Here is a 56,588-nt window from a genome sequence, read left to right as displayed (position 1 = left end):
CCTACCGGCTCGTACAGCCCGGGCTGCTCGGGTATGTGCGCGGGCTCGTCGGGGACGACGCCGAGGACGTGATGTCGGACGCCTGGTTGGAGATAGCCCGCGACCTGGGCAGGTTCAAGGGCGACGGGGCCGGGTTCCGGGGCTGGACGGCGACCATCGCCCGGCACCGGGCACTGGACCACCTGCGCCGGCAGCGGGTGCGGCCCCGCGCCTCGACGATCGAGCAGGACGTACTGGACCTGCCCGGGGCGCAGAGCACCTACGAGCAGGCCATGGAGGCCCTGTCCACCGAGTACGCCCTCGAGCTGGTCGGCGGGCTGCCGCGGGACCAGGCCGAGGCCGTGCTGCTGCGCGTGGTGGTCGGCCTCGACGGCCCCGCCGCCGCCCGCGTCCTGGGCAAGCGTCCGGGGGCGGTACGGACGGCCGCGTACCGGGGTCTGAAGCGGCTCGCCAGGCAGCTCGGTGCCGAAAGTGTGACGGATGAGGCGCCGCGGACGCTGGGTGAGTCGACATGAACATGGGCCGGGACGGCGGGCGGCGCAGCGGTGCCCGCCCCGGACCGTCCGGCCCCGGCGGCCCGCGACGGCCCCCGCGGGCCGGGCGCTGAACAGGCCGGACACGCGGAACGTATCCGTCGGTCCGGGCATGGCCCGCCCGCACGGGCGGACCGCGAGGGCGCGCGCCGGGCCCCACGGGGCCACGCGGGCCGGGTGAACCGAGTGGATCGAGCAGGACCGAGCAGGGACGGGAACGGACATGGGTGAACGGCAGAGCGACGGCGGGCAGGCCGGCCGTCGGCGTGTGCACCCTGAGGGCACGGTGCCCGCGCAGGACCGTCCGGATCCCGTCCCCGGTGGCCGCCCCGCCGTCGGCACGGCCGGCGTGGAGACACTGCTCGCCGCCGCGCTGATCCGCGACGGCGTGGACGCCGGGGCCGAGCAGCGGGCCGTCGCCGCGTTCGTCGCCGCTCGGGAGTCGGGGGCGCATGGCGCGCGCACCCGGCGCCGGGACGACTGGCGGGCCCGTCGGCGGCGGCTCGGCGGCCGCTCGCTGAAGGCCACGCTCTCCGCACTGGTCGCCGGCCTCACCCTGAGCGGGGTCGCGGTCGCAGGGATCGGCGTGGCGGGCTCCTCGACGGACGGACCGGTGGAGGACCCCAAGGGCACCCACGTGCCGTCCGGCACCACCCCTCCGGCCACCCCGAAGTCCGCCGCACCGGGCGACGGCTCCGGCGGCCGGGGCGCGGACCGTCCCGGCACCGCGGGGGACACCGAGGCCCACTGCCGCGCCTACGAGAAGGTCGAGGGGCGGGGCCAGGCGCTGGACGCGACGGCCTGGAAGCGGCTCACGGAGGCGGCCGGCGGCGCGTCGCACGTCGACGCCTACTGTGCGGGCCTGGCGGAACAGGACGGGGCGCGGCCCGGGAGCACCGGGGTGCCGGGGAGGAGCACGGCCGTGCCGGACAGGTCCGGGAACGGCTCCTCGGGCAACGCGGGCGACGCCGCCTCGCGCAACGCCGGCGACGCCCCGGACAGCGGCACGGGCGGTGATCCGGCCGGCGGCACGGGCAACGCGGACGGCGCGGGCAACGCGGGCAATCCGGCCGACGGTGCCGGCAGCGGCAACGGTGCGGGCGGAAGCGCGGGACAGCCCGCCGAACCCGGCGGCAGGAACCCGTGACGCACGCCCGTTGACGCCCGTTACCGGGGAGGACGGAGAAATGCGCGCTCGCTGCGCCGACGCCGAGGCAACGGCCGAGGCCGCCACCCCCCACAGGAGAGGCCCCGGCCGTCGCGCGGCACGGGCCGCGCGGCGACCCGTACCCTCTACAGCGTCGAGGGTGCGTTTTCTGTCACACCATCCTGGGTCACGGGTTAGTTGCATCTTGTACGGACATGGACGGGGAGAGGATTCAGGCCGTAACGTGCCTTTCGCGCCAGGCCGCGGCGCGGATACGTGACCACGCCCGCTGCGACCAGAGACCGCAACCATCAATTGACTGACCACGACGGCGAGATCCCGGTCCGCGAGAGCGGCGCCGGTTTAGGCGCAAAGAGGGTGCGCGTGTGCTGGGGGACGACGCGGAGCTGACCGCCGCGGTGCGTGCGGCACAGGACGGGGACGAGACCGCGTTCCGCACTGTGTACCGCGCCGTGCACCCGCGGCTGCTGGGATACGTCAGGACACTGGTCGGCGAGCCCGACGCCGAGGACGTGACGTCGGAGGCGTGGCTGCAGATAGCGCGCGACCTGGCGCGGTTCACCGGTGACGCGGACCGGTTCCGCGGCTGGGCCGCCCGTATCGCCCGCAACCGCGCGCTGGACCACATACGCATGCGCGGGCGCCGTCCCGCGATCGGCGGCGACGAGACCGAGCTCACCGGGCGGGCCGCCGAGTCCGACACCGCCGGCGAGGCGATGGAGGCGCTGGCCACCGACGGCGCGTTCTCGCTGATCTCCCGGCTGCCTCAGGACCAGGCCGAGGCCGTCGTCCTGCGCGTGGTGGTGGGCCTCGACGCCAAGTCCGCCGCCGAGACGCTGGGCAAGCGCCCCGGCGCCGTACGGACCGCCGCCCACCGGGGCCTGAAACGGCTGGCCGAACTGCTCGGTGACGATCCGGAATGCCATCCGGAATCCGCCGGGGTACTCGACGCCCTTCCGCCCCAGAGAGAACCACGCCGTCGTACGGTGACGTCCGCGAGTGTGACGCAGATGCGAGCGCGGACGCAGAAGGACATGTGATGGCCGACGAGCAGTACAGGTGGCTGGACCGCGGGACCGCGGAGCGATTCCTGAACGGAGAGCCACCCGCAGCTGCCGATCCCACCACCCGTGACCAGGCCGAACGGCTCGCCGGAACACTCCGCTCGCTCTCCGCCCCGCCACCGTCGCCCGACGAGGAACTACCCGGGGAGGCGGCCGCGTTGGCCGCCTTCCGCAAGGTGCGGGAGGAACGCGAGGGCGAACCCGCCGTGGACGCGGGCGCCGTTCACCGCGCCGGGGCGAAACCCGCCGACCTCGGTCCGGTCCGTATCGGCACTACGCGCGAAGATCGTTCCGGAACCGGGGACGGACCCGGCCGGCCGAGGTTTCTGCGGCTCGGACTGGCCGCCGCGCTGGTCGCCGGCATGGTCGGCGGCGCCGCGGTCCTGGCCGGTGCCGGAGTCCTGCCGACGCCCTCCGACGCCCCCCGGTCCGACCCCGCGGCCTCCGTCACCGCCACCGCCTCGCATCCCGAACGCCCCCTGGTGTCGCCGCCGCCCGGCGGCGGAGCCACGCCCGGGGAGGCGCACTCCAGCGACGCCGCGGACAAGGGCGAGGAGGGGGCGGGTGCCCAGGGCGACGGCGACGCCGGTGACCCGGCGGCCGGTTCCGGACGCGGCTGGAAGCAGCTCGCCTCGGCCTGCCGTGCCTGGCGCGACGGCAAACAGCTGAACGGCGATCGCCGGCGCCTCCTCGAGAACGAGGCGGGAGGCCCCTCCCATGTCCGTGGATACTGCGAGGACGCGCTGTCCATGAACGAGGCGGACAAGGCGGACGACGCGGACACCACCGGTTCCGAGGCCGACGCCGACACCGGCAAGAGCAACGGCAACGGCAAGAGCAGCGGCAATGGCAGCGGCAAGAGCAACGGCAACGGCAACGGCAACGGAAAGACGAACGGCAACGGCAACGGCGGGAGCAACGGCAACGGCAAGGGGCGCGGCGGGGGCAAGAAGAACGGCCATGATCCCGACACGGGCGACGATGGCGGCCAGAGCCAGGGCCAGGGCCAGAGCCACGGACGCGCAAACCGCCCCTGACCTGCTGTTTTATTGATCGCTGAAATTTCTTCGCCGCCGGGTGTGACACTTCCGGACCCCGCAACGCAGTACTGAGTGAGCCGACTGGTCATCGGCCGTCGCACGGAGCCGGGGTTCCCCCCGTACCCGCGGCTCGTGCACCCGGCGCGGGTGGGACACGTTCCCCCGGTCCCGCCCGCGCCCCATCTCACCGGTGCACGATCACCTTGTCGCCGTTGCGCACCTGCCCGTAGAGCCGGGCGATCGCCGCCTCGTCCCGGACGTTGACGCAGCCGTGCGAGGCGCCGGCGTAGCCCCGCGCGGCGAAGTCGGCCGAAAAGTGCACGGCCTGGCCGCCGCTGAAGAACATCGCGTACGGCATGGGGGAGTCGTAGAGCGTGGACACATGGTGCCGGGACTTCCAGTAGACCTGGAAGACACCCTCCCGGGTCGGTGTGTACGCGGAGCCGAAGCGGACCGGCATGGTCGACACCGTCCGGCCGTCGATCATCCAGCGCAGGGTGCGGCTCGACTTGCTGATGCACAGCACCCGGCCCGACCTGCAGCGCGGGTCGGGAGCGTCGGCCGGCTGTCCCCCCATCAGGTACAGCTCCCACGTGCCCGGCTCGCGCGTCATGGCGAGCAGCCGCTGCCAGGTGACGCTGTCGGTCACCCCGGTCCTCGGCAGTCCGCGCTTGCCCTGGAAGCCCCGGACCGCCTTCACCGTCAGGTCGTCGTAGGTCCCCGTGGGCCCGTGGAAGATCCACGCGACCTGCCGCAGCCGGGCCTGCAGTTCGCGGATGTCCCGCCCGGAGTCGCCGGGGGACCACAGCACGCGCGGCGCCCGCCGCGTCGACGGGGAGCCCGAAGGGGACGCGGGCCGGTCGTCGTCCGGCGTCCGTGACGCCGACGGGGACGGCGTCCGGCTCGGCATCTCTATCCGCACCGGCGACCGGCCCTCCCCGTCCGCGCCGGCGGGCCGCACGGTGCAGCCGGCCGCGCCGGCCGCCAGCGCTAGCGCCGCCAGGCATGCCACCCCTGTCCTCCCCATGCCCGTACTACGCACCCCGGCCCCCCGTCGTCTCACCGTCGTTCCCGGATCTCACTAGAGATTTACCCCGGAGATGACCGCCGCCGAACAAAGGGGCATGGTGGTGGGTGACCGGCAGGACAACCGCCGAGGTGGGTGCTGTGAGCGGGGTCCCATCCCGGCTGTGAGGAAGGTCCCAGCGTGTGCCCCTGCACCGGGCCGCACGCGCACCGCTACAGTCCGTGCAGGTCGGCCTGTACGGGCGAACGGACAACTGACGGGTATGTGGGCGAGCAACGCCGCTCAGCGGGAGGCATCACACCATGGCGCGCGAGTCGGGCAGTGCCCGATCCACTGAGAGTGGACTGCCCATCGAACCGGTCTACGGGCCGGACGCTCTCGAGGGCTGGGACCCGGCCGGGAAGCTGGGCGAGCCGGGGACGTACCCCTTCACGCGGGGCGTGTACCCGACGATGTACACGGGCCGGCCCTGGACGATGCGCCAGTACGCCGGGTTCGGCACCGCCACCGAGTCCAACGCCCGCTACAAGCAGCTGATCGCCAACGGCACGATGGGCCTGTCGGTCGCCTTCGACCTGCCGACCCAGATGGGCCACGACTCCGACGCCCCGATCGCCTCAGGCGAGGTCGGCAAGGTGGGTGTCGCCATCGACTCGATCGACGACATGCGGGTGCTGTTCGGCGGCATCCCGCTGGACAAGGTCTCCACGTCGATGACGATCAACGCGCCCGCCGCCCTCCTGCTGCTCCTCTACCAACTGGTCGCCGAGGAGCAGGGCGTGAGCGCCGACAAGCTCACGGGCACGATCCAGAACGACGTGCTGAAGGAGTACATCGCGCGGGGCACGTACATCTTCCCGCCGAAGCCCTCCCTCCGGCTGATCGCCGACATCTTCAAGTACTGCAAGGCCGAGATCCCGAAGTGGAACACGATCTCGATCTCCGGCTACCACATGGCCGAGGCGGGCGCCTCTCCCGCGCAGGAGATCGCGTTCACCCTGGCCGACGGCATCGAATACGTCCGTACCGCGGTCGCGGCGGGCATGGACGTCGACGACTTCGCCCCGCGCCTGTCCTTCTTCTTCGTGGCCCGCACGACCATCCTGGAGGAGGTCGCCAAGTTCCGCGCGGCCCGCAGGATCTGGGCGCGGGTGATGAAGGAGGAGTTCGGCGCGAAGAACCCCAAGTCGCTGATGCTGCGCTTCCACACGCAGACGGCCGGGGTGCAGCTGACGGCCCAGCAGCCCGAGGTGAACCTGGTCCGCGTCGCCGTCCAGGGCCTGGCGGCGGTGCTCGGCGGCACGCAGTCGCTGCACACCAACTCCTTCGACGAGGCGATCGCGCTCCCGACCGACAAGTCCGCCCGCCTCGCCCTGCGCACCCAGCAGGTCCTCGCCTACGAGACCGACGTGACGGCGACCGTCGACCCGTTCGCGGGCTCCTACGTCATCGAGAAGATGACCGACGACGTCGAGGCGGCGACGCTCGAGCTGATGCGGAAGGTCGAGGACCTCGGTGGCGCGGTCAACGCCATCGAGCACGGCTTCCAGAAGAACGAGATCGAGCGCAGCGCCTACCGCATCGCCCAGGAGACCGACTCCGGCGAGCGGGTCGTCGTCGGCGTCAACCGCTTCCAGCTCGACGAGGAGGAGCCCTACGAGCCCCTGCGCGTCGACCCCGCCATCGAGGCCCAGCAGGCCGAGCGGCTGGCGAGGCTCCGCGCGGAACGCGACCAGCAGGCGGTCGACTCCGCCCTGGCCGCGCTGCGGAAGGCGGCCGAGGGGGAGGACAACGTCCTGTACCCGATGAAGGAGGCGCTGAAGGCCCGGGCGACGGTGGGCGAGGTGTGCAACGCCCTGCGTGAGGTGTGGGGCACCTACGTGCCGAGCGACGCGTTCTGAGCCGCCTTCTCGCCGGCTGAGACACCCTGGCGGGAGTGTCGCACCCGCGTGCGACACTCCCTCCATGTTCGGCGTCAACGACCTTCCCACCTACTTGGCGGGCCTCGTCCTCATCATCCTGCTGCCCGGGCCCAACTCGCTGTACGTCCTCTCCGTGGCCGCCCGCAAGGGCGTCCGCACCGGATATGTGGCGGCGGCCGGTGTCTTCACCGGGGACGCCGTTCTGATGACGCTGGCGGCGCTGGGCGCTGCCTCGGTGCTGACCACCACCCCGCTGCTGTTCCTGGTGGTGAAGTACGCGGGTGCCGCCTATCTGGCGTGGATGGCGTACGGCATGCTGCGCTCGGCGTGGCAGATGTGGAAGACGCCGGGCGGGCCGGCACCGGCGCAGGTGCCCGCGGTCGCGCCCGCCGAGGAGCGCCCCTACCGCCGCGCGCTGGTGGTGTCGCTGCTCAACCCGAAGGCGATCCTCTTCCTGATCTCCTTCTTCGTGCAGTTCGTCGACCCCGGTTACGCCTATCCCGCCCTGTCCTTCATCGTCCTCGGGGGCCTGCTCCAGGCGGCCAGCTTCCTGTACCTGTCGCTGCTGATCTTCGGCGGCACCCGCCTGGCCGAGGCGTTCCGCCGCAGGCGGCGGCTGGCGGCCGGTGCCACCTCGGCGGCGGGCGCGCTGTTCCTGGGCTTCGCGGCGAAGCTCTCGCTGGCGAGCGCGTAGGGCAGACCCTGGGGCTCAGCGCCCGGTGAACCGGGCCAGGTACTCCGGGAGTCCGGCCGGCGTGTCTCCCGCCCAGCCCACATAGCCGTCCGGCCGGACCAGGAACAGCCCCGTGCCGTAGGCACGGTGGGCCGGTCCGTGCACCACGCGTACGGCTGCGGTCGGTCCGGGGACGTCGTCCGTGCCCAGGGCAAGCAGGGTCCAGTGCGGTCCCCGGAACGCGTCGAAGAGGCGCACGTCGCCCACCGTGCCGTCCGGGGCCCGGTCGCCCGCGCGCACCGGGCCGGGCTCCGCGCGGGTCTCCGCGGTGAGCGAGGACCCGGGATAGCCGAGATCCAGTTGCCGGGTGGCCCCGCCCCGTCGGGTCTCGCCCCGGTGCACGCTGGTGGACAGGTCCAGCATCTGTGCGGCGATCGGCCGCCGTTCCTCCTCGTAGGTGTCCAGCAGCCCCGCCCCCGCACCGTCGCCGAGTACCGCGCCCAGCTTCCAGCCCAGGTTGTAGGCGTCCTGGACGCTGGTGTTGAGCCCCTGACCGCCGGCCGGGGAGTGCACGTGCGCCGCGTCACCGGCGAGGAGGACACGGCCCGCGCGGAACCGGTCGGCGAGCGCGGCCCTCGGGCGGAAGTCCGAGGCCCACCGCACCTCCTTGACGTCCTCGGCGGCGAGGTGGGAGCGGGCGGCGACCACCTTCCGTACGCCGTCGAGCGAGAGGTCCACCTCCGCCCCCTCCGCGAACCGGGCCACCAGCTGGAAGTCCTCCGTCCCGGCCAGCGGGCAGATCGCGAGGAACTCCCGGGTCCCCTCCGGCGGGAAGATGTGCCAGTTGTCCCGGTCCAGTCCGGTGATCCGGACGTCCGCCACCAGCGTGGGGAGCGGATCCACCTCCTCCCCGGTCATGCCGATGCCCAGGCTGCGGCGCACCGCGGACCGGCCCCCGTCCGCCGCGACGAGATACCGGGCGCGCACCGGCTCGCCGGAGGCGAAGTGCGCGGTCACCCCCTCCGCGTCCTGGGTCACGCCGGTGACCTCCCGGCCGAAGGCGACCTTGCCGCCGAGCTCCTCCAGCCGCTCCAGGAGGATCCGCTGCGTGCGCCACTGCGGGACCATCCACGGCGCGTTGTACGGCGCGTCCTCGGTGGGCTCGGCCGGGTCGAACATGTGGTGCTCGCCCCTGCGCTCGCCGTTCTGCCAGACCATGCCGACCGGGTAGCCGCCGCCGGCCGCGTGGATCGCGTCCAGCACGCCCAGGTCGTCGAAGACCTCCATGGTGCGCGGCTGCATCCCCTTGCCGCGCGAACCGGGGAACAGGTCGTCCGCCCGCTCCACCACCAGCGCGGCGATTCCGCGCCGGGCCAGGTCGATGCCGAGGGTGAGGCCGGTCGGCCCGGCGCCCGCGATCAGCACATCGGGGTCGTTCATGATCCACACTCCTTAACGTCGTTAAGTGCCCAGAGCGTGTCCCTAACGGTGTTAAATTGTCAAGCGTGAGTACGGAACGACGCGCCCCGCTCGACCGCCGCCGGGTCGCCGACACGGCGCTGGAGCTGCTGAACGAGGTGGGCCTGAACGGCCTGACCCTGCGCCTCATCGCCAAGGAGCTGGACGTCAAGGCGCCCGCCCTGTACTGGCACTTCAAGGACAAACAGGCACTGCTCGACGAGATGGCGACGGAGATCTACCGCCGTATGGCCGCCCAGGGCTCGCTCAGTCCGGACGACACCTGGCAGGAGCGGCTGCTCAAGGCCAACCGGGGCCTGCGCACCGCGCTGCTCGCCTACCGCGACGGCGCGAAGGTCTTCAGCGGTTCACGCTTCACCGGGATCGAGCACGCCGAGCAGATGGAGGACAACCTGCGTCTGCTGACGTCCGCCGGTTTCACCCTCGTGCAGGCCGTCCGCGCGCTCACCACCAGCTACCTCTACACGCTTGGGTTCGTCACCGAGGAACAGGGCGTCGTGCCCCTGCCCGGGGAGCGCCGCGAGGGCTTCGACGTGGGCGACCGTGCCCGCATGCTGGCCGACCACCCCCTGGCGGCCCGGGCCGGCACGGAACTCTTCGACAACTACGACGCACACTTCGAGGAGGGCCTCGCCCTGATCGTCGCCGGCATCGAGGCCCGCCGTGGGGCGCGCTGAGTCCGCCCGCGGACCGGGTCATCAGCCGAGCAGGCGCCGCAGGTTCAGACTCCCCCACAGAAGGCTGGCGGCGAACGACAAGGCCATCACCGCGGCCAGCAGGGCGGTCAGGAGCAGCCCTGCCGCCGGTCCGCCCAGACCCGTCGACACCAGAGGGGTGACGATCTCCTCGACGAACAGCACATGCACCATGTACGCGCCGAGTGCGGCCCCGGCGAGCCTCCTCAGCAGCGGCCGGTACCTTTCCGGCACCCGGATCCTGCTGATCAGCAGCAGTACGCAGATGCTCATGGCGGCGACGAACACATGCGCGTTGGGCATCACGTAATGGATCTGCGTGTTGTACCAGAGCGCCCCGGCCATGGTGAGCGGCAGCACCACCAGCAGCGGCCACCGCCATCGCCGCACGGCTCCGGCCGGCAGGGCGAACAGCAGCGCGCCGCCCACCGCGTACACCAGTGAGTAGGTGCTGAACCCCCAGGCCGAGGCGGGCATGTCGCGCCCCGTCACTTCGGTGACCGTGGTCAGCACACTCGGCGCGACCGCGATGCCCAGCAGCGCCGCGCCCAGGCCCCACGGCCGCCGGCCGGCCCTGACCAGCATCGCGAACGCGAGCAGCGCGATGACCGGGATGTAGGTGTACATGAACCACAGGTGGTAGGCGGGCTGTACGGAGCCGAAGAGGGAGTCCGTCGCCAGTTCCGTCATGGGACGCTCGTTGCGGTCGCGCAGCCAGGCCCAGAGCAGGTAGACCGCCGTCCACACGAAGAGCGGGACGATGTTGCGGACGATCCGCTGCCACATGCGTGCGCTGTCGCGCGGGGGTGCGCCGACGAGTACGGCCCAGCCCGCGATGGCGAAGTACAGGGGGACCGCGAAGGGGTTGATCGCCTCGGCGACGTGCCCTGCCCAGTAGGTGCCGGAACCGTTCGCCGGGTCGTTGCCGGTGGCGTGGATGAACTGGGCGCCGACGTGGCCCAGCATGATGGTCGCGGAGCAGAGCAGGCGGATCAGGTCGATGTCGTAGCGGTGTTCCCGTGGGGCGGGCTGTGCTGCGGGGGATCTGGTGCCGGCCTTTTGCTGCGGCAGGCGTACGGCGGTGTCGTTGGGCACCGCGCAACTCTGGAGCCGTGTGGTGTACGGGGGTTGACGGGTGGGTGGCGCGGCTGTGACCGGTGCGTCTCGGTTGGCGATCCAGCTGCGGGCCGTCGTGCCCGACGGCCCGCAGCAGCGTTACCTTCTGCGGCGTACCGCTCTGCCCACCACGCGCTTTGCCCGGCCGGCCTGGACCTTCGCACGGGTGCGGGGCGTGCTGCCCGGCAAGGACAGTTCGGCCAGGCGCAGTTCCGGGAAGTAGTGGCCGGGCGTGCCGGCCAGATGCGCACGGAGCCAGTCCGCCGTCGGCTCCCGCAGGTTCGCGTACGTCTTCGGCTGCATGCAGAAGCCGACCGCCCGGACCAGCGGGGACAGCGTGTCCGGCGCCGGGCCGACGACGGCCGGGGTCTCGTCCCGCTCGAGGTCCGGCACCAGATGGTCGATCACCGCCAGCGGCACCCGGTTGCTGTTCGGGTACGGCTCGAGGCGGCCCATGACCAGCGCCGTCCCCACCCGGGCCACGGGCACGTCGTAGTAGGCGGACGCGGTCACCATGGCCGTCGAGAAGCAGCCCACGACGAGTGCGGGCCGGCCGTGGTGGTACAGCGTCTCGGCCAGCAGCGGAGCGTCCAGCACGGTCAGCCGTACGCCGGCGTCCGCCGCCGCCTTGCCCAGGGCCGCCGAGTAGCCGGCCGGGGCCGTGGGATGGGGCTTGAAGACGACGGACCGGTGCCCGGCGCGCACGGCACCGGTCAGCATGCGCACGTGGAGGTCCTCCTCCTCCTGCGCGCTGAGGATGTTGAGCGCCGCCAGGTACTGGCCGAGGAGCACGGCCGTCGGCGCCTCGTCGAGCACGGGCGCGAGCCGCGGGTCGTCCGCCGCGTCCCGGGAGATCTCGTCCAGCACACCCCGGAACGACTCGTCCGGCACGATCACCGGATCGACTCCGTACTCGGACAGCAGCAGCGGCCGCAGACCCGGGATCAGATCCAGATGGAGCAGCCGCCGGACGCGGCGCGCGAGGGTCAGCGGCAGCTTCTCCCGCGTCGGGCCGTAACTCATCAGTCCGTCGGCGTACACGTCGACGGCGGCCTCGGAGAAGATGGCCGCCAGCGCGCGGGCGGGGTTGACCTGGATCGACTCGACGGCGAGCTCGACCCCGTCCTGTTCGTCGATGTCCCACAGGAGCCGGAAGGCCCGCTGCCACAGCACCGTGTCGTTGCCGCGCGGGCCCCAGGTGCTCGGATGGTAGGGGCTGATCGCCTCGTTCCAGCTCACCACCGAGTCGAAGCGGCCGGCCAGCGGGCCGTAGCCGTGCATCTCGTCCAGGCGCAGGGCCGTCTCCGGGACGGCGGCGTTGTGGGAGACCAGCAGGATGCGGCGGGCCTTGTCGCGCGGCCCGAACAGGCCCGCGTCCAGCGCCGCGGCCAGGGTGGCCGCGCCGTAGAGCGTCGAGACCTGGAAGATCTGGGTGGTGTGCGGCATGGATCAGGCAGCCTTCCGCCCGTCACGCAGGCGGCCGAGCAGCCTGCTCCGGGTGCTGTCGATGGTGGCGAGGGTCTCCTCCAGCGCCTGCTGCGGCATGCGGTGCAGCGCGTCCCGTGCCTCGCGCCGCAGCCGCTGCGCCGCCGAGGGCTCGTACGCGTCCGCCTTGCCGATGTGGAAGGCGATCATGGCGCAGTAGGTGCGTACGGCCTTGAGGAGGAAGCGGTCGGTCTCCGGGTCGTTCTGCACGTCCCGCAGCAGCAGGTCGTACGCCGGGATGAAATCCAGCTGGCGGGAGTCCTTGATCTGGGTGAGGGAGGTGGCCACACCGCGCCGGTAGAACACCCCGTGCAGTCCCAGGGACGCGTACGTCCGGGCCGTCAGGTGCAGGCGCCAGATCCACAACCGGTCCTCGGCCGTGCGCAGTTCGGTGACGAAACGCATGGCGCCGTCGGCGAACAGGTGACGGCGGTAGATGCCCGCCCAGACGAAGGGGTAGTCGACCATCGTCTCGGTGTCGACGGGCGTGATCCCGTCGCGGGGATCCATCACCGCGTTGCGCGCCGGGGCCGGTGGCCGCCTGATCACCCGCTCGGTGCCGGTGGCCTGCACATGGTCGGTGCGGGCGAAGTCGCAGCCCAACTCCTCCATCGCCCGCACCATCCCGGCGAGGTGGCGCGGCCCGTACCAGTCGTCGCCGTCGAGGAACGTGAGGAACTCGCCCTCCGCCGCGTCGATTCCGGTGTTGCGCGCCTGGGCGATGCCCTGGTTCGTCCCGTGCCGGATCACCCGCGCGCCCGGCAGCTTCTCCGCCCAGCGGTCGATCACCCAGGGCGTGGCGTCCGTGGAGCAGTCGTCGACGAGCAGGAACTCGAAGTCCGGGTGCGCGTTGGCGGCGAGACTGCGCAGGGTGCTCTCCGCGAACGCCTCCACATTGTGCATCGGGACGACGACGGACAGTTTCGGCACGTGGTTCTCTCTTTCGGGGCTCGAAGCGGCGGTGATGCGAGGCTCAGGCCCGGCGTTCGTCGTGCCCTGCCACCGTCCTTTCGACCGGAGGCCCGAATGTGCCCGAGCACGGCGGTCCGCCGGTGGCCTTCGCATGGACAACGGGTGAACAGTCGGGTGTCATCGTTGGCCTCTCACGGTTCTCTTCAGTGCTCGGGCGCGGCGTACCACCCGGCGTGCCGTGCTGTTGCGGGGGAGGAACGCCAGTTGCTTCGGGATGCCTCCCGGGAGCCCGAGCGAGGTGAGCCGCTTGCGTGCGAACCAGCGCCGGATGTGCGGCCGGCCGGCGTGGCGGGCGAGGAACCGTTCCGCGACCGGGCGCAGGTGCGGGTGGACCTCCGGCCGCATGGTGAAGCCGAGCGCGGTGACGAGGTCGGTCAGCTCGCCGACCGGGAGAGCGTCCTCCGTCGCCTCCGCCTCCGCGCCCGGCAGCAGCGCGTCGGCCAGGACGACCGGGACCCTGCTGCCGTTCCGGTACGGCGTCAGCCGCTCCAGGAGCCACCCGGTGCCGACGCGGACGACCGGCAGGCCGTAGAGAGCGGACGCCGTGAACAGGGCCGTGGACGAGCAGCCGACGACCAGCGCCGGCCGGGACTTCTCGTACAGCACCTCGGCGAGCACGGGCTCGTCCAGGACCGTGAGGTCCACCCCGAGCCGTTCCGCCTCGTCCCGCAGCGCGCGGCCGTGCCGGGCCGGGGCGGCGGGATGCGGGGTGAACACGACCGCGCGGTGGCCGCGTCCGGCAGCCGCGAGCAGCATCCGCACGTGCAGGTCGTCCTCCTCGCCGGGCGCGTGGATGCCGAGCGCGGACAGACACTGGCCCACCAGCAGCGCCGCACCCTCCGGTATCGGAGGCAGGTCGTCCGTCGCCGCCGCCATCTCGCCGGTCACCTTCAGGAAGGCGTCCGTCGGCACCACCCGCGCCGGCACGTCGAACTCGCTCAGCAGCATCGGCGTCGGACCCGGCACCAGGTCGGGATGCAGCACCTGCCGCACCCGGGTGCCGATCAGCGGATCGAGCTTGCCGCGCGTGGGGCCGTAGCCCGTCAGTCCGCCGGCACAGACGTGCACCGGGGCCCCGGTGAACACCTGGGCCACGGCCAGGGCCGGGGGGACGTCCGGGCGCCCCAGCACCAGCTCCACGCGGTCGTCGCCCAGCCCCCACAGCCGCCGCAGATGCCGCTCCAGCAGCGGAACGTCCTCGGAGCGGGGCGTCCAGGCCGCCGGGTGGAAGGGCCGGATCGCCTCGTTCCAGGACAGCACCTCGTCGAAGCGGTCGCGCAGCACGGCGAACCCCGGCAGCCCGTCCGGCGCCGGTGCGGCCTCGGGGACCGCCGAGTCGTCGCAGAACAGCAGCACCCGCCGCGCCGCCCCCGCGAAGCAGCCGGACTCGATCGCGGCCACCTGCGTGGCGACGTCGTACAGCGACGAGGCGCAGAAGATCCGGGTGGTACGGGACATCAGGCGCCCTCCTTCCCCATGCCGGCCCGGCGCCGCAGCCGCCGCAACCGGACGGCACGGTGCACGTCCATGGTTTCCAGTACGGCGTCGAGCACGTCCTGCGGCATCCGCCGCAGCGCTGCCGCGCTCATCGCCCGCAGCCGCCGGGCCACGGCGGGCTCGAACTTGTCCTGCTCGGACAGGTGGTGGGCGATGATCGCGCAGTACGTCCGCACCGCCTTCGGCAGCAGCCGGCCGGCGTCCCGGTCCGCCGCCGTCTCCTCGACGATCTGGTCGAAGGCGCGGATGAAGTCGAGTTGGCGGGCGTCGCCGATCCGGCTGAGGGAGGAGTCGACCCCGCGCCGGTAGAACACGCCCAGCAGGTCGACCACGGCGAACGACTCCGCCTCGCGGTGCAGCTTCCACGTCCACGGCCGGTCCTCGGCGGTGTGCAGCCCCTCGGTGAAGTGCAGCAGCCCTCGCTCGAGCAGTCGCCGGTGGTAGACGCCGGCCCAGACGTACACATAGTCCACCGAGGTCGTCCGGTCCGCGGGCAGGATCGACTCCCTGGGGTCCAGCACCTCGCCCCGCAGACCGACCGGCACCCGCCGCACCGACCGGGCGCGGCCGGTGACCTGCACCTGGTCGGTACGGACGAAGTCGCAGCCCAGCCCTTCGGCGGCGGCCACCAGACGCGGCAGATGGCCCGGCGCCAGCCAGTCGCCGGCGTCCAGGAAGGCCAGGTACTCACCGCCCGCCGCGTCGAGCCCGGTGTTGCGCGCGGTGGCGACCCCGCCATTGCCGTCACGGCGGAGGAGACGCACTCGGGCGACGTCCGAGAGTTCCTCGGCGGCACGCTCGAGAATCGCCCGGGTTCCGTCCTGGGAATGGTCGTCGACCAGAATGAACTCGAAGTCCGGGCGGGCGTTCGCGCGCAGACTTCTGAGCGTGTCCGGGGCGTATTGCCGCACATTGTGGAACGGGACGATCAGCGAAAGCTTCGGCACGCGCAAAACATTAGGATCCCCGCCCGGATCGGCGACTTTCCGATGGCCGTACAAGGGGTGAACTCCGTGTGTCGGTACGGTGTATCGCGCCTACGCAGCGCGTTTCCACAGGCCGGTTCGGCTTGCGGTGGGCTGTTGTTAACTTCTCGTTGATTCACGGTTGGGCCGTACCTAGAATTCGCTTCCTAGCGTCTTCGGCGTGCCAGCAAGTGCAACGAAGCCCCTCAGGGTGGCGGTCCTCGCGGATTCCGACACCCGCTGGAAATGGGGCGCGCTCACCGCGAACCGCATCACGCCGCGGGATTTCCGCCTCGACGGATATCTCCTCCGGGGCCGCGCCACGCCCACCGCCCGCCAGCTCGGCGAGGTCGGCGTCCGCGCGGACTCCCTCGAAGAGGTCACCGCGGTCGAGTTCCTGCGCGCGATGCGCGAGGAGACGTACGACGTCCTCGTGCTCGCCCTGGTCGGCGGCGGGGTGCAGGCGATGCTCCACGGGCTGAAGCGGGCCTGGGAGGACCGGCCCGGCCGGCCCGTCGTCGTCACCGGATACGTCGGTGTCGTCTACGAGAAGCTCACCGACGGCCTGCTGCTGCGCCACGGCGCCGACCTGGTGCTCGCCAACTCCCGGCAGGACGCCGACCGTTTCCGTGCCGTGTACGAGGGTGTGGGCGCCGACGCCGGCTCGGTGACCGAGGTGGCCCTGCCGTTCCTCGGCGGGGAGGCCCACACCGGCCGGCACGACCGGTACACGGTCGTCTTCGCCGCCCAGCCCTCCGTCCCGGACAGCCGCCAGGACCGCGCGTACCTGCTGGACCGGCTGGTGCGGCACGCCCGTCGGCACCCCGAGCGCGACGTGCTGCTGAAGCTGCGCTCCAAGCCCGGCGAACACACCACGCACATCGAGGAACTGCCCTACCAGAAGCTGTCCCAGCGGCTCGACCTCCCCGCCAACTTCCGCCTGGTCTACGGACACATGGGCGAGGTCCTGGACCGGACCGACCTCCTTGTCACGGTCAGCTCCACGGCCGCCCTGGAGTCGCTGCACCGTCGCATCCCCACCGCGATCCTCACCGACCTCGGTATCCGGGAAGCGCTCGGCAACCACCACTTCGTCGGCTCCGGCTGCCTCGCCTCCTGGGACCAGCTCGACACGGGACACCGCCCGGAGCCGGACGAGGACTGGGTGGCCCGGCAGGGCGTCGCCACGGGAGGAGGCTACGAGACGGCCTTCGACACCGCCCGCGAACGCATCGCCGGGCTCCTCGGCCGCCCCGGCGGGCTTCCGCCGCTGACCCCGTACTACACACCCGTCACCGCGCCCGGCTATCTGCCCGGCATCCTCGCCCGCCACCACCTCGGCCCCGACGGTACGCCGCTGCCGGGCGCGCCCGCCGCCGGCAAGGAGCCCGGAGCGGTCCGGCAGATCGTGCGCCGGGCGGCGCGCGGCGCCTACCGGCACGGCGTGCAGCGGGTGGCCCCGGTGATCCGCCGGATGGGCGAGCTGTGACCGCCCGCGCCGCCGCCCCGAACCCCGCTCGAGGAGCTGATCCCATGTCCCATCCACCGACGGTGCGCCGGGTGCTCGCCGTGATTCCCGCGCGCGGCGGCTCCAAGGGCGTGCCCGCGAAGAACCTCGCCCCCGTCGGCGGCGTGCCCCTGGTGGTGCGTGCCGTGCGCGAGTGCCGGGCCGCGCGCCACGTGACGGACGTGGTCGTCTCCACCGACGACCAGGCCATCGCCGCGGCCGCGCGCCAGGCCGGCGCCGAGGTCGTCCTGCGGCCCGCCGCCATCGCCGGTGACACCGCGACCTCGGAGGCGGCCGTCCTGCACGCCATGGACGCCCACGAGGCCCTGCACGGCGCCCCGGTGGACGTCGTCCTGCTCGTGCAGTGCACCAGCCCCTTCCTGACCCGCGAGGACATCGACGGCGTGACCGCCGCGGTGGCCCAGGAGGCCGCCGACACGGCGGTGACCGTCGCCCCGTTCCACGGCTTCATCTGGCGCGACACGACGGACGATGCCGCCGGGGCGGGTGACAAGGGCCCGGCCCCGGTCCCGTCAGCCGCCGAGGCACCCGCCCCCGACCGCGACACGAGCGCCGACACCGCCACCGTCGGCCGGCCTGCTGTGCCGGGTGCCGACACCGCCCCCGGTGACCGGCCTGCTGTGCCGGGTACCGAAGCGGCCGGGGCGTCCGCCCTTGGCCGGGGCGCGGGTGCCGATGCGGCCTCGTCCGGCCTGGGGAGCGTGGGCGACACGAGCACCGACACTGCCACCGGTGGCCGGCCTGCTGTGCCGGGTTCCGAAGCGGCCGGGGCGTTCGCGCCTGTCCACGGCGTGCGTGCCGACGCCGCCTCCGTCGACGCCGCCTCCCGCGGGCGGGCCGTCGCGTCGGCTGCCGTGGGCGCCGTACCAGGGGCGGGCGCGGAACCGGCTGCCGCTGCCGCCGGGGGGCACGGGGTCAATCACGACAAGGCGTTCCGGCCCCGGCGGCAGGACCGTCCGCAGGACTTCCTGGAGACCGGTGCCGCCTACGCCATGGACGCCGCGGGCTTCCGTGAGCACCGGCACCGCTTCTTCGGGCGCACCGAGCTCGTCCGCACCGACCCGGCCCGCGTCCTGGAGATCGACGACCCGCACGACCTCGCCCGGGCCCGGGCCCTCGCGCCGCTCCTCGACGCCGGCCGGCCCGGCGCCCTCCCGACCGCCGACGACATCGACGCGGTCGTCCTCGACTTCGACGGCACCCAGACCGACGACCGGGTGCTGATCGACTCCGACGGACGGGAGTTCGTCTCCGTGCACCGCGGGGACGGGCTCGGCATCGCCGCCCTGCGCCGCAGTGGCCTGAAGCTGCTCATCCTGTCCACGGAACAGAACCCGGTCGTCGCCGCCCGCGCACGCAAGCTCCAGCTCCCCGTGCTGCACGGCATCGACCGCAAGGACCTCGCACTCAAGCAGTGGTGCGAGGAACAGGGCATCGCGCCCGAGCGCGTGCTCTACGCCGGCAACGACGTCAACGACCTCCCGTGCTTCGCCCTCGTCGGCTGGCCCGTGGCGGTCGCGAGCGCCCATGACGTCGTACGCGGCGCCGCCCGCGCCGTCACCACCCTGCCCGGAGGCGACGGCGCGATCCGGGAGATCGCCGGCTGGATCCTCGGCCCCTCCCTCGATTCCCTCCCCACGTAAGGAAACCCCCGTTCATGAGCACCAACTCCCGCATCCGCACCCTCGGCCCCCGTGAGGCCGGCCCCGGCCGTCCCGTGTACGTCACCGGCGAGATCGGCATCAACCACAACGGTGACATCGAGAACGCGTTCAAGCTGATCGACGCCGCCGCCGAGGCCGGCTGCGACGCCGTCAAGTTCCAGAAGCGCACGCCGGAGATCTGCACCCCGCGCGACCAGTGGGACATCGAGCGCGACACCCCCTGGGGGCGGATGACGTACATCGACTACCGCCACCGCGTGGAGTTCGGTGAGGAGGAGTACCGCCAGATCGACGCCTACTGCAAGAAGAAGGGCATCGCCTGGTTCGCGTCCCCGTGGGACACCGAAGCCGTCGCCTTCCTGGAGAAGTTCGACGTCCCCGCCCACAAGGTGGCCTCCGCCTCCCTCACCGACGACGAGCTGCTGCGCGCCCTGCGCGCCACCGGCCGCACGGTCATCCTCTCCACCGGCATGTCGACGCCGAAGCAGATCCGGCACGCCGTCGAGGTCCTGGGCAGCGACAACATCCTGCTCTGCCACGCCACCTCGACCTACCCGGCGAAGGCCGAGGAGCTCAACCTCCGCGTGATCAACACCCTCCAGCAGGAGTACCCGAACGTCCCGATCGGCTACTCGGGCCACGAGACCGGCCTGCAGACCACCCTCGCCGCCGTCGCCCTCGGCGCCGCCTTCGTCGAGCGCCACATCACCCTCGACCGCGCCATGTGGGGCTCCGACCAGGCCGCCTCCGTCGAGCCGCAGGGCCTGTCCCGCCTGGTCCGCGACATTCGCACCATCGAGGCGTCCCTCGGCGACGGAGTCAAGAAGGTCTACGAGTCCGAGCTGGGTCCGATGAAGAAGCTGCGCCGCGTCACCGGCGTGGTCGCCGAGGCGGAGATCGCCACGGCCGCGGGCGAACCCCTGACCGTCTGACCCGCCCCCGCCCCGCCCCCACCACCACGACGACGGGAACGGTCGTACGTCGATGAGCCCCCGCGCCGGCCGGTCCGGCCCCCACACTCTCGCCTTCGTCGAGAGCCCGGTACAACTGCTCAACGTGCTGGAGTGGGCGCACGCGCACGCCCCCGGCGTGGGACTCACCCTGGTGGTGCTGTCCCCGGTGGACCCGATGACCCGCGGCCAGCTGCGCCGTATGGCGGAGCTGGCCCGCGAGGAGGGCCACGAGGTCCGCTGGGAGGAGGCGCGCGGGGGAGCGGGCGCCCCGCTGCGGACGGTCGGCGGACTGACCGGACTGCTCCGCCGGGCCTCCCGCGTCGTCCTCGGCGACCCCTTCTCCCGCTACGTCCAGCTGCTGCTGACGATCACCCGGGCCCGGGACGTCGTCGTGGTCGACGACGGCACCGCGACCATGGAGTTCGTCGGCCAGCTGGCCCGGGGCGAGCGGCTGGTGCGCTGGCACCGCAAGGGCGGCCGTCCCGGCCCCCGCGACCTCCTGCTCGCGCCCGTGTCCGCCGCCGCCCGGCGCCGGCTCACCCCGGGCGGCAGAGGGACGGTGGAGGTGTTCACCTCCATGCCCATGGAGGACACCCCGCCCGGAGTCACCGTCCGCGCCCACACGTTCGCCTGGACCCGGGACCGCTTCGGCCCGCCCCGCATCACCCGGGGCGCCGACCTGGTGGGCACCTCGCTGGTGGAGACCGGCGTGGTGGACGGCGACGCCTACCTGGAGGCCGTGCGCTCCCTGGCGAGCGCCCACGGCGCCCGGCGTTACTTCGCACACCGCCGCGAGAGCACCGAGAAGCTCCACCGGCTGGCGGTGGAGACGGGCCTGGAGATCGTCCGCCCCGAACTCCCTCTGGAGCTGATCGCCCGCCGCGGCCCCATCGGCCGTACCGTGCTCAGCTTCCCGTCCACGGTCGTCCACACCCTCCCGCTCGCCCTGACCGGCACGGACGTCCGCGTGGCGGTCTGCGACATCGACCCCGCCTGGCTGACCACGACGGCCTCCCCGCGCGCGCAGGGCTTCCTGACCGGGGTGACGGACTCGGCGCGGGACATCCAGCGGCTGCCGGCACCGGACCCGCCCCCGCTGTCCGCCAGATGAACCGGTCCGCGTGGGCTGGGCCGAGCGTGGTATCCGTGAAGGAGGCGGATGGGTGCCGGAACCCGGGCATGGCGTGACGCATGTCACGATCCGGCAGGTCATGGGGCCTCCACCCCGCAAAAAGGCGGCGAGTTTACCCATCCGGATTGACAGCTATGCGTGGGGCAGCCGGATTTTCTTCGTCTGACGGGCTGATTTTTCTTGATCGAGGGTCGGTAGTCGGCTTCGGCGCCCTACTCTTCAAAGGGTGAAACCACTGATGTCACTGGAGTCCGAGGTCGACCTCCCCGGTGGAGCGGTGCTCCCCGGAGCGTTGCCGGAGGCCCTGCGTGCCGAGCTCGTCGCGTTCCGCCGCGACCTGCACATGCACCCGGAGCTCGGCAACCAGGAGTTCCGCACCACCGCCGCGATCAAGGAGCGTCTGGAGCGGGCCGGTCTGCGGCCCCGCGTACTCTCCAGCGGGACCGGTCTGATCTGTGACATCGGAACGGACGGCGAGGCGGGCACCGACTCCGCGATGCTGGCCATGCGCGCCGACATCGACGCCCTGCCCATCCCCGACATGAAGACCGAGTGCGCCTACCGGTCCACCGTGCCCGACCGCGCCCACGCCTGTGGCCACGACGTGCACACCACCGTGGTGCTGGGCACCGGCCTCGTCCTGGCCGAGCTGCACCGCCAGGGCCTGCTGCCCCGGCCCGTGCGGCTGATCTTCCAGCCCGCCGAGGAGGTGCTGCCCGGCGGCGCCGCCGACGCCATCGCGGACGGCGCGCTCGACGGCATCGGCCGGATCATCGCCGTGCACTGCGACCCCCGCGTCGACGCCGGGAGGATCGGGCTGCGCCAGGGCCCCATCACCTCCGCCTGCGACCGGCTGGAGATCACCCTCGACGGCCCCGGCGGGCACACCGCCCGCCCGCACCTGACCACGGACCTGGTCACCGCCGCCGCCCGCGTCGTCACCGACGTGCCCGCCCTGGTCGGCCGGCGGGTCGACAGCCGCAGCGGACTCGCCGTGACCTGGGGCAGGATCGAGTCGGGCCACGCGCCCAACGTCATCCCGCAGCACGCCGAACTGTCCGGAACCGTGCGCTGTCTGGACCTGGAGGCGTGGCGGCAGGCCCCCGACGTCGTGGTCGCGGCCATCGACGAGGTGGCCAACCTGCACCGCGCCAAGTCGGAGATCAACTACGTCCGCGGCGTCCCCCCGGTGGTCAACGAGGCCGGGGCCACGGAACTGCTGCGCGACGCGATGATCGCCCGGCGCGGGGTGGAGTCCGTCGAGGGCACCCAGCAGAGCCTCGGCGGCGAGGACTTCTCCTGGTACCTGGAGCGCGTCCCCGGCGCCATGGCCCGCCTCGGCGTCCGCACCCCCGGCGAGCGCACCGTGCGCGACCTGCACCAGGGCGACTTCGACGTGGACGAGCACGCGATCACCGTGGGCGTGGAACTCTTCACCGCGGCAGCCCTCCTGGACGCCCTGCGCTGACCGATCCAGCCCGCACAGAACAGCCCCTTTGGAGGAGCGGGGTCCGGGGTGGAGCCCCGGGGCCGGGACGGGAAGGGGCGGCGGGGGCGAAAACCCCCAGGCCCGGCCCAGCACCCCGGCGCACCCGCACACCCCACCACCCGCACACCGCACCCACCCCGGCCACCCCACCCGCCCCCCTCCGCTTGCGCGCCGCGCAGCGGAGGGGCAGCGTGAACCCCGTGCAGGCGCGCGCAACCTACCGATCGCCCGGTGCGGCCCCCTACGGCCCCGCGGTTCACAAGGACGTAACCGGCCATCGGCACGAATGGATAACGGCACCGCGGAACCCCGTTCCCAGGAGTGTCTACGCGCGTTAATGTGCGCCGAACCGAGCACCCGCTGCGGGGCTTTGGAGAATGGGGAGCTTCAGATGCGTCGGATATCCAAACTGACCCGCGTCGCGGTGGGGGTCGCCTCGCTCGCACTCGCCGCCACCGCCTGCGGCGGTACCAGCAGTGACAACAACGACAGCGGCGGCTCCAAGGAAGACCTCGGCCTCGCCATCGCCTACGACATCGGCGGCAAGGGCGACCAGTCCTTCAACGACGCCGCCTTCGCCGGTCTGACCAAGGCCAAGGACGAGTTCGGCTACAAGACCGCCGACGTCGAGCCCACCGAGGGCGAGACCGACGCGGACAAGGAGCAGCGGCTCGCCTCGCTGGCCCGCCAGGGCTACAACCCGGTCATCGGCGTCGGCTTCGCCTACGGCCCCGCGATGAAGGCCGTGGCCGCGAAGTACCCGAAGACGACCTTCGGCATCGTCGACTCCGTGGTCGAGGGCGAGAACGTCGCCTCCCTGGTCTTCGCCGAGGAGCAGGCCTCCTACCTCGCCGGTGTCGCCGCGGCCAAGGCCACCAAGACCAAGACCGTCGGCTTCGTCGGCGGCGTGGACATCCCGCTGATCCACAAGTTCCAGGCGGGCTACGAGCAGGGCGTCAAGGCGACCGACCCGGACGTCAAGGTGATTCCGCAGTACCTGACGCAGACCGCGGAGGAGGGCGGCTTCTCCAGCCCCGACAAGGGCAAGGCCGCCGCCGAGGGCCAGATCGAGAAGAACGCCGACGTCATCTACCAGGCGGCCGGTCTCTCCGGCCAGGGCGTCATCGAGGCCGCCGCGAAGGCGAAGGTCTGGGCGATCGGCGTCGACTCCGACCAGTACAAGCAGGAAGCCCTCGCCGCGTACAAGGACTTCATCCTCACCTCCGCCCTCAAGGACGTCGGCGGTGCGGTGTACGCCCTGGCCAAGTCGGTGGAGGACGGCGAGCCGCTGACCGGCACCCAGGTCTTCGACCTCAAGGTGAACGGCGTCGGCCTCTCGGAGAGCAACCCGAAGATGGCCGAGGTCCCGGGCCTCACGGACGCCGTGGCCGAGGCCAAGGAAGGCATCATCGACGGCTCCATCAAGGTCAAGACGGAGTAACGCTCCGAGCATCACGCATCGGTACGAAACGGGCGGGCGCCCTCCGGCGCCCGCCCGTTCGGCGTCTCCCGCCGGCTTCGCGGAAAGCCCCCGCCCGCTCACCCACCGCCACCCCTCGTTCGCGATCGGCAAGCCCGTGACCACGGCTCGGGACCGTGTTGGGCACGGCCGGATAACAAGGTGGACAGAAGGGGTTTTCAGGCAGGTCTACGCGCGTTAATCTGCGGCGAAGCCAGCGCCGTAGCTGAACCGTCCCGGCGCTTTGTACGACTAGGAGCACCACACATGCGCCGGATTTCCCGGATCACGGTCGCAGGCGCAGCGACCGCCTCCCTGGCCCTCGCCCTCTCCGCCTGCGGCGGCACCTCGACCTCGTCGGGCTCGTCGGACTCGAAGGAGGACAAGGGCCTCGCCATCGCGTACGACGTCGGCGGCAAGGGTGACCAGTCCTTCAACGACGCCGCGTACGCGGGCCTGGAGCAGGCGAAGAAGGAGTTCGGCTACAAGACCGCCGACGTCGAGCCCACCGACGGCGAGACGGACGCGGACAAGGAGCAGCGCCTCGTCTCGCTGGCGAAGCAGGGCTACAACCCGGTCATCGGTGTCGGCTACGCCTACGCCGCCGCCGTGAAGGGTGCCGCGGAGAAGTTCCCCGACACCACCTTCGGCATCGTCGACGACGCCACGGTCGAGGCCGACAACGTCGCCGACCTGGTCTTCTCCGAGGAGCAGGCCTCCTACCTGGCCGGCGTCGCCGCCGCCGAGAGCACGAAGACGAACGTCGTCGGCTTCGTGGGCGGTGTGAACATCCCGCTGATCCACAAGTTCCGTGCGGGCTTCGAGCAGGGTGTCAAGGACACAAACTCCAAGGTCAAGGTCATCTCGCAGTTCCTGACGCAGACCGCGGAGGAGGGCGGCTTCTCCAGCCCCGACAAGGGCAAGGCCGCCGCCGAGGGTCAGATCGAGAAGAAGGCCGACGTCGTCTACGCGGCCGCCGGCCTGTCCGGCCAGGGCGTCATCGAGGCCGCCGCCGCCAACGAGGTGTGGGCGATCGGTGTCGACTCCGACCAGTACCAGCAGGAAGCCCTCGCCAAGTACAAGGACTCGATTCTCACCTCGGCGATGAAGGACGTCGCCAAGGCGGTGTACAACCTGGCGAAGTCGGTCGAGGACGGCAAGCCCGCGACCGGTATCGTCAAGGGCGATCTGAAGACGGGTGAGGTGAGCCTGTCGAACTCCAACCCGAAGTTCGCGGACGACGCCGAGCTCCAGGAAGCCATCAAGACGGCCAAGGAGAAGATCATCAGCGGCGAGATCAAGGTCAAGTCGAGCTGAGTAACCCTCTGAACCACCGTGGGGTTGCGACCGCTGGACGGGGTACGGGGAGCCGGGCTCCCCGTACCCCGTCGGTCAGGGGCGCCACCCCTTTGTATGCCGTAGGGGCGCTACGCGCGTAGACGGCCCCCGTCCCCAGGAGAGTGCGTCATCAACGCGTCCAGCAGCCCTCCGGCCGGAGCGGCGGTCAACGATTCGGTGACCGCCGTGGAGCTCGCCGGGATCACCAAGCGCTTCCCCGGCGTCGTCGCCAACCACGACATCCATCTCACCGTCCGCAAGGGCACCGTCCATGCCCTCGTCGGTGAGAACGGCGCCGGCAAGTCGACCCTGATGAAGATCCTCTACGGCATGCAGAAGCCGGACGAGGGCACCATCACGATCCACGGCGAGAAGGTGAGCTTCTCGTCCCCCGCCGACGCCATCGCGCGCGGCATCGGCATGGTGCACCAGCACTTCATGCTCGCCGACAACCTCACCGTGCTCGAGAACGTCGTCCTCGGCAGCGAGAAGCTCCACGGCATCGGCGCCAAGGCCCGCCGCAAGATCAAGGAGCTCTCCGACCGCTACGGCCTCGGCGTCCGCCCCGACGTCCTGATGGAGGAGCTCGGCGTCGCCGCCCGTCAGCGCGTGGAGATCCTCAAGGTCCTCTACCGCGGCGCCACCACCCTGATCCTCGACGAGCCCACCGCCGTCCTGGTGCCGCAGGAGGTCGACGCCCTCTTCGACAACCTGCGCGAGCTCAAGGCCGAGGGCCTGTCGGTCATCTTCATCTCCCACAAGCTGGGCGAGGTCCTCTCCGTCGCCGACGAGATCACCGTCATCCGCCGCGGCACGACCGTCGGCACCGCCGTCCCCGCCGAGACGACGCCGCGTCAGCTCGCCGAGCTGATGGTGGGCAGCGAACTGCCCACGCCGGAGACGGCCGAATCCACCGTCACCGACCGCCCCGTCATCACCGTCGACAAGCTGCGCCTGACGGCCGACGGCGGCAAGGCGCTGCTCGACGACATCTCCTTCACCATCCACGAGGGCGAGGTCCTCGGCATCGCGGGCGTCGAGGGCAACGGCCAGACCGAACTGGTCGACGCCCTGATCGGCCTGCGGCACGCCGACTCCGGCGTCATCCGGCTGGCCGACGAGGAGATCACCGCCTGGCCCACCCGCAGGCGCCGCGAGCAGGGCATCGGCTACATCCCCGAGGACCGCCACCGCCACGGCCTGCTCCTGGAGGCCCCCCTCTGGGAGAACCGCATCCTCGGCCACGTCACCGAACGGCCCAACGCCAAGGGCATCTGGCTGGACCCGAAGTCCGCCCAGGAGGACACCCGCCGCATCGTCGAGACGTACGACGTCCGCACCCCCGGCATCGACGTCACCGCGGCCTCCCTCTCCGGCGGCAACCAGCAGAAGCTGATCGTCGGCCGCGAGATGAGCCACAAGCCGCGCTTCCTGATCGCCGCCCACCCCACCCGCGGTGTGGACGTCGGTGCGCAGGCCGCCATCTGGGACCACATCCGCGAGGCCCGCCGCGAGGGCCTGGCCGTGCTGTTGATCTCCGCCGACCTGGACGAGCTCATCGGCCTGTCCGACACCCTCCGCGTGATCTACGACGGCAAGCTGGTCGCGGATGCCGACCCGGCCACCATCACCCCGGAGGAACTCGGCACCGCCATGACCGGCGCCGCCGAGGGCCACCTCGAACACGACGAGACCCCCGAGACCCCGGGCACGACGTCCAAGTCCCCCGAGTCTCCGGAAGACGAGGCCCGCTGATGAAGAAGTTCGACAAGGAGCGCGTGCTCCTCGCCGTGGCCGGGCCGGTCATCGCGCTCGCCGTGGCCTTCGTGCTGAGCGCGATCGTGCTGGTCGCCTCCGGCAAGAACCCGGTCGAGCCGTTCGCCCTCATGTTCGAGCAGGCCGGCTTCTCGGACATCCAGGTCCTGATCATCAACCAGGCGTCGATGTACTACATCGCGGCCCTCGCGGTCGCCATCGGCTTCCGGATGAACCTGTTCAACATCGGCGTCGACGGCCAGTACCAGCTCGGCGCCATGATGGCCGCCATCGTCGGCGCCCACATGAACCTGCCGGCCGCCCTGCAGATCCCGCTGCTGCTCCTCACCGCCCTGTTCACCGGCGCCTTCTGGGCCGGCATCGCCGGCGTCCTCAAGGTCACCCGCGGCGTCAGCGAGGTCGTCGCGACGATCATGCTCAACGCCATCGCGACCTCCGTGATCGGCTACCTCTGGCTGCCCACCGTCTTCGGCGTCAAGGTCGGCAACAACAACACCACCGGCGAGATGTACGAGTCCGGCTGGATCCCCGGCATCGACATGGGCGCGGCCGGCGAGATCTACGGTCTGGTGGTCCTCGCCGTCCTGCTCGGCATCGGCTACTGGGTCGTCCTCAACCGCACCCGCTTCGGCTTCGACCTGCGCGCCTCCGGCGCCTCGGAGTCCGCCGCCTCCGCCAGCGGCGTCGACCCCAAGCGCATGGTCCTCACCGCCATGCTGCTCTCCGGCGCCATCGCCGGTCTCGCGGGTCTGCCGATCCTGCTCGGCGACTCCCACACCTACAACCTCAGCTTCCCGACCGGCATCGGCTTCCTCGGCATCGGCATCGCCCTGCTCGGCCGCAACAGCCCGGTGGGCATCGCCTTCGCCGCCCTGCTGTGGGCGTGGCTCGACAAGGCCTCGCCCGAGCTGGACTTCCACGGCTACGACAAGGAGATCGCGGTCATCATGCAGGGCCTGATCGTTCTCTCCGTCGTGGTCTCCTACGAGGCCGTCCGCGAGTGGGGCCTGCGCCGCCAGCAGCGCCGCGTCGGCGCGGAGCTCGCCGCGGGCCATGTCCTCGGCGCCAACAACACCACGAAGGAGGTGGCCGGCCGATGACCGCTCCGACCACAGCGACCGACGTCAACCAGCCGTCGCTGCAGCACGCACCGAAGGCCGGCCGCCGCCTGTCCTGGCCCGTACTGCTCCTGGTCATCGCCGGAGCCCTGGCACTGACCTCGATCGTCCGCCTGATCACCGGCGCGAACGGCATCACCAACGTCAGCCAGATGTCCACCGCCCTCCAGCTCGCCGTCCCGATCGGCCTCGCCGGTCTCGGCGGCCTGTGGGCCGAGCGCGCGGGCGTCATCAACATCGGCCTCGAAGGCATGATGATCCTGGGCACCTGGTTCGGCGCCTGGGCCGGATTCCAGTGGGGCCCGTGGACCGGCGTCCTGGTCGGCGTCATCGGCGGCTGTCTCGGCGGCCTGCTGCACGCGATCGTCACCGTCACCTTCAACGTCAACCACATCGTCTCCGGTGTGGCGATCAACATCCTCGCCCTGGGCGCCACCCGCTACCTCGCCCCGCTGGCCTTCGTCGGCCACCAGGGCGGCTCCGCCAAGCAGTCCCCGGCGGTCGACTCGCTCGGCCACTTCACCGTGCCGGGCCTGTCGGAGGGACTGAGCGACCTCAACGACAGGGGCTGGTTCTTCATCTCCGACATCGCGGGCCTGCTCGGCGGACTGGTCACCGACGTCTCCTGGCTGACCCTGATCGCCGTCGCGCTCGTCCCCGCCACCTGGTGGATCCTGTGGCGCACCCCGTTCGGTCTGCGGCTGCGCTCCTGCGGCGAGAACCCGGTGGCGGCCGAATCCCTCGGCGTCAACGTCTACAAGTACAAGTACCTCGCCGTGATCATCTCCGGCGGTCTGGCCGGCCTCGGCGGTGTCTTCCTGTCCATCGTGGCCAACCCCTTCTACCTGGAGGGCCAGGTCAGCGGACGCGGCTTCATCGGCCTCGCCGCCATGATCTTCGGCAACTGGATGCCGGGCGGCCTCGCCATCGGCGCCGGCCTCTTCGGCTACACCGACAGCCTCAACCTGCGCGGCGGCTCCGCCAACGTGCACGCCCTGCTGTTGCTCGGCGCGCTGCTGCTGCTCATCGGCGCGATCTGGCTGGTCATCCGCAAGAAGTACGTCAACGCCGCGATCACCCTGGTCATCGGCGCCCTCGTCTTCGCCTGGTACGCCGGCACCAACGAGGTCCCCAACCAGGTCGTCGCCGCCACGCCGTACGTCATCACCCTCGTCGTCCTCGCCCTCTCCGCACAGCGGCTGCGCATGCCGAAGGCCAACGGCATGCCGTACCGGAAGGGACAGGGCAAGTGACCGACGCCGACGTCGACTGGGAGGCGCTGCGCGCCGTCGCCCGCGAGGCCATGACCCACGCCTACGTCCCCTACTCGGGGTACCGGGTCGGTGTCGCGGCCCTCGTCGACGACGGGCGCACGGTGTCCGGCTGCAACGTCGAGAACGCCTCGTACGGTCTCGGCCTGTGCGCCGAGTGCGGCCTGGTCTCGGAGCTGCACCGCACCGGCGGCGGCCGGCTCACCCACTTCACCTGTGTGGACGGCAACGGCGAGATCCTCGTCCCGTGCGGCCGCTGCCGCCAGCTGCTGTACGAGTTCGGCGGCACCGGACTGCTGCTGGAGACCCCGGAGGGGATCCTGCCGCTGTCGGAGATGCTGCCCCAGGCCTTCGGCCCGCAGCACCTCACCAAGTAACTCCCGTGCGGCCCCTCCGCGCGACTGCCGACACCGTCGGTACCGTCGACCGGAGGGGCCGCGCCCTTCGCACCCCGGAAGGAACCCGAGCCATGGCCATGGACGCCATCTCCGTCATCCGCACCAAGCGGGACCGCGGCGAACTCAGCGACGAGCAGATCGACTGGGTGATCGACGCGTACACCCGCGGGGAGGTGGCCGACGAGCAGATGTCGGCCCTCGCCATGGCGATCCTGCTCAACGGCATGAACCGGAGCGAGATCGCCCGCTGGACGGCCGCGATGATCGCCTCCGGCGAGCGCATGGACTTCTCGTCCCTGTCCCGCCCCACCGCCGACAAGCACTCCACCGGCGGCGTCGGCGACAAGATCACCCTGCCGCTCGCGCCCCTCGTCGCGGCCTGCGGCGCGGCCGTCCCGCAGCTCTCCGGCCGCGGCCTCGGCCACACCGGCGGCACCCTCGACAAGCTGGAGTCCATCCCCGGCTGGCGCGCCCTGCTCTCCAACGAGGAGATGCTGTCCGTGCTGGACGGCACCGGCGCGGTGATCTGCGCGGCCGGCGACGGACTGGCCCCGGCGGACAAGAAGCTGTACGCCCTCCGGGACGTCACCGGCACGGTCGAGGCGATCCCGCTCATCGCCTCCTCCATCATGTCCAAGAAGATCGCGGAGGGCACCGGCTCCCTCGTCCTGGACGTGAAGGTCGGCACCGGCGCCTTCATGAAGACGATCGAGGACGCCCGCGAACTCGCCCGCACCATGGTCGGCCTGGGCACCGACTCCGGAGTGAAGACCGTCGCCCTCCTGACCGACATGTCCACCCCGCTCGGCCTGACCGCCGGCAACGCCCTCGAGGTCCGCGAGTCCGTCGAGGTCCTGGCGGGCGGCGGCCCGGCGGACGTCGTCGAGCTGACCCTGGCCCTCGCCCGCGAGATGCTCGACGCGGCCGGCCTGCGCGACGCCGACCCGGCGAAGGCCCTCGCCGACGGCTCCGCCATGGACGTCTGGCGCCGCATGATCGCGGCCCAGGGCGGCGACCCGGACGCCGAGCTGCCGGTGGCCCGCGAGCAGCACGTGGTGAAGGCCCCGTCCTCCGGCGTGCTGACCCGCCTCGACGCCTACGACATCGGCGTCGCCGCCTGGCGCCTCGGCGCGGGCCGCGCCCGCAAGGAGGACCCCGTGCAGGCGGGCGCGGGCGTCGAACTCCACGCCAGGCCCGGCGACCGGGTGACCGAGGGCCAGCCCCTCCTCACCCTCCACACGGACACCCCGGACCGCTTCGACTACGCGCTCCAGGCGGTCGAGGGCTCCTACGACATCGCGGCCCCCGGCACCGACTTCACGGCCACCCCCGTCGTGCTGGAACGTATCGCCTGACCAGCGGTTTCCCCGATCGGGTGAACGGGACCGGCGGACCCCCGCCGGTCCCGTTCGCCGTGCTGGGATCGGTGACGCACCGATAGGAGACCGCTGTGTCCGCACTCACCGTCAGTCAGGAGCCCGACCAGCACTGGGACGACCTCGTCCGGTTCTGGGATGGGATGGAACGGCCCGAGGGCAGCAAGGTGGAGATCATCGACGGGATCATCACCGTGTCACCCCCTCCCGCGTACCGCCACCACCTGATCACGGCAAGCATCCAGCGTCGCCTCTACTCCGTGGTCCCCAGGGACCGCGGAATCTTCCAGACGCTGGCCGTCGCCGTGCCCTCGCGTCTGGGCATGCTCATCCCCGATCTTGTCGTGGCCCCCGTGCGGGACCACACCGAATCGGACACCCACATCCCCGCCGCCCTCGCCGAGCTCGTCGTCGAGGTCACCTCGAAGTCCACCGCCCGCGACGACCGCGTGGGCAAGCTCGCCGCCTACGCCACCGCGGGCATCCCGCTGTATCTCCTGGTGGACCGCTGGGCCTCCGACGGGCCGACCGCGACCCTCCACGGTGCCCCCGAGGGAGCCGTCTACCGCCCGCTGAGTACCGCGAAGTTCGGCGAGCCGATCAAGCTCCCCGCCCCGTTCGACCTCGTCATCGACACCGGCGAGTTCCCCGACACCTGAATCACCCCAGCAGCGCCGCCACCACCACGAGAACCGGCACCGACAGCACCGTCGACACCAGGATCGCCTCCCGGGCCAGCTTCTCGCCCACGCCGTAGCTGCTCGCGTAGGTGAACAGGTTCTGCGCGGCCGGCAGGGCCGAGGTCACCACCACGTCGAGCAGATGCGCCCCGCGCAGACCGAAGACGCCCACCGCCAGGACCCAGGCGGCCAGCGGCTGGCCCACCGCCTTCAGCGCCACGGCGAGGAGAACGGCCCCCCGGTCACCGCCCCGCAGGGGCAGCGTGCTGCCGCGCAGCGAGATACCGAACGCGAGCAGCACGGCCGGAACCGCCATGTTGCCGATCAGGTTCACCGGGTCCCACACCGGCCCCGGTATCTCCACCCCGGCCGCCGACACCGCCACCCCCGCCAGCGACCCCACCGCGATCGGGTTCCGCAGCGGGGTGAGCAGCCGCCGCCACAGCGGCTCCTTCCCGCCCGCCGTCGACAGGTCCAGAATCGTCAGCGCGACCGGCGTGACCCCCACCAGCTGGAACAGCAGCACCGGCGCCACGAGCGAGGCATCGCCCAGCACGTACACGGCGATCGGGATGCCGAGGTTGCCGGAGTTGACATAGCTGGAGCACAGGGCGCCGATGGTGGTACGGGCCACGCCCCAGCGGCGTACCACACCCACCGCGACGAAGATGCCCGCCACCGCCGCCGTGCTCAGCGCGGTGACCAGCAGGCGGCCGGAGAAGACCACCGACAGATCGGCCCCGGCCAGGGTGGTGAACAGCAGGGCCGGCGACGCCACGTGGAAGGCCAGCTTCGTCAGGACATCGCCGCCCTGGGCCCCCAGATGCCCCCCGCGCCCGATGACATAGCCGACCCCGATGACGACGGCGATCACCAGAAACCCGCTCAGCACCCCCTGCACGGCGGCTCCTCGCGGGGGCGGAGGGCACCGGGCGGCACGGGCGGGAAGGATCTCTGGCACATGCGGCCAACCCTCCGGGGGAGGCCGCGACCAGGTCAATGTGATCCTCGCGGCGCTCCTCGCGATGAGTTACGCGCACCCGCGCGGTCTACCCGTCGTGGACGCCATGACACCGCCCGTACTCGTACTCAGCGGCCCTCTCACCCGGGACGAGGTGAACGGGCCGTGCGAGGCGCTGCGGACGCTCCTGGACAGCGGCGGAAGACGAGGGACGGGCGGAGTGGTCGTCTGCGATGTCGGCGGGCTCGGACCACCCGGTCTCGCCGCCGTGAACCTCCTCGCCCGGCTCCAGCTCACGGCCCGCCGGGCCGGAGGCCGGATACGGCTGCGCGACCCCTCCCCGGCGCTATGCGTCCTGCTCGACCTGGTCGGCCTCCGCTTCGAGATGGAGGGGCAGCCCGAACAGCGGGAACCACCGCTCGGTGTCCAGGAAGCAGTGGAACCCGGTGATCCGGCCGTCTGAGATCTCCAGCACCTGGACCGCCCACGGCGTGTAACCGCCGGCCTCCGGGTCGGGCTTGTACTGCGCGAACCCCGGCAGCCCGTTGACCTCCACCGGGACCAGCCGCGAGTTCGCGCAGGGGGCGCCCAGCGTCGTCATGAAGCCCGTGATGTCGTCGGCGCCGGTCAGCCACAGGTCGAACGGCGGCATCGTCATGATGGCGTCCTCGTGCAGCAGCGCGGTCAGCGCCGACATGTCGTACCCCTCGAACGCCGCCACATAGCGCTCGAGCAGCTTCTGCTGCTCCTCGTCCAGCGGGTCGGACACCGACGCCTCGGCGCCGGGCTGCTGCCGCTCGGCGAGCGTCGCCCGGGCCCGCTGCAGCGCGCTGTTGACCGACGCCACGGACGTGCCCAGCAGCTCGGCCACCTCGCTCGCCTTCCAGGCCAGCACCTCGCGCAGGATCAGCACCGCCCGCTGTTTGGCCGGCAGCTGCTGGAGCGCGGCCATGAAGGCCAGCCGCACCGACTCCTTGGCGACCGCCGCCTCCGCCGGGTCGGCGGGCGTGGGCAGCACCCGGGAGTCGGGCATCGGCTCCAGCCAGGTGTTGTCCGGGCGGGGCGAGAGGGCGGCCTGCGCCAGCGGCGTGGACTCCGTGAGGTCCATCGGGCGGGCCCGCTTGTTGCCGGCGGTCAGCATGTCCAGGCACACGTTCGTCGCGATGCGGTAGAGCCAGGAGCGGAGGCTGGAGCGGCCCTCGAACTTCTCGAAACTGCGCCAGGCGCGGATCATGGTGTCCTGCACCGCGTCCTCCGCCTCGAAGGACGAGCCGAGCATCCGGTAGCAGTACCCGGTCAGCTCGACCCGGTACTCCTCCAGCCTGGCGTCCACATCGGTCGTCGTCGCCGTGCCGTTCGTCATTCCACCCACCCCATGTGGCCTCTTCGTGGCGCACCATCGCACCCACCACTCCGGAAGCTACCGCAGCCCACTGACAACGGCCCGCCGAGCAGGCGAACCCACAGGTCAACGGCGGTGCCCCGCACGAGACGCTTTCTCGCCCGTCCGGCACAATCCAGCCCCTCCGGCGTTCGAGGAGCGGGGTCCGGGGCGGAGCCCCGGGTCGGGACGGGAAGGGGCGGCGGGGGCGAGAGACATCGTCAGGCCGGCCGCAGGGCCGCCCGTGCCGCCGCCCGCGTCCCGGCCAGGGTGATCGCCGCGACGCCCGCCACCGCCACCAGCCCGACCGCCACCGTGCCGCCCCAGCCCCCCGCGTGGAACGCCAGCGCCCCCACCGTGCTCCCCGCACTGGAGCCGACGTAGTAGGCGGACTGGTACAGCGCCGACGCCTGCGCACGCCCCACACGCGCGGTCTTCCCGACCGCCGACGACGCCACCGCGTGCCCCGCGAAGAACCCCGCGGTGATCAGCACCAGCCCCAGCAGCACCAGCGTCAGCGACCCGGCGAGCGACAGCAGCAGCCCCACCGCGGTCGTCCCCCCGCCCGCGTACAGCGCACCCCGCCGCCCCAGCCGGTCCACCAGCCGCCCCGCGGCCGAAGCCGAGACCGTGCCCACCAGATACACCAGGAACACCGACCCCACGACACCCTGCGGCAGCGAGAACGGCGCGTCGGTCAGCCGGTACCCGATGACCGTGTACACACCCCCGAAGACCGTCATGAACAGCGCGCCGATCGCGAACAGCCGCCGCAGCAGCGGGTCGGCCAGGTGCCCGCGGACGGTACCGACGAGCACACGCGGCCGCAGCGAGCCCGGACGGAAGTGCCTCGGCGCCGGCAGCAGCAGCCGGAAGGCCACCGCGCACGCCACCGCGAGCAGCCCGATCACCCCGACGGCGACCCGCCAGCCCCACTCCTGCGCCACCCAGCCGGTGATCACCCGGCCGCTCATCCCGCCGACACTGTTGCCGGCCACGAACAGCCCGATCGCCGTCACCAGTGCCTTGGGCGTGACCTCCTCCGCGAGATACGCCGTCGCCGACGCGGGCAGCCCGGCCAGCGCCGCGCCCTGCAGCGCCCGCAGGGCCACCAGCACGCCCAGCGACGGGGCGAAGGGCACCAGCAGTCCGACGGTCACCGCGACGGCGAGCGACCCCGTCATGACGGTGCGCCGTCCGAACCGCTCCGACAGCGCGCTCATCGGCAGCACGAACAGCGCCAGACCGCCGGTCGCCGCCGACACCGTCCAGCTCGCGTCGCCCGCGCTCACCGCGAAGTCGGCGGAGACCAGCGGCAGCAGGGCCTGGGTGGAGTACAGCAGCGCGAACGTCGCGACACCCGCGAGGAACAGGGCCAGACTCATCCGGCGGTAACCGGGCCTGCCCGGAGACATCCGGGACGCGGAGACGGGCGGCGGGGCCGAGGGAGAGGAGGGAGCGGAGGGAACGGAAGCGACGGCGCCCACGCTGGTGGACGCCCCGGTACTGGCGGGAGTCATGCCACGAAACTACGTACGCTCCCGCTCATCCGTCCAATGCATGGAATCGCCATAATCGTTCCCATGGAGCATCAGCAGAGGTCACGGAGACGGCTGTCACAGACCAGTGACACACGAGACACGGACGACATGGCGAGGCTGCTCGCGCCCCGACTCGCCCACTTCGCCGGCGTCGCCCGCACCGAGCACGTCACGCGCGCCGCCCAGGAGATGCAGGTACCGCAGTCCACGCTCTCCCGGGCCATGGCCCGCCTCGAACAGGACCTGGGTGTCCTGCTGTTCGCCCGCCACGGCCGCACGGTCTCCCTGACCCCGGCCGGCCGCACCTTCCTCACCTCCGTCGAACGCGCCCTCGCCGAGATCGGACGCGCCGCCGAGGAGGTCCGCGCCGACGCCGACCCCGCCACCGGCAAGGTCGCCTTCGGGTTCCTGCACACCATGGGCGCCGAGACCGTGCCCGGCCTGCTGCACGCCTTCCGCGCCGACCACCCGCGTATCCGCTTCAGCCTCGTCCAGAACTACGGCGAGGCCATGCTGGAAGGCCTCCGTGCGGGCGAACTCGACCTGTGTCTGACCTCCCCGGTGCCCGACGCCCCCGACCTCGTCGCGCGCCGCCTCGACGAGCAGAAGCTGCGCCTGGTCGTCCCCGCCGACCACCGCCTCGCCGGCCGCCGCCGCGTCCGCCTGGCCGAGGCCGCCGACGAGACGTTCGTGACGCTGGAACCCGGTTACGGGCTGCGCCGCATCACCGACGACCTCTGTGCCCAGGCCGGCTTCAGGCCCCGTATCGCCTTCGAGGGCGAGGAGGCGGAGACCCTGCGCGGCCTGGTCGCCGCCGGCCTGGGCGTGGCCCTCCTCCCGCCACCGCCCTTCCCCCGCCCGGGTGTGGTCGAACTGACGGTCACAGCCCCCCGGGCCGCGAGGGAGATCGGCGTGGCCTGGCCGGCGGGCCGCCCGGACACACCTCCGGTAGCGGCCTTCAAGAAGTTCCTGCTCAGCAAACGGGGCACTCTGCTGCCGTGAGAAGGGGGTGCCTGGCTGTCGACGCAGGGGCAGCACACACAGGGGCGCGGCGAACTGCGAGACCGGCCACCGACGGCTCGCGCCCGCCGCCGAACAGAATCCCCCACGGCGCTACCGCCGCCGCAACGACTTCCCGAACCCCGCCGCGAGCGGCATCCGCAACCCCAGCGGCGGAGGCGCCGCCAGGGCATCCTGCACGGGCCGTGAGAACGCCCGCCCGAACAGCGTCCCCATCACGAAGTCCTCGGCCAGCGCCAGCACTTCGTCCCGGTACTGGCTCAACCCGTGCCCGTCCGCGTGGACCTCGAACCGGCACACCTCCCGGTTCGCCTTCTTCGCCCGGGCCGCCAGCCGGAACGACAACTCGGGATCGGTCCGCGCGTCGTTCGTGCCGTGCACGATCAGCACGCGCCGCCCGACGAGCTGTTTCACCGGTTCGGGTGGTGCCGCCACATCCTCCTCGGGAAGCCAGGGTGCCAGCGCCAGCACGGAGTTGACGGCCTCGTGGCCCCCCGCGCGGAGCGCGGCCCTGCCGCCCATGCCGGAACCGACCAGGCAGACGGGCACGTCCCCGTAGCGCCGTACGGCCTCGTCGGCGGCCCAGGCGGCGTCGTGGGCGAGGTGGGCCTCGCTGCCGTTCCAGCCCCGGTAGCGGTAGTGGACGACGTGGGTGGCGAGGCTCTGCTCCCGTCCCGCGCGGGTGAGGCGGCGTCCGAGCCCCCGTACGGAGGCGGCCGCCAGCATGGGCGACGGCCGCCGAGCGGACACCTCCTCGCCGCCGGGGAGCAGCAGCACCACACCGCCCACCTCGGTCGGCTCCGGGCCGAGCACCCTCCCCAGCCGGGCCGTGCGCACCGGCGTCGCTTGCTGTGCCATGACAGAACATTCTCAGAAGCGGCGGTGTACCCGACCCGTCCGTGCGGTCACCGTTGCGTATCGACCACCTCGCACACGTCGCACACCCGGTGATCTACGCGCGTAGGCGTTAGAGTGCGGAAATGACGAGCCAGACCATCGCGAACACCCCGACCGCGGACCAGATCCGCCGGGCGCCCAAGGTCCTGCTGCACGACCACCTCGACGGCGGACTGCGCCCCGGCACCGTCGTCGACCTGGCCCGTGAGACCGGCTACACCGGCCTTCCCGACACCGACCCCGACAAGCTCGCCCTCTGGTTCCACCAGGCCGCCGACTCCGGTTCCCTCGAGCGGTACCTGGAGACGTTCTCGCACACCGTCGGCGTCATGCAGACCCGCGACGCCCTCGTCCGGGTCGCCGCCGAGTGCGCCGAGGACCTGGCCGAGGACGGCGTCGTCTACGCCGAGGTCCGTTACGCCCCCGAGCAGCACCTCGACGGCGGACTGACCCTCGAGGAGGTCGTCGAGGCGGTCAACGAGGGCTTCCGGCTGGGCGAGCGGCGCGCCAGGGACAACGGCCGCCGCATCAGGGTCGGCGCCCTGCTCACCGCGATGCGGCACGCCGCCCGCGCCCTGGAGATCGCCGAACTCGCCAACCGCTACCGGGACCTGGGTGTCGTCGGCTTCGACATCGCGGGCGCCGAGGCCGGCTACCCGCCCACCCGGCACCTCGACGCCTTCGAGTACCTGAAGCGGGAGAACAACCACTTCACCATCCACGCCGGCGAGGCGTTCGGGCTGCCGTCCATCTGGCAGGCCCTGCAGTGGTGCGGCGCCGACCGGCTCGGTCACGGGGTGCGCATCATCGACGACATCGAGGTCCGTGACGACGGCACCGTTCATCTCGGCCGGCTCGCCTCCTACGTCAGGGACAAGCGCATCCCGCTGGAGCTGTGCCCCAGCTCCAACCTCCAGACCGGCGCGGCCGCCTCGTACGCCGAGCACCCGATCGGTCTGCTGCGCCGGCTGCACTTCCGGGCCACCGTCAACACCGACAACCGCCTCATGTCCCACACCAGCCTGAGCCGGGAATTCGAGCACCTGGTCGACGCCTTCGGTTACACGCTCGACGACCTGCAATGGTTCTCTGTCAATGCGATGAAATCAGCGTTCATCCCTTTCGATGAACGACTGGCCATGATCAATGACGTCATCAAACCCGGATATGCAGAACTGAAATCCGAATGGCTGTTCCGGCAGGCCGCCTCCACCAGCGGTTCTGCGGAATCGGAGAGCTGAACAGCGCGTCCCCGGGAAGGGTGAACCCACACGGTGTTCACCATCCGTCCGCATTTCGATGTTTGCGGCGGGCGGTGCCGCATGTTTACCGTCACAGCACCGCTCACATCCCCGTATCCCATTTCGAGGACGCATTTACATGAAGCAGTCTGCTGCCAAGACCCTCGGTGTCGCCGCTCTCGGTGCCGCCTTCGCCGCAGCCGGGGCGGGCGCCGCCAACGCGGCCCCGGCCGTCCCGGACGCCGCTCCGGCGCTGGACACCGTCACCCAGGCCGTTCCGGCGGAGCGGCTGTCCGGCGCGGTGCCGGGCTCTTCCGAGGCGCTGGCGACGGGCCAGGAGGTGGCCGGCACCGGCGTGGCGGCCGTCCAGCCGGTCGCCGAGCAGGCCGGCCCGGGCGTCCCGGGCGCCGGCCTCCTCGGGGGGCTGCCGGTGAACCAGCTGCCCACCCAGGGCCTCTCGGTCAACGGCGTTCCGCTCGGCGGCTGAACCGCCAGGCACCACGGCCGATGGGGCGCACCCGGACTCGGGGTGCGCCCCATCGGCGTACTCGCGGGGAGATGGTTCTCAGGGTCTTCCGGTGTCCGCGGCTACCAGGCCGTCCGCGCCTTCTCCTCCGAGGGCAGCAGCACCCACAGTGCGATGTACAGCAGGAACTGCGGTCCCGGAAGCAGGCACGACGCCAGGAAGATCACCCGCATCGTGGTCGCGGAGGTGCCGAAGCGCCGGGCCAGCGCGGCGCACACTCCGCCGATCATGCGGTCGTTGGTGGGGCGGGCGAGGCGGCTCATGACGGCTCCTTCGTGGGCGGTGCGAGGCCTCCCTGCCGGCTGCCTCGGTGCACTCCACGTTACGGAGACGAAGGGGGCAAAGCGTCGCTCCATGGGGCGATCCCGACCCTGGGAATCGTCGGGGTCCGCCCCTGATGCATCTCCTCCGGGAGGAGGGCGGTGACGGGCGTGTGTCCGTCCCTGCGGCGCAGCCAGGCGCGTCCCGCGGGCACCACGGCCGCATGCGCGAGCGCCGCACCCGCCGTGTTCAGCAGCAGCGAGTCGACGTCCACGACCTGCCCCGGCACCGCGGTCTGCAGCATCTCCACGGCCAGCGACACCAAGGCGGTCGCGGTCATGGTGCGGATCAGCGACCCCAGCCGGGAGACGCACAGTCGCCCGCCGGCCATCGGCAGCAGCACACCCAGCGGCGCCAGCAGCGCCATCGCCTCACCGGTCCGGCGCAGCCCCGTGGCCCAGCCCAGCGCGAAATCGGCCCGGATACCGTCGAACGGCCGCAGATTCGCCGGCATCACCCAGGGGACGTCCAGCGGGCGCAGCGTGTACCAGGCGACGAACGCGAGATACGCGGCCAGGAGGAGCCCCCCTGTCACACGGATGCGGAATGCGGCGGTGCCGCCGATGAAGCCTTGACGCTGCACGCCCCCCAAGACGCGGCGTTCGGCACGATCGGTTCCGGGATGTCACCCGTTCAACGGGTGAGGCATGCGCCACAGTGCCGCACACCGCGCCGGCCCGCCCGCGCTCAGCCCTCGGTGGCCTCCGAGGAGGGCGGATCGTCCTCGCCCGGACGGGAGCGGACCTCGTCCGTGCACTTGTAGCGCCGCGGCCGGCTGTCGTCCGGGCCGCCCAGGATCACCGAGCCGTCGCTCTCGGCCGCCGCCGAGTCGGTGAAGGTGCACACGATCTGCGCCAGCGCGGACGAGGACAGGCTCCCCGGCGCGGCGCTCAGCCGCAGCGTGTCCTCCGGGTCGCCGGGCCGCGGACCGCTCACCGTCGTCCCGGGCCGTACCCGCGTCGTGTACCCGGCCTCCCGCTCGGCGGCGGACGGCGCCTGCGACAACTCGTCCAGCAGCCCCTGCGCCACCAGCACCCGCCGCGCGTCCGCCGCACCGTCCGGCACCCGTACCGTCCGGTCCACCGCCACCAGCGACGACCCGCACAGCAGGAACACCTGCACCGGAAGCCCCCGCACAGCCTGCGTCGACACCTCCGGCTCGGCCAGCGAGCAGCGCACCCGCGACGGCGCCGGACCGAAGTCGGTCGGCACCTCCGTGGCCCGGATCCCGCACCCCGCCAGCAGCACCCCGAGCGCCCCGGCGGCCAGCAGCCCCCGTCCGCCCCGCAGGGCCGCGCTCCCCGCCGTCGTCCGCCGTACGTTCATCGGGCGTCCCCCTCGGCGCCTTCGTCCCCGGCGTCGCCGGTCTTCCGAGACGGATGCCGTGCGGACACGTCCCGCGGCAGCCGCAGTGTGAAGACGGCGCCGCCCTCCGGGGAGTTGGCCGCGGTGATCTCACCGCCGTGGATATGGGCGTTCTCCAGCGCGATGGACAGCCCCAGTCCGCTGCCCTCGGAGCGCGGCCGGGAGGCACTCGCCTTGTAGAAGCGGTCGAAGACGTGCGGCAGGACCTCCTCCGGGATGCCCGGCCCGTGGTCCCGCACCTCGATGACCACCGTGGCCTCGTCCCCGGCGCCCTCCGCGCCCTCCGCGCCCTCCGCGCCCTCCGCGACGGACTCCCGCACCGCCACTCGCACCGGTGAACCGCCGTGCTTGAGCGCGTTGCCGATGAGGTTGGCCAGGATCACGTCCAGCCGGCGCGGATCGATCCGCGCGTGAATGCCGCGTTCGGCGTCCAGGTCGACCGCGTCCAGCCAGGCCCGCGCGTCGATGCAGGCGGTGATCTGGTCGGCGACGTCGACGTCGTCGAGCACCAGACGGGCGGTGCCCGCGTCGAAGCGGGTGACCTCCATCAGGTTCTCCACCAGGTCGTTCAGCCGCCGGGTCTCGCTCACCACCAGCCGTACCGCGGGCTGGATCATCGGGTCGATGCCGCCGCCCTCGAACTCGAGCTCCTCCTCGAGGACCTCCGTCACCGCCGTGATCGCGGTCAGCGGCGTACGCAGCTCATGGCTCATGTCCGCCACGAACCGGCGCGAGGCCTCGTCCCGCGCGGCCATGTCGGCCACCCGCTTCTCCAGCGCCTCGGCGGCCTTGTTGAACGTGCGCGAGAGATCGGCCAGTTCGTCCGTGCCCGACACCCTGAGCCTGGTGTCCAGCTTCCCCTCACCGAGCCGCCGCGCGGCCGTCCCCAGCCGCTGCACCGGCTTCAGCACGGTCGTCGCGGCGGCGTGCGCGAGCAGCGCGGAACCTATCAGCGCGAGCGCCGTGGCGATCCCCAGCGACCAGGCCAGCGAGTTGAGGTCCTTGGCCTCCGGCTCCAGCGACTTCAGCATGTAGCCGGTCGGCCCGCCCCCGATCACCCGGGTCCCCGCCACCAGGTAGGGGGTGTCGCCGTCGACCGTCCGCTGCCAGTACAGGTGGTGCGGATACTTGTTGTTCGAGGTGATCTTCTGCTGCTCGGTGACCGCGTCCCGCAACGAGGCCGGCACGTCCTTCAGCGAGAAGCCGTTGAGGCCGCCCGAACTGCCGTACACCGTCCGGCCGTCGGGATTCTCCGCGACGAGCAGTACGGTGAAGCGCTGGCTGCTCGTCGCCATCTGGCTCGCGGTGCGCTGCAGTTCGTCCTGGGTGGGACGCTCCGGCAGCGCGCCCGCCCGGTTCTGCATCTCCCGCTCGAAGTCGCGCAGCACCGCGTCCTGGGTGCGGGTCAGCACGGACTCACGGTTCAGCCAGTAGGCGATGCCCGACGCGGACACCGCCGCGGTGAGCGCGACCAGCCCGAACACCACGACCAGCCGCAATCGCAGGCTGGTGAAGCGCAGCCGTGACCAGACTCCCTTGCGCGCGGCGGACCAGCCGCCGGTCCCCCCTTGGTGCTCCTGTGTCACTGAGGCGGATCCAGCCGGTAGCCGACACCGCGCACGGTACGGATCAGCGTCGGGGACGACGGCACGTCCTCGACCTTGGCGCGCAGCCGCTGGACACAGGCGTCCACCAGACGCGAGTCGCCCAGGTAGTCGTGCTCCCACACCAGCCGCAGCAGCTGCTGACGGGACAGTGCCTGCCCCGGCCGCCGGCTCAGCTCCAGCAGCAGCCGCAGCTCCGTCGGCGTCAGCTGCAGGTCCTCGCCGTTCTTCGTCACCGTCATCGCCGAACGGTCGATGACCAGGCTGCCGAAGCTCGCCGAGTCGCTGGACTCCCGCTCGCCGCGCCGCAGCACCGCCCGGATGCGGGCGTCCAGCACCCGGCCCTGCACCGGTTTGACGACATAGTCGTCGGCCCCGGACTCCAGGCCGACCACCACGTCGATGTCGTCGTTGCGCGCGGTCAGCAGGATGATCGGCAACTGGTCCGTGCGCCGGATACGACGGCACACCTCGAACCCGTCGATGCCGGGCAGCATCACATCCAGCACGATCAGATCCGGCCGCTGCTCACGCAGCAGCTTCAGACCGTCCTCACCGCTGGCAGCGGTCGCCACCCGGTGACCCTGGCGCGTCAGTGAGAGCTCCAGGGCCGTGCGGATGGCGTCGTCGTCCTCGATCAGCAACAGGGAAGGCACGCGCTCATTCTGGCCCATGGAGGGCTCCCTGTTCGACCCGTGGGCGGCAGATGCCCATTGGGCCCGCATACGTGCCGCTACGTGCACGGACACTTGTGAAGGACCTGTGCCCCCGCCGTGCCCGACCCCTGTGACACGTCTGTGACAGTCGGCGGACACGGCCATGAAGGTCCCCCGGCAAGCTATTCGGCACAAGCACAACAGCAGGACAGAACACCGGAAGTCCACGACGGGGGGCGCGAGATGAACACGCTGCACAGCACCAGCACCAGCGCAGTGGTCACGCGTCTGCACGACGTGCACCGGGGTTCCGAGAAGTCCGGTGCGGCGGGCATGCGGGGGTGCGCCCGCGGCACCGGGCGTCAGCACACCACGATCATGACGGTGGTTGACGCATCCACGGGGGAAACGGACGGGGGGAACGCGTACGGGGAGGGCTCGGGGGAGCGCCGCTCGCTGACGGAGGTGGAGTTCACCGCCTACGTCCAGGAGCGCCGCGCCTCCCTGTACGCCACCGCCTACCACCTGACCGGCGACCGCTTCGAGGCCGAGGACCTGCTGCAGAGCGCACTGTTCTCGACCTACCGGGCGTGGGACCGGATCAGCGACAAGGCGGCCGTCGGCGGATATCTCCGCCGCACCATGACCAACCTGCACATCAGCGCGTGGCGCCGCCGCAAGCTGAACGAGTACCCGACCGAGGAGCTGCCGGAGACGGCCGGCGACACGGACGCGATGCGCGGCACCGAGCTGCGCGCCGTCCTGTGGCAGGCCCTGGCCCGGCTGCCCGAGCTCCAGCGCACCATGCTGGTCCTGCGCTACTACGAGGGCCGCACGGACCCGGAGATCGCGGACATCCTCGGCATCAGTGTCGGCACGGTGAAGTCCAGCATCTGGCGGTCGCTCCGCCGGCTGCGCGAGGACGAGGTCCTCAGCTTCGGCCGTGACGAGGAGAACGCCTTCGGGGAGCTTGTCGCCTGAGGGTACGGGGGAGCGGGGAACCCGGGATCGGGGGATCCGGGGGGAACGGGTAACGGGGGAGCTGCGGGGATGCCGGGGGGCGTCACCGTGGCAAGCGGGGGGACACGGGGGAGCAAGAGGGGGAGGCACCACGGGGGGGGGGGTCACGGGGGCCTCACGGATCCGGGGGGATCGACGAGGGATCCGGGGGATCACGGGGGAGTGCGAAACAGCGGGACTGCGGAGGGCCGGGGGGCCCGCCCAGTCCCGCCGTTCGTATGTGCGGCCGCGCCCGCGGGCTGCGTCAGGCCGGCGTGGCGGCGCTCGTGCTCGTACCCGTCGCCGTGCGCCCGGCGACCGCCGCCGTCGCGAGGCGGGTCAGGGCCTCGTCCCGGTCGCACGCGTAGGCGCCCAGCGCCGTCTGCCGGGCGATGATCGACCGCTCCAGCCGCATCAGTCGCCAGCCGCGGCGCACCAGGAACGGCACCGACTTGCGGCCCTCCTTGAGGTCCCGCAGGAAGCGCCGCCGGAAGGTCCGCACCGGGCCGCGGCTCAGACACAGCGCGTCGGCCAGCAGGCCCAGGGCGCGGCAGCGGCCGACGATCTCCGCGGCGAAGATCCCCTCCGCGATGAACAGCGGGGTCCCGCCGATGTCGACGGTCCCCTCGCCCGTACGGGCGCTCAGCGAGATGTCGTAGACGGGGACTTGGGTGCGACGTGTCCGGCACAGCCGCTCGATCGCGGCGACGGCGGCGTCCGCGTCCCAGGAGCCGGGAGCGTCCCAGTCGATGTCCGACGTGCCCGCCACCAGGGGCAGGGTCGGGTCGTCACCCTCCTTGTAGAAGTCGTCGAGACGCAGCACCGGAAGGCCGGAGCGGGCCGCGAGAAGGGACTTGCCGGAGCCGGAGGGGCCGCAGAGCAGCACGACTCGCGCGGATAGGGGCGACTGGGAACTCACGGGACACCAGTGTGAGGCATCGTTCGGGTGGCGTACGACCCCGAGGTGCGGCTTTGAAGCGCGCGTCACATCTCCACTACTCTTCGCGTCGACCCGATCACCCAGCGAAGGCAACAGGTGGCACAGCGATGGCCCGACACAAGGCACCCAGGACGCCGACCGCCCGACGCGCCCTGGCCGTTCTCGCGACCGCGGGAGCGGCGCTCGGCGCGGGCGTGACGACCGCGGCCGCCGGAGTGCTGCCCGACAGTCCCGGCCAGGTCGTGGGCACCGTCGCGGACCTCAAACCCAACCCGCTCGCCGGGACGGGCGTGGACCCGCTCGACAACGGCGTCGGTACGCAGGTCGCCGACTTCCGGTCGGTCGACTCGCGCGCCGTGACCGGCCCGGTCGCCCAGGCGCCGTCGGTCGGCGGCATTCCGGGCGCCGGACAGGCGGCGGAGCTGCTCAGGGGCTGACGGGCGGGACGCCCGAAGGACGGAGCGCCGTACCCCTCCCGGACGGAGGAGGGGATACGGCGCTCCGGTGCGGGGGGTGGCTCAGTAGGCGGAACCCGACGCGCCCAGTGAACCCGTCGGGTGCCAGACGGTCTTGGTCTCCAGGAACGCCGTCATGCGGTCCGTACCGGGGGTTGCCGTCCAGTTGTCCACAGCCTGTGGACGAAGCACGCGCTTGAGGTTGTCCGCGGCCGCGATCTCCAGTTCCTTCGCCAGCACCTCGTCGGCGCCCGCGAGATCGATCGCGTTGACGTCCTGGTGCGCGGCGAGCGGCGCGGCGATCTCCGCCGTACGGCCCGAGAGGATGTTGACCACACCGCCGGGGAGGTCGGAGGTGGCCAGCACCTCGCCCAGGGAGAGGGCGGGAAGGGGGGACTTCTCGCTCGCGACGACGACGGCCGTGTTGCCCGTCGCGATCACCGGGGCGATCACGGAGACCAGCCCGAGGAACGACGACTCCTGCGGGGCCAGTACCGCGACCACGCCCGTCGGCTCGGGGGAGGACAGGTTGAAGAACGGGCCCGCGACCGGGTTGCCGCCGCCGACCACCTGGGCGATCTTGTCGGTCCAGCCCGCGTACCAGACCCAGCGGTCGATCGCCGCGTCCACCTGCTCGGCGGCCTTCGACTTCGACAGGCCCTCGGCCTCGGCGACCTCACGGACGTACTGGTCCCTGCGGCCCTCCAGCATCTCCGCGACGCGGTAGAGGATCTGGCCGCGGTTGTAGGCCGTCGCGCCGGACCATCCGCCGAACGCCTTGCGCGCGGCGACCACCGCGTCACGGGCGTCCTTGCGGGAGGAGAGCGGGGCGTTCGCCAGCCACTTGCCCTTTGCGTCGGTCACCTCGTACACCCGGCCGCTCTCCGAACGCGGGAACTTCCCGCCGACGTACAGCTTGTAGGTCTTCAGTACGTTGAGTCGGTCAGACATCGAGGTACGCCTCCAGGCCGTGGCGGCCGCCCTCGCGGCCGAAGCCCGACTCCTTGTAGCCGCCGAACGGCGACGTCGGGTCGAACTTGTTGAACGTGTTGGACCAGATCACGCCCGCACGGAGCTTGTTCGCGACCGCCAGGATGCGCGAACCCTTCTCCGTCCAGATGCCCGCCGACAGGCCGTACGGGGTGTTGTTGGCCTTGGCGACCGCCTCGTCGGGCGTCCGGAAGGTGAGCACGGACAGGACGGGGCCGAAGATCTCGTCACGGGCGACCGTGTGCGCCTGGGTGACGTTCGTGAAGAGCGTCGGGGCGAACCAGTAGCCGTTCTCCGGAAGTTCGCAGGCCGGCGACCAGCGCTCGGCGCCCTCCGCCTCGCCCAGGTCGGCCAGCTTTGTGATCCGGGCCAGCTGCTCGGCGGAGTTGATCGCGCCGATGTCGGTGTTCTTGTCCAGCGGGTCGCCGAGGCGGAGCGTGGACAGGCGGCGCTTGAGGGAGTCCAGGAGCTCGTCGTGGACCGACTCCTGCACCAGGAGGCGGCTGCCCGCGCAGCAGACCTGGCCCTGGTTGAAGAAGATGCCGTTGACGATGCCTTCGACGGCCTGGTCGATCGGGGCGTCGTCGAAGACGATGTTGGCGCCCTTGCCGCCCAGTTCGAGCGTGACCTTCTTGCGGGTCCCGGCGACCGTGCGCGCGATCTCCTTGCCGACCGCGGTCGAGCCGGTGAAGGCGACCTTGTTCACGTCGGGGTGGGCGATCAGCGCGGCCCCGGCGCGGCCGTCACCGGTGAGGATGTTGACGACGCCCCTGGGCAGCCCGGCCTGGCGGCAGATGTCCGCGAAGAAGAGCGCGGACAGGGGCGTGGTCTCGGCGGGCTTCAGGACCACCGTGTTGCCGGTGGCCAGCGCGGGGGCGATCTTCCACGCCAGCATCAGGAGCGGGAAGTTCCAGGGGATGACCTGGCCCGCCACGCCCAGCGGCTTCGGGTTCGCGCCGTAGCCGGCGTGGTCGAGCTTGTCCGCCCAGCCCGCGTAGTAGAAGAAGTGCGCGGCGACCAGGGGGAGGTCCGCGTCGCGGGTCTCCCTGATCGGCTTACCGTTGTCGAGGGTTTCGAGGACGGCGAGCTCGCGGCTGCGTTCCTGGATGATGCGGGCGATGCGGAACAGGTACTTCGCGCGCTCGGAGCCGGGGAGTGCCGACCACTTCTCGAAGGCCTTGCGGGCGGCCTTCACGGCGCGGTCGACGTCTTCCTCCGTGGCCTCGGCGACCTCGGAGAGGACCTCCTCCGTGGACGGGGAGACGGTCTTGAAGACCTTGCCGTCGGCGGCCTCCGCGAACTCGCCGTCGATGAACAGACCGTACGACGAGGCGATGTCGACGATCGAGCGGGACTCGGGCGCCGGTGCGTAATCGAAAACAGGTGCCATGGTGATCAGTCCACCGTCACGTAGTCGGGGCCGGAGTAGCGGCCGGTGGCCAGCTTCTGGCGCTGCATCAGCAGGTCGTTCAGCAGCGAGGAGGCGCCGAAGCGGAACCAGTGGTTGTCCAGCCAGTCCTCGCCCGCGGTCTCGTTGACCAGCACCAGGAACTTGATGGCGTCCTTGCTGGTGCGGATGCCGCCGGCCGGCTTCACGCCGACCTGGACACCGGTCTGGGCGCGGAAGTCGCGGACCGCCTCCAGCATCAGCAGGGTGTTCGCCGGGGTCGCGTTGACGGCGACCTTGCCGGTGGAGGTCTTGATGAAGTCCGCGCCGGCCAGCATGCCGAGCCAGCTCGCCCGGCGGATGTTGTCGTACGTCGACAGCTCGCCCGTCTCGAAGATGACCTTCAGGCGGGCGCTCGCCCCGCAGGCCTCCTTCACGGCGGTGATCTCGTCGTACACCTTCATGTAGTTCCCCGCGAGGAACGCCCCGCGGTCGATGACCATGTCGATCTCGTCCGCACCGGCGGCGACGGCCTCGCGGACGTCCGCCAGCTTCACGGCGATCGGGGCGCGGCCGGCCGGGAACGCGGTGGCCACGGAGGCGACCTTGACGGTGGAGCCGGCGACGGCCTCCTTCGCCGTGGCCACCATGTCGGGGTACACGCAGACCGCCGCCGTGGCGGGGGTGGTGCGGTCGGTCGGGTCGGGGCGGACCGCCTTCGCGCCGAGCGCCCGGACCTTGCCCGGGGTGTCCGCGCCTTCCAGCGTCGTCAGGTCGACCATCGAGATGGCGAGGTCGATGGCGTACGCCTTCGCGGTCGTCTTGATCGAGCGGGTGCCGAGGGACGCGGCACGGGCCTCCAGGCCGACCGCGTCGACGCCGGGCAGCCCGTGGAGGAAGCGGCGCAGTGTGCTGTCGGACGCGGTGACGTCGCTGAGAGCGTTGGGTGCAGTGGTGGGCATGGTCACCAGACGAGCATATCTACGCGCGTAGCGGCTGTACAGCCCCGAGGGGCATCCCGTGGGGCGGCTCATGGGGTCGTGCAGGGGTACGCGGCCTGTCGTCGAGGGGTCCCACCGTGTACGACGTGCCCGGAGGCGTCATGCAGAATCGGGGGCATGACGACCCCCGAGCACCAGTCGCCCGACCCGGAGCCCTCGCAGCCCACCGGGCCCGCGGCGCCCCAGTACCAGGACCGCATCCACCGCTCGCCCGCGGGCATCGCCGGCGGTGTCCTGCTGCTCGCCGTCATCGGCTGGCTCGGCATCGACGCCGTGGTCGCCGGGGAGGGCCGCACCCCCTGGCTGGCCCTCGCCGCGATGCTCCTGCTGGTCCCGCTGGTCGTCGCCTACACGCTGCGCCCCGCCGTGTACGTGAACGACGACCGGCTGCGCGTCCGCAACCCGTTCCGCGTGATCGTGCTGCCCTGGGGGCAGGTCGCCTCCCTGCGCTCCGGGTTCACCAACGAGGTCGTCGACGTCTCCGGTACCACGTACCAGCTGTGGGCCCTTCCCGTCTCCCTGCGGGCCCGCAACAAGGCGAACCGGCGCGAGGCGCGCATGGCCGCCCGCGGTGAGAACTCGGGGCGCGAGGGCAGGGGCGGCGGCCGGGGGGCCGGCCGGGGGTTCGGCCCGGGCGGCGCTCCCGAAGCGCCTCGGCAGGCCGAGAGCGACCGGGCCATGGCCGAGATGCGTGAGCTGCACGAGCAGCGGCAGGACGCGGAGGCCGCGCAGGGCGAGGTGAGCGTGCGGTGGGCCTACGAGATCGCTGGGCCGGCCGTTGCCGGGGCTGTGTTGCTGGCGGTGCTGCTGGCCGTGGGGTGAGGGGGCTGTGGGGTGAGGGGGCCTGTGCGGGGCGGCGTCGGGTGTCCGCCCCGCTCGGGGTTTTCTCAGATGCCCGCTGCCTCGGACAGGTCCTGCTTGATCCGCTCGAGGAGTGCTGTCGCCCGGGTGCGGGCCTCCGGGAGGCCGGCCTTCGTCGCCACCGGGATCACCACCTCCAGGTAGCACTTCAGCTTCGGCTCCGTGCCGCTGGGGCGGACGACGACCCGCGCGCCGTCCAGGGTGTAGCGGAGGCCGTCCGTGGGCGGGAGCTTCTCCGTCCCCTCCGTCAGGTCCTCCGCCCTGGCGATGCGCAGGCCCGCCAGCTCCGTGGGCGGCTGTTCGCGCAGGCGGTGCATCGCGGAGGCGATGAGGCCGAGGTCCTTCACCCGGACCGAGAGCTGGTCCGTGGCGTGCAGGCCGTGCTCCACGGCGAGGTCGTCGAGGAGGTCGAGCAGGGTGCGGCCGCTCTCCTTGAGCTCGGAGGCCAGTTCCGTGAGGAGCAGCGCCGCCGTGATGCCGTCCTTGTCCCGTACGCCGTCCGGGTCGACGCAGTAGCCGAGCGCCTCCTCGTAGCCGTAGCGCAGGCCCTCGACCCTCGCGATCCACTTGAACCCGGTCAGGGTCTCCTCGTACGGGAGGCGGGCCTTCTCGGCGATACGGCCGAGGAGGCTCGACGACACGATCGACTCCGCGAAGGTGCCGGTCGCTCCGCGGCGGACCAGGTGGGCGGCGAGCAGCGCGCCGACCTCGTCGCCGCGCAGCATGCGCCAGTCGGCACCGTCCTTGACGGCGGCGGCGCAGCGGTCGGCGTCGGGGTCGTTGGCGATGACCAGGTCGGGATCCGTCTCGCGGGCCTTCGCGAAGGCGAGGTCCATCGCGCCGGGCTCCTCCGGGTTGGGGAACGCGACGGTCGGGAACTCCGGGTCGGGGTCGGCCTGCTCGGTGACGAGGACGGGGGCGGGGAAGCCTGCGCGTGCGAAGGCGGCGAGGAGGGTGTCCTTGCCGACGCCGTGCATGGCCGTGTAGACGGTGCGGGCCGTGCGGGGGGAGTTCTCGGCCAGGACGTGCTCGGTGCGGGCGAGGTAGGCGTCCAGGACGGTGTCGTCGAGGGTCTCCCAGCCTTCGGTGGGGCGGGGGACGGTGGTGAGGGACGCCACGGCGTCGATCTCGGCGGCGATCTCCGCGTCGGCCGGGGGCACGATCTGGGAGCCGTCGCCGAGGTACACCTTGTAGCCGTTGTCACGGGGCGGGTTGTGGCTGGCGGTGACCTCCACGCCGGCGACCGCGCCGAGGTGCCTTGTGGCGAAGGCGAGGACGGGGGTGGGGAGGGGGCGGGGGAGGACGGCGGCGCGGAGGCCGGCGCCGGTCATGACGGCGGCGGTGTCCTCGGCGAAGGTCTGCGACTTGTGGCGGGCGTCGTAGCCGATGACGACGAGGCCGTTCGAGTGGCCCTGCTTCCTGAGGTACGCGGCGAGGCCCGCGGCCGCGCGGATGACCACGGAGCGGTTCATGCGCAGGGGGCCGGCACCGAGTTCGCCGCGGAGGCCGGCGGTGCCGAACTGGAGGGTGCCGCTGAAGCGGGCCTCGAGCTCGGCGTGGTCGCCGGCGTCGATGAGGCGGGCGAGTTCCTCGCGGGTGTCCGGGTCAGGGTCCTCGGCGAGCCATGCCTGGGCCTGGGCGATGAGGGCGTCGTCTTGCACGGTCGGTCAGCCTCTCGTTGAGTCGGGTGCGGGTCTACGCCTGCGGCGCAGCTGCGGGTGCGGTGGGGGTGCGCGTAGCGCCTGCGGTCGGTGGGTGGTGCGGGGCCGGGGCGGGGGTGTCCGTCCTCGGACTGGCGCGATGGGGCTTGTTGGTGGAGGTGAGGGTGCGGGCGCGCCAGCCACTGCGGGCGGACACCCCCGCCCCGTCCCCTTCCCGCCGTCGGCGCCTGCCCGCGCCCACTGCCGTACGGGGCCGTACGGGGCTGCGCGCCGTACGCGTCCGCGGGCAGCTGCCGGAGCCGCCGGAGCCGCCAGAGCCGCCACTTCCGTGGGTAGCCACTGCCCGCGGGCGGACGGGGCCGCGTTCCCGCGGGCAGTCGTGCCGCTGCGAGGGGGGAAGGTGGGCGCGACGGCACCCCGTGAGTGCCGGGCTGTGCGACCCACCCCCGGCCCGCACCCGCGCCGGGTGAGCGGGCAGACGCCGGGTCCGCGCGGGCAGGCCGCCGTCGGCACCGCACGGTGCCCCGTACGCGCCGGTGACGGACGCACCCTTGGCCCGCCGCCTACAGGCGACCGAGCACCTGCGCCAGCAGCGACCCCATCCGCGTGGCGGAGTCACGGCCCGCCTGGAGAACTTCCTCATGGTTCAGCGGCTCACCCGTCATTCCCGCGGCAAGATTCGTGACCAGCGAGATCCCCAGCACCTCCGCCCCGGCCTCCCGCGCGGCGATCGCCTCGAGGACCGTCGACATGCCGACCAGGTCCGCCCCGATCACGCGGGCCATCCTGATCTCCGCCGGAGTCTCGTAGTGCGGCCCGGGGAACTGTGCGTAGACCCCTTCCTCCAGGCTTGCGTCGATCTCCTTGCACAGCGCCCGCAGACGCGGCGAGTACAGGTCGGTGAGGTCGACGAAGTTGGCGCCGACGATCGGTGACGTGGCCGTGAGGTTGATGTGGTCGCTGATCAGGACCGGCTGCCCGGGGCGCATACCAGTCCGCAGGCCGCCGCAGCCGTTGGTCAGCACGACGGTCTTGGCGCCCGCGGCCACCGCCGTACGGACGCCGTGGGCCACGGCCGCGACCCCCCGGCCCTCGTAGTAGTGCGTACGGCCCAGGAAGACTAGGGCGCGCTTGGCACCGACGCGGTAGGAGCGGATCTTGCCTCCGTGACCCTCGACCGCCGGCGGCGGGAAGCCGGGCAGTTCGGTGACCGGGAACTCGGCCTCGGGGGTGCCGAGGGCGTCCACGGCCGGGGCCCAGCCGGAGCCCATCACGAGGGCGACGTCGTGGGTCTCGGCGCCTGTGAGTTCGCGCAGGCGCACGGCGGCGGCGTCGGCTGCGGCGTACGGGTCGCCCTGGATGTCGTCCGGAAGAAGAGAAGCGTTCACGCCGTCGAGGGTAGCCGGTATTCGCCTACGCGCGTAGATGTCGAAGGTGATGGGATGGCGATCGTTGTCTTGTCGTTTCCGACGAAGGGCCCTCAGCAGGGGCGTTTGCGCAGTTCCATCACATAGTCGTGGGGCGCGCCCGCGGACTCGGCCGCGTCGGCGATCTCGCCCAGGTAGCGGGCGGAGGGGAGGCCGCCCTCGTAGCTGTTGAGGACGTAGGTCCAGGCGGATTCCTCGCCGTCCAGGGTGTGCGCACGCACCCGTGTGCGCCGGTAGAGGTCCAGGCCGCCGGCCCCTTCCCAGCGGTCCAGGGACTCCTCGTCCATCGGCGCGATGTCGTAGAGGGCCACGAAGACCTGCGAGATCGGGTCCTCGACGAGGGTCGCGAGCGCACCCTCCCCGCCCATGTGCTCGCCCCCGAACGTCAGCCGCCACCCGTTCAGCCAGCCGGTGGCGCGCAGTGGCGAGTGCGGTGCGCGGCGCGACATCAGCCGGGCGTCGAGGTTGCCGGCGTACGCGGCGTAGAGCGACATGGGGGGAAGGGTACGACAGCCGGAACGACGGCCACTCCGGTAACAGCGGGGCCACGGCCGAGCCCCCCGGGCGGTCGCACGGTGAAGTGTGCGGGACAATGGAGTACGTGACTCGGATCGTGATCATCGGTGGCGGACCCGGCGGATACGAAGCGGCGCTGGTCGCCGCGCAGCTCGGCGCGGAGGTGACCGTCGTCGACTGCGACGGCCTGGGCGGTGCGTCGGTGCTCACCGACTGCGTGCCGTCCAAGACCCTGATCGCCACGGCCGAGGTGATGACCACCTTCGACTCCTCGTACGAGGAGCTGGGGATCATCGTCGCCGACGACACCCCGCACATCGAGCAGGCCGCCCGGGTGGTGGGCGTGGACCTGGGCAAGGTCAACCGGCGTGTGAAGCGACTCGCCCTCGCCCAGTCGCACGACATCACCGCGTCGGTGACCCGGGCCGGCGCGCGGGTGCTGCGCGGGCGCGGCCGGCTGGAGGGCATGCAGGCGCTCGACGGGTCGCGCAAGGTGGTGGTGCGCGCCGCCGACGGGAGCGAGGAGACGCTCAGCGCGGACGCCGTGCTCATCGCCACCGGCGGCCATCCGCGTGAACTGCCGGACGCCCGCCCCGACGGCGAGCGGATCCTGAACTGGACCCAGGTGTACGACCTCGACGAGCTCCCCGAGGAGCTCATCGTGGTCGGATCGGGCGTCACGGGCGCCGAGTTCGCCGGCGCCTACCAGGCCCTGGGGTCCAAGGTGACGCTCGTGTCCTCGCGCGACCGGGTGCTGCCGGGCGAGGACCCGGACGCGGCCGCCGTGCTGGAGGACGTCTTCCGCCGCCGCGGCATGAACGTCATGGCGCGCTCCCGCGCCCAGTCCGCAAAGCGGGTCGGTGACCGGGTGGAGGTGACCCTGGCCGACGGACGGGTCATCACCGGGTCGCACTGTCTGATGGCCGTGGGCGCCATCCCGAACTCCGAGGGCATGGGCCTGGAGGAGGCCGGGGTCAGGCTGCGGGAGTCGGGCCACATCTGGACCGACAAGGTCTCGCGGACCACCGCCCCCGGCGTCTACGCCGCCGGTGACGTCACCGGCGTCTTCGCGCTCGCCTCGGTGGCGGCGATGCAGGGACGTATCGCCATGTACCACTTCCTGGGCGACGCGGTGGCCCCCCTGAACCTGAAGACGGTCTCGTCGAACGTCTTCACCGACCCCGAGATCGCCACGGTCGGCTACACCCAGGCCGACGTCGACGGCGGCAAGATCGACGCCCGCGTGGTGAAGCTGCCGCTGCTGCGCAACCCGCGCGCGAAGATGCAGGGCATCCGCGACGGCTTCGTCAAGATCTTCTGCCGCCCGGGCACGGGCATCGTCGTGGGCGGTGTGGTGGTGGCGCCGCGCGCCTCGGAACTCATCCACCCCATCTCGATCGCGGTCGACAACAATCTGACCGTGGAGCAGATCGCAAACGCCTTCACCGTGTATCCCTCGCTGTCCGGCTCGATCGCCGAGGTGGCACGGCAGTTGCACACGCGGAAGACGGGCGCGGAGGCCTGACGGCAGCCCTATACCACTTGGTGTGGGACCGTGCGAACAACTTCTGCTATTCAGCGCAAACTGCTGAAAGCAGACGGTCGCTGGCGTTACTGTCAGTTTCGTGTTCGCTGCAGAACGTCGCCAATTGATCCTCGAAATGGTGCGAGCGAACGGGGCCGTGTCGCTCCGTGAACTCGCCCGCGTCGTCCAGACCTCCGAAGTGACCGTACGGCGGGACGTGCGCGCGCTGGAGGCAGAAGGACTCCTCGACCGCCGGCACGGCGGTGCGGTACTTCCGGGCGGTTTCACGCGAGAGTCCGGTTTTCCGCAGAAGTCTCATCTCGCGACCGCCGAAAAGACCGCCATCGCCGACCTCGCCGCGAACTTCGTGGAAGAGGGCGAGGCCATCGTGGTCGGCGCGGGTACCACCACGCAGGAGCTGGCCCGCCGGCTCGCCCGGGTGCCCGGGCTGACCGTGGTCACCAACTCCCTGCTGGTCGCCCAGGCGTTGGCCCACGCCAACCGGGTGGAGGTCGTGATGACCGGCGGTACGCTCCGCGGTTCGAACTACGCCCTCGTCGGCAGCGGTGCCGAACAGTCCCTCCAGGGACTGCGGGTGTCCCGCGCGTTCCTCTCCGGCAGCGGTCTGACCGCCGAGCGGGGCTTGTCCACGTCCAACATGCTGTCGGCGTCCGTCGACCGGGCGCTGGTGCAGGCCGCGGCGGAGGTGGTGATCCTCGCGGACCACACGAAGCTCGGTACGGACACGATGTTCCAGACGGTGCCGACGGATCTGATCACGCGGTTGGTGACGGATGAGCCGCCGGCGCATGACGACCGTGCGGGAACCGAGTTGCAGGCGCTGGCGGACCAGGGCGTGCAGATCGCTGTCGCGGGGGCGCCGGGGGGTTCCGCGGGCGCGGGAGGTGAGGGGCCGCCGTCGGCACGCCGGCGCCGGGATGTGCCGCTTCCCGGGCCTCGGCGGCAGGGGCCGGGGTTGCGGGCAGCTGTGGCGCTGGGTGCGCCGGAGCAGGGGGCCGAGCGGGCTCGGGTCGCGGATTTGCGCCGGCGTTAGCTGCTGGGCGCGGTGCGTGTGGGGTGGGGCCCCGAGTGAACCGGCGCCTGACCGCTGCCCGCGTGGGTGTGGACCGGGTTGGGTTGCGCAGCCCGGCACTTGCGGGGTGCCTCCCCCACGCTCGGCTTCGCTCGAGCGGGGGACCCCCACCGCCCTGGGGGTACCTCCCAGGCCCTCAAGGCACTGGGGGAGGCACGACTGCCCGCGGATCGCGGCACGAAGCCGCAGATCGCGGCGGGAGGCCGCGGATCGCGGCGGGAGGCCGCGGATCGCGGAAGCGGCGGTGACGCGGGAGCGGTGGTGCGGCCGCCCCGCGATGACGGCGACGGGTGACCCGCGCGTATGTCGCCTGCGGCGGGGAGGGGACGGGGTGGGGGTGTCCGCCCGCAGTGGCTGGCGCGTCCGCACCCCGCACCCCACCAACAAGCCCCATCGCGCCAG

The 56,588-nt window shown here is 72.0% G+C and carries 52 protein-coding genes and 1 pseudogene (1 of these 53 running past the window's edge); 30 read left to right on the top strand and 23 right to left on the bottom strand.

Annotated features, from left to right (window positions below; all coding sequences use genetic code 11):
* The 4 genes from ACZ44S_RS34865 to ACZ44S_RS34850 form a co-directional block, all read left to right on the top strand.
* A protein-coding gene (locus tag ACZ44S_RS34865) for an RNA polymerase sigma factor (protein WP_466936633.1) crosses the window boundary here: on the top strand, positions 1 to 515 show its 3' portion. Its footprint begins 103 nt before the window's first position; 515 of the gene's 618 nt are visible here — the last part of the coding sequence; its start codon lies off the left edge, out of view; it ends in the stop codon at positions 513 to 515.
* A gap of 241 nt (positions 516 to 756) precedes the next feature.
* Complete coding sequence (locus ACZ44S_RS34860) at positions 757 to 1,680, top strand: hypothetical protein (RefSeq protein ID WP_466936631.1); 924 nt, start codon at positions 757 to 759, stop codon at positions 1,678 to 1,680.
* A gap of 386 nt (positions 1,681 to 2,066) precedes the next feature.
* Positions 2,067 to 2,741 (top strand): RNA polymerase sigma factor, encoded by a 675-nt coding sequence (locus ACZ44S_RS34855; RefSeq protein ID WP_466936629.1) that lies wholly within the window; start codon positions 2,067 to 2,069, stop codon positions 2,739 to 2,741.
* Positions 2,741 to 3,802: a hypothetical protein gene (locus ACZ44S_RS34850; protein ID WP_466936627.1), complete on the top strand. Its 1,062-nt coding sequence runs from the start codon at positions 2,741 to 2,743 to the stop codon at positions 3,800 to 3,802. Before ACZ44S_RS34855 ends, ACZ44S_RS34850 begins: the two co-directional genes overlap by 1 nt.
* A 187-nt stretch (positions 3,803 to 3,989) precedes the next feature.
* On the opposite strand, the gene ACZ44S_RS34845 is transcribed toward ACZ44S_RS34850, so the two are convergent.
* Positions 3,990 to 4,832: a L,D-transpeptidase family protein gene (locus ACZ44S_RS34845; protein ID WP_466936625.1), complete on the bottom strand. Its 843-nt coding sequence runs from the start codon at positions 4,830 to 4,832 to the stop codon at positions 3,990 to 3,992.
* 302 nt (positions 4,833 to 5,134) lie between these two features.
* On the opposite strand from ACZ44S_RS34845, the gene ACZ44S_RS34840 reads away from it, so the two are divergent.
* A complete protein-coding gene (locus ACZ44S_RS34840; protein ID WP_466936623.1) occupies positions 5,135 to 6,733 on the top strand; it encodes an acyl-CoA mutase large subunit family protein in 1,599 nt (532 codons plus the stop codon).
* Positions 6,734 to 6,797: 64 nt separating this feature from the next.
* Positions 6,798 to 7,448, top strand: a complete 651-nt coding sequence (gene leuE / locus ACZ44S_RS34835; RefSeq protein ID WP_466936621.1) for a leucine efflux protein LeuE — start codon at positions 6,798 to 6,800, stop codon at positions 7,446 to 7,448.
* 15 nt (positions 7,449 to 7,463) lie between these two features.
* Here leuE and ACZ44S_RS34830 read toward each other — a convergent pair whose 3' ends face one another.
* A complete protein-coding gene (locus tag ACZ44S_RS34830) occupies positions 7,464 to 8,867 on the bottom strand; it encodes an FAD-dependent oxidoreductase (protein WP_466936619.1) in 1,404 nt (467 codons plus the stop codon).
* Positions 8,868 to 8,932: 65 nt separating this feature from the next.
* On the opposite strand from ACZ44S_RS34830, the gene ACZ44S_RS34825 reads away from it, so the two are divergent.
* On the top strand, positions 8,933 to 9,583 hold the full coding sequence (locus ACZ44S_RS34825; RefSeq protein ID WP_466936617.1) for a TetR/AcrR family transcriptional regulator: 651 nt from the start codon (positions 8,933 to 8,935) through the stop codon (positions 9,581 to 9,583).
* A 21-nt stretch (positions 9,584 to 9,604) separates the two neighbouring features.
* Here the strand turns inward: ACZ44S_RS34825 and ACZ44S_RS34820 are convergent, their stop codons facing one another.
* From ACZ44S_RS34820 to ACZ44S_RS34800, 5 genes are all read right to left on the bottom strand, one after another.
* Complete coding sequence (locus tag ACZ44S_RS34820) at positions 9,605 to 10,696, bottom strand: acyltransferase (protein ID WP_466936615.1); 1,092 nt, start codon at positions 10,694 to 10,696, stop codon at positions 9,605 to 9,607.
* Positions 10,697 to 10,816: 120 nt separating this feature from the next.
* Complete coding sequence (locus tag ACZ44S_RS34815) at positions 10,817 to 12,163, bottom strand: polysialyltransferase family glycosyltransferase (protein ID WP_466936613.1); 1,347 nt, start codon at positions 12,161 to 12,163, stop codon at positions 10,817 to 10,819.
* 3 nt (positions 12,164 to 12,166) lie between these two features.
* A complete protein-coding gene (locus tag ACZ44S_RS34810) occupies positions 12,167 to 13,132 on the bottom strand; it encodes a glycosyltransferase family 2 protein (RefSeq protein WP_466936611.1) in 966 nt (321 codons plus the stop codon).
* Between the two features lie 159 nt (positions 13,133 to 13,291).
* A complete protein-coding gene (locus ACZ44S_RS34805) occupies positions 13,292 to 14,632 on the bottom strand; it encodes a polysialyltransferase family glycosyltransferase (protein ID WP_466936609.1) in 1,341 nt (446 codons plus the stop codon).
* Positions 14,632 to 15,618, bottom strand: coding sequence for a glycosyltransferase family 2 protein (locus ACZ44S_RS34800; protein WP_466936607.1), 987 nt, complete (start codon positions 15,616 to 15,618; stop codon positions 14,632 to 14,634). Before ACZ44S_RS34800 ends, ACZ44S_RS34805 begins: the two co-directional genes overlap by 1 nt.
* Before the next feature lie 199 nt (positions 15,619 to 15,817).
* On the opposite strand from ACZ44S_RS34800, the gene ACZ44S_RS34795 reads away from it, so the two are divergent.
* The 14 genes and pseudogenes from ACZ44S_RS34795 (at position 15,818) to ACZ44S_RS34730 (ending at position 31,797) form a co-directional block, all read left to right on the top strand.
* Entirely contained in the window at positions 15,818 to 17,125 is a 1,308-nt protein-coding gene (locus ACZ44S_RS34795) for a DUF6716 putative glycosyltransferase (RefSeq protein ID WP_466936605.1), read from the top strand.
* A 44-nt stretch (positions 17,126 to 17,169) separates the two neighbouring features.
* Positions 17,170 to 17,583, top strand: a pseudogene (locus ACZ44S_RS34790) (acylneuraminate cytidylyltransferase family protein); the annotation flags it as partial.
* A gap of 30 nt (positions 17,584 to 17,613) precedes the next feature.
* A complete protein-coding gene (locus tag ACZ44S_RS34785) occupies positions 17,614 to 18,807 on the top strand; it encodes a KdsC family phosphatase (RefSeq protein WP_466936673.1) in 1,194 nt (397 codons plus the stop codon).
* Between the two features lie 14 nt (positions 18,808 to 18,821).
* Positions 18,822 to 19,760 carry an N-acetylneuraminate synthase family protein gene (locus ACZ44S_RS34780; protein WP_190161261.1) on the top strand — a complete coding sequence of 313 codons (939 nt, stop codon included), beginning with the start codon at positions 18,822 to 18,824 and terminating at the stop codon, positions 19,758 to 19,760.
* A gap of 52 nt (positions 19,761 to 19,812) precedes the next feature.
* Positions 19,813 to 20,892 (top strand): hypothetical protein, encoded by a 1,080-nt coding sequence (locus tag ACZ44S_RS34775; RefSeq protein WP_466936603.1) that lies wholly within the window; start codon positions 19,813 to 19,815, stop codon positions 20,890 to 20,892.
* A 259-nt stretch (positions 20,893 to 21,151) separates the two neighbouring features.
* Positions 21,152 to 22,381, top strand: a complete 1,230-nt coding sequence (locus ACZ44S_RS34770) for an amidohydrolase (RefSeq protein ID WP_466936671.1) — start codon at positions 21,152 to 21,154, stop codon at positions 22,379 to 22,381.
* 412 nt (positions 22,382 to 22,793) lie between these two features.
* Positions 22,794 to 23,843, top strand: a complete 1,050-nt coding sequence (locus tag ACZ44S_RS34765) for a BMP family lipoprotein (protein ID WP_466936601.1) — start codon at positions 22,794 to 22,796, stop codon at positions 23,841 to 23,843.
* A 285-nt stretch (positions 23,844 to 24,128) separates the two neighbouring features.
* Positions 24,129 to 25,178, top strand: a complete 1,050-nt coding sequence (locus tag ACZ44S_RS34760; protein WP_466936599.1) for a BMP family lipoprotein — start codon at positions 24,129 to 24,131, stop codon at positions 25,176 to 25,178.
* Between the two features lie 198 nt (positions 25,179 to 25,376).
* Complete coding sequence (locus ACZ44S_RS34755) at positions 25,377 to 26,954, top strand: ABC transporter ATP-binding protein (protein WP_466936597.1); 1,578 nt, start codon at positions 25,377 to 25,379, stop codon at positions 26,952 to 26,954.
* Positions 26,954 to 28,075 carry an ABC transporter permease gene (locus ACZ44S_RS34750; RefSeq protein ID WP_466936595.1) on the top strand — a complete coding sequence of 374 codons (1,122 nt, stop codon included), beginning with the start codon at positions 26,954 to 26,956 and terminating at the stop codon, positions 28,073 to 28,075. Before ACZ44S_RS34755 ends, ACZ44S_RS34750 begins: the two co-directional genes overlap by 1 nt.
* Complete coding sequence (locus ACZ44S_RS34745; protein ID WP_466936593.1) at positions 28,072 to 29,346, top strand: ABC transporter permease; 1,275 nt, start codon at positions 28,072 to 28,074, stop codon at positions 29,344 to 29,346. Before ACZ44S_RS34750 ends, ACZ44S_RS34745 begins: the two co-directional genes overlap by 4 nt.
* On the top strand, positions 29,343 to 29,741 hold the full coding sequence (locus tag ACZ44S_RS34740; RefSeq protein WP_466936591.1) for a cytidine deaminase: 399 nt from the start codon (positions 29,343 to 29,345) through the stop codon (positions 29,739 to 29,741). Before ACZ44S_RS34745 ends, ACZ44S_RS34740 begins: the two co-directional genes overlap by 4 nt.
* A 98-nt stretch (positions 29,742 to 29,839) precedes the next feature.
* Entirely contained in the window at positions 29,840 to 31,117 is a 1,278-nt protein-coding gene (locus ACZ44S_RS34735) for a thymidine phosphorylase (RefSeq protein WP_466936669.1), read from the top strand.
* A gap of 95 nt (positions 31,118 to 31,212) precedes the next feature.
* Positions 31,213 to 31,797 (top strand): Uma2 family endonuclease, encoded by a 585-nt coding sequence (locus ACZ44S_RS34730; protein ID WP_466936589.1) that lies wholly within the window; start codon positions 31,213 to 31,215, stop codon positions 31,795 to 31,797.
* A 1-nt stretch (position 31,798) separates the two neighbouring features.
* Here ACZ44S_RS34730 and ACZ44S_RS34725 read toward each other — a convergent pair whose 3' ends face one another.
* Positions 31,799 to 32,719, bottom strand: coding sequence for an AEC family transporter (locus ACZ44S_RS34725; RefSeq protein ID WP_466936587.1), 921 nt, complete (start codon positions 32,717 to 32,719; stop codon positions 31,799 to 31,801).
* A 124-nt stretch (positions 32,720 to 32,843) separates the two neighbouring features.
* Here ACZ44S_RS34725 and ACZ44S_RS34720 point away from each other — a divergent pair, with 124 nt between their 5' ends.
* Positions 32,844 to 33,242, top strand: coding sequence for an STAS domain-containing protein (locus tag ACZ44S_RS34720; protein WP_466936667.1), 399 nt, complete (start codon positions 32,844 to 32,846; stop codon positions 33,240 to 33,242).
* Here the strand turns inward: ACZ44S_RS34720 and ACZ44S_RS34715 are convergent.
* Complete coding sequence (locus tag ACZ44S_RS34715; RefSeq protein WP_466936585.1) at positions 33,126 to 34,142, bottom strand: sigma-70 family RNA polymerase sigma factor; 1,017 nt, start codon at positions 34,140 to 34,142, stop codon at positions 33,126 to 33,128. The two genes, ACZ44S_RS34720 and ACZ44S_RS34715, sit on opposite strands and share 117 nt — an antisense overlap.
* A 239-nt stretch (positions 34,143 to 34,381) precedes the next feature.
* Positions 34,382 to 35,680 (bottom strand): MFS transporter, encoded by a 1,299-nt coding sequence (locus ACZ44S_RS34710; protein ID WP_466936583.1) that lies wholly within the window; start codon positions 35,678 to 35,680, stop codon positions 34,382 to 34,384.
* Positions 35,681 to 35,743: 63 nt separating this feature from the next.
* On the opposite strand from ACZ44S_RS34710, the gene ACZ44S_RS34705 reads away from it, so the two are divergent.
* On the top strand, positions 35,744 to 36,703 hold the full coding sequence (locus ACZ44S_RS34705) for a LysR family transcriptional regulator (protein ID WP_466936581.1): 960 nt from the start codon (positions 35,744 to 35,746) through the stop codon (positions 36,701 to 36,703).
* Positions 36,704 to 36,814: 111 nt separating this feature from the next.
* Here ACZ44S_RS34705 and ACZ44S_RS34700 read toward each other — a convergent pair whose 3' ends face one another.
* Positions 36,815 to 37,579 (bottom strand): alpha/beta hydrolase family protein, encoded by a 765-nt coding sequence (locus ACZ44S_RS34700; protein WP_466936579.1) that lies wholly within the window; start codon positions 37,577 to 37,579, stop codon positions 36,815 to 36,817.
* A gap of 122 nt (positions 37,580 to 37,701) precedes the next feature.
* Between ACZ44S_RS34700 and ACZ44S_RS34695 the strand changes: the two genes are divergently transcribed.
* Both ACZ44S_RS34695 and ACZ44S_RS34690 read left to right on the top strand, forming a co-directional pair.
* Positions 37,702 to 38,859 carry an adenosine deaminase gene (locus ACZ44S_RS34695; RefSeq protein ID WP_466936577.1) on the top strand — a complete coding sequence of 386 codons (1,158 nt, stop codon included), beginning with the start codon at positions 37,702 to 37,704 and terminating at the stop codon, positions 38,857 to 38,859.
* Positions 38,860 to 38,998: 139 nt separating this feature from the next.
* Complete coding sequence (locus ACZ44S_RS34690) at positions 38,999 to 39,346, top strand: ATP-binding protein (RefSeq protein ID WP_466936575.1); 348 nt, start codon at positions 38,999 to 39,001, stop codon at positions 39,344 to 39,346.
* A 101-nt stretch (positions 39,347 to 39,447) separates the two neighbouring features.
* Here ACZ44S_RS34690 and ACZ44S_RS34685 read toward each other — a convergent pair whose 3' ends face one another.
* From ACZ44S_RS34685 to afsQ1, 5 genes are all read right to left on the bottom strand, one after another.
* Complete coding sequence (locus ACZ44S_RS34685; protein ID WP_466936573.1) at positions 39,448 to 39,648, bottom strand: PspC domain-containing protein; 201 nt, start codon at positions 39,646 to 39,648, stop codon at positions 39,448 to 39,450.
* A gap of 59 nt (positions 39,649 to 39,707) precedes the next feature.
* Positions 39,708 to 40,289, bottom strand: coding sequence for a VanZ family protein (locus tag ACZ44S_RS34680; protein WP_466936571.1), 582 nt, complete (start codon positions 40,287 to 40,289; stop codon positions 39,708 to 39,710).
* Between the two features lie 104 nt (positions 40,290 to 40,393).
* Positions 40,394 to 41,032, bottom strand: a complete 639-nt coding sequence (locus tag ACZ44S_RS34675) for a hypothetical protein (protein WP_466936569.1) — start codon at positions 41,030 to 41,032, stop codon at positions 40,394 to 40,396.
* Complete coding sequence (locus ACZ44S_RS34670; protein ID WP_466936567.1) at positions 41,029 to 42,657, bottom strand: ATP-binding protein; 1,629 nt, start codon at positions 42,655 to 42,657, stop codon at positions 41,029 to 41,031. Before ACZ44S_RS34670 ends, ACZ44S_RS34675 begins: the two co-directional genes overlap by 4 nt.
* Positions 42,654 to 43,331 (bottom strand): two-component system response regulator AfsQ1, encoded by a 678-nt coding sequence (gene afsQ1 / locus ACZ44S_RS34665; protein ID WP_029394402.1) that lies wholly within the window; start codon positions 43,329 to 43,331, stop codon positions 42,654 to 42,656. The genes ACZ44S_RS34670 and afsQ1 overlap by 4 nt, the downstream gene beginning before the upstream one ends.
* A gap of 243 nt (positions 43,332 to 43,574) precedes the next feature.
* Here afsQ1 and ACZ44S_RS34660 point away from each other — a divergent pair, with 243 nt between their 5' ends.
* Entirely contained in the window at positions 43,575 to 44,312 is a 738-nt protein-coding gene (locus ACZ44S_RS34660; RefSeq protein WP_190161280.1) for a SigE family RNA polymerase sigma factor, read from the top strand.
* A 283-nt stretch (positions 44,313 to 44,595) separates the two neighbouring features.
* Here ACZ44S_RS34660 and ACZ44S_RS34655 read toward each other — a convergent pair whose 3' ends face one another.
* Complete coding sequence (locus tag ACZ44S_RS34655) at positions 44,596 to 45,318, bottom strand: uridine kinase family protein (RefSeq protein ID WP_466936565.1); 723 nt, start codon at positions 45,316 to 45,318, stop codon at positions 44,596 to 44,598.
* A gap of 59 nt (positions 45,319 to 45,377) precedes the next feature.
* Between ACZ44S_RS34655 and ACZ44S_RS34650 the strand changes: the two genes are divergently transcribed.
* Positions 45,378 to 45,707, top strand: a complete 330-nt coding sequence (locus ACZ44S_RS34650) for a hypothetical protein (RefSeq protein WP_466936563.1) — start codon at positions 45,378 to 45,380, stop codon at positions 45,705 to 45,707.
* An 81-nt stretch (positions 45,708 to 45,788) separates the two neighbouring features.
* Here ACZ44S_RS34650 and ACZ44S_RS34645 read toward each other — a convergent pair whose 3' ends face one another.
* The 3 genes from ACZ44S_RS34645 to deoC are packed head-to-tail and all read right to left on the bottom strand — an operon-like array spanning position 45,789 to position 49,064.
* Positions 45,789 to 46,676 (bottom strand): aldehyde dehydrogenase family protein, encoded by an 888-nt coding sequence (locus ACZ44S_RS34645; RefSeq protein WP_466936561.1) that lies wholly within the window; start codon positions 46,674 to 46,676, stop codon positions 45,789 to 45,791.
* The gene (locus ACZ44S_RS34640) at positions 46,669 to 48,105 is read right to left on the bottom strand and encodes an aldehyde dehydrogenase family protein (RefSeq protein WP_466936559.1); all 1,437 of its coding nucleotides are present in this window, start codon (positions 48,103 to 48,105) and stop codon (positions 46,669 to 46,671) included. Before ACZ44S_RS34640 ends, ACZ44S_RS34645 begins: the two co-directional genes overlap by 8 nt.
* 5 nt (positions 48,106 to 48,110) lie before the next feature.
* Entirely contained in the window at positions 48,111 to 49,064 is a 954-nt protein-coding gene (gene deoC, locus ACZ44S_RS34635) for a deoxyribose-phosphate aldolase (RefSeq protein ID WP_466936665.1), read from the bottom strand.
* Between the two features lie 156 nt (positions 49,065 to 49,220).
* Between deoC and ACZ44S_RS34630 the strand changes: the two genes are divergently transcribed.
* Positions 49,221 to 49,925 carry a PH domain-containing protein gene (locus ACZ44S_RS34630; protein ID WP_466936557.1) on the top strand — a complete coding sequence of 235 codons (705 nt, stop codon included), beginning with the start codon at positions 49,221 to 49,223 and terminating at the stop codon, positions 49,923 to 49,925.
* A gap of 65 nt (positions 49,926 to 49,990) precedes the next feature.
* Here ACZ44S_RS34630 and ACZ44S_RS34625 read toward each other — a convergent pair whose 3' ends face one another.
* From ACZ44S_RS34625 to ACZ44S_RS34615, 3 genes are all read right to left on the bottom strand, one after another.
* Positions 49,991 to 51,625: a phospho-sugar mutase gene (locus ACZ44S_RS34625; protein WP_466936555.1), complete on the bottom strand. Its 1,635-nt coding sequence runs from the start codon at positions 51,623 to 51,625 to the stop codon at positions 49,991 to 49,993.
* A gap of 563 nt (positions 51,626 to 52,188) precedes the next feature.
* A complete protein-coding gene (locus ACZ44S_RS34620) occupies positions 52,189 to 53,013 on the bottom strand; it encodes a purine-nucleoside phosphorylase (RefSeq protein WP_466936553.1) in 825 nt (274 codons plus the stop codon).
* Positions 53,014 to 53,105: 92 nt separating this feature from the next.
* A complete protein-coding gene (locus ACZ44S_RS34615) occupies positions 53,106 to 53,546 on the bottom strand; it encodes a gamma-glutamylcyclotransferase family protein (protein ID WP_466936551.1) in 441 nt (146 codons plus the stop codon).
* 98 nt (positions 53,547 to 53,644) lie between these two features.
* On the opposite strand from ACZ44S_RS34615, the gene ACZ44S_RS34610 reads away from it, so the two are divergent.
* A complete protein-coding gene (locus ACZ44S_RS34610; protein ID WP_466936549.1) occupies positions 53,645 to 55,093 on the top strand; it encodes an NAD(P)H-quinone dehydrogenase in 1,449 nt (482 codons plus the stop codon).
* A 100-nt stretch (positions 55,094 to 55,193) separates the two neighbouring features.
* The gene (locus tag ACZ44S_RS34605; protein WP_466936547.1) at positions 55,194 to 56,147 is read left to right on the top strand and encodes a DeoR/GlpR family DNA-binding transcription regulator; all 954 of its coding nucleotides are present in this window, start codon (positions 55,194 to 55,196) and stop codon (positions 56,145 to 56,147) included.
* Positions 56,148 to 56,588: the final 441 nt, after the last annotated feature.

The sequence above is a fragment of the Streptomyces malachitofuscus genome, from assembly GCF_055571035.1.
The sequence above is the reverse complement of the archived record's forward strand: the minus strand, read 5'-3'. Positions and strand labels throughout refer to the sequence as shown.

Bases quoted from the DNA above. Each gene is read 5' to 3' on its own strand.
- ACZ44S_RS34860 (WP_466936631.1), top strand. From the start codon at position 757: ATGGGTGAACGGCAGAGCGACGGCGGGCAGGCCGGCCGTCGGCGTGTG.
- ACZ44S_RS34850 (WP_466936627.1), top strand. From the start codon at position 2,741: ATGGCCGACGAGCAGTACAGGTGGCTGGACCGCGGGACCGCGGAGCGA.
- ACZ44S_RS34845 (WP_466936625.1), bottom strand. From the start codon at position 4,832: ATGGGGAGGACAGGGGTGGCATGCCTGGCGGCGCTAGCGCTGGCGGCC.
- ACZ44S_RS34840 (WP_466936623.1), top strand. From the start codon at position 5,135: ATGGCGCGCGAGTCGGGCAGTGCCCGATCCACTGAGAGTGGACTGCCC.
- leuE (WP_466936621.1), top strand. From the start codon at position 6,798: ATGTTCGGCGTCAACGACCTTCCCACCTACTTGGCGGGCCTCGTCCTC.
- ACZ44S_RS34830 (WP_466936619.1), bottom strand. From the start codon at position 8,867: ATGAACGACCCCGATGTGCTGATCGCGGGCGCCGGGCCGACCGGCCTC.
- ACZ44S_RS34815 (WP_466936613.1), bottom strand. From the start codon at position 12,163: ATGCCGCACACCACCCAGATCTTCCAGGTCTCGACGCTCTACGGCGCG.
- ACZ44S_RS34805 (WP_466936609.1), bottom strand. From the start codon at position 14,632: ATGTCCCGTACCACCCGGATCTTCTGCGCCTCGTCGCTGTACGACGTC.
- ACZ44S_RS34780 (WP_190161261.1), top strand. From the start codon at position 18,822: ATGAGCACCAACTCCCGCATCCGCACCCTCGGCCCCCGTGAGGCCGGC.
- ACZ44S_RS34775 (WP_466936603.1), top strand. From the start codon at position 19,813: ATGAGCCCCCGCGCCGGCCGGTCCGGCCCCCACACTCTCGCCTTCGTC.
- ACZ44S_RS34770 (WP_466936671.1), top strand. From the start codon at position 21,152: ATGTCACTGGAGTCCGAGGTCGACCTCCCCGGTGGAGCGGTGCTCCCC.
- ACZ44S_RS34765 (WP_466936601.1), top strand. From the start codon at position 22,794: ATGCGTCGGATATCCAAACTGACCCGCGTCGCGGTGGGGGTCGCCTCG.
- ACZ44S_RS34760 (WP_466936599.1), top strand. From the start codon at position 24,129: ATGCGCCGGATTTCCCGGATCACGGTCGCAGGCGCAGCGACCGCCTCC.
- ACZ44S_RS34750 (WP_466936595.1), top strand. From the start codon at position 26,954: ATGAAGAAGTTCGACAAGGAGCGCGTGCTCCTCGCCGTGGCCGGGCCG.
- ACZ44S_RS34745 (WP_466936593.1), top strand. From the start codon at position 28,072: ATGACCGCTCCGACCACAGCGACCGACGTCAACCAGCCGTCGCTGCAG.
- ACZ44S_RS34735 (WP_466936669.1), top strand. From the start codon at position 29,840: ATGGACGCCATCTCCGTCATCCGCACCAAGCGGGACCGCGGCGAACTC.
- ACZ44S_RS34720 (WP_466936667.1), top strand. From the start codon at position 32,844: ATGAGTTACGCGCACCCGCGCGGTCTACCCGTCGTGGACGCCATGACA.
- ACZ44S_RS34715 (WP_466936585.1), bottom strand. From the start codon at position 34,142: ATGACGAACGGCACGGCGACGACGACCGATGTGGACGCCAGGCTGGAG.
- ACZ44S_RS34710 (WP_466936583.1), bottom strand. From the start codon at position 35,680: ATGACTCCCGCCAGTACCGGGGCGTCCACCAGCGTGGGCGCCGTCGCT.
- ACZ44S_RS34705 (WP_466936581.1), top strand. From the start codon at position 35,744: ATGGAGCATCAGCAGAGGTCACGGAGACGGCTGTCACAGACCAGTGAC.
- ACZ44S_RS34700 (WP_466936579.1), bottom strand. From the start codon at position 37,579: ATGGCACAGCAAGCGACGCCGGTGCGCACGGCCCGGCTGGGGAGGGTG.
- ACZ44S_RS34695 (WP_466936577.1), top strand. From the start codon at position 37,702: ATGACGAGCCAGACCATCGCGAACACCCCGACCGCGGACCAGATCCGC.
- ACZ44S_RS34690 (WP_466936575.1), top strand. From the start codon at position 38,999: ATGAAGCAGTCTGCTGCCAAGACCCTCGGTGTCGCCGCTCTCGGTGCC.
- ACZ44S_RS34685 (WP_466936573.1), bottom strand. From the start codon at position 39,648: ATGAGCCGCCTCGCCCGCCCCACCAACGACCGCATGATCGGCGGAGTG.
- ACZ44S_RS34675 (WP_466936569.1), bottom strand. From the start codon at position 41,032: ATGAACGTACGGCGGACGACGGCGGGGAGCGCGGCCCTGCGGGGCGGA.
- ACZ44S_RS34660 (WP_190161280.1), top strand. From the start codon at position 43,575: ATGAACACGCTGCACAGCACCAGCACCAGCGCAGTGGTCACGCGTCTG.
- ACZ44S_RS34650 (WP_466936563.1), top strand. From the start codon at position 45,378: ATGGCCCGACACAAGGCACCCAGGACGCCGACCGCCCGACGCGCCCTG.
- ACZ44S_RS34645 (WP_466936561.1), bottom strand. From the start codon at position 46,676: ATGTCTGACCGACTCAACGTACTGAAGACCTACAAGCTGTACGTCGGC.
- ACZ44S_RS34640 (WP_466936559.1), bottom strand. From the start codon at position 48,105: ATGGCACCTGTTTTCGATTACGCACCGGCGCCCGAGTCCCGCTCGATC.
- deoC (WP_466936665.1), bottom strand. From the start codon at position 49,064: ATGCCCACCACTGCACCCAACGCTCTCAGCGACGTCACCGCGTCCGAC.
- ACZ44S_RS34630 (WP_466936557.1), top strand. From the start codon at position 49,221: ATGACGACCCCCGAGCACCAGTCGCCCGACCCGGAGCCCTCGCAGCCC.
- ACZ44S_RS34615 (WP_466936551.1), bottom strand. From the start codon at position 53,546: ATGTCGCTCTACGCCGCGTACGCCGGCAACCTCGACGCCCGGCTGATG.
- ACZ44S_RS34610 (WP_466936549.1), top strand. From the start codon at position 53,645: ATGGAGTACGTGACTCGGATCGTGATCATCGGTGGCGGACCCGGCGGA.